The 57,671-nt window shown below is 42.1% G+C and carries 53 protein-coding genes and 1 riboswitch (2 of these 54 running past the window's edge); of the genes, 19 read left to right on the top strand and 34 right to left on the bottom strand.

What is annotated here, in order from left to right; genetic code table 11:
- On the bottom strand, positions 1-201 hold the 5' portion of the coding sequence (locus tag J9317_RS17165) for an FAD-dependent oxidoreductase (protein WP_211560828.1). It extends 1,128 nt beyond the left edge of the window; 201 of the gene's 1,329 nt are visible here — the first part of the coding sequence; the start codon lies at positions 199-201; its stop codon lies off the left edge, out of view.
- Between the two features lie 180 nt (positions 202-381).
- Here J9317_RS17165 and J9317_RS20935 point away from each other — a divergent pair, with 180 nt between their 5' ends.
- Both J9317_RS20935 and J9317_RS17170 read left to right on the top strand, forming a co-directional pair.
- The gene (locus J9317_RS20935) at positions 382-531 is read left to right on the top strand and encodes a hypothetical protein (protein WP_347880535.1); all 150 of its coding nucleotides are present in this window, start codon (positions 382-384) and stop codon (positions 529-531) included.
- Between the two features lie 199 nt (positions 532-730).
- Entirely contained in the window at positions 731-1,417 is a 687-nt protein-coding gene (locus J9317_RS17170) for an STAS domain-containing protein (RefSeq protein ID WP_347880536.1), read from the top strand.
- Positions 1,418-1,529: 112 nt separating this feature from the next.
- Here J9317_RS17170 and J9317_RS17175 read toward each other — a convergent pair whose 3' ends face one another.
- The 5 genes from J9317_RS17175 to J9317_RS17195 all read right to left on the bottom strand — a co-directional run bounded on the left by J9317_RS17175 (position 1,530) and on the right by J9317_RS17195 (position 6,982).
- Entirely contained in the window at positions 1,530-1,730 is a 201-nt protein-coding gene (locus J9317_RS17175; protein ID WP_211560830.1) for a hypothetical protein, read from the bottom strand.
- Positions 1,731-2,383: 653 nt separating this feature from the next.
- Entirely contained in the window at positions 2,384-3,187 is an 804-nt protein-coding gene (locus tag J9317_RS17180; RefSeq protein ID WP_211560832.1) for a YusW family protein, read from the bottom strand.
- Between the two features lie 74 nt (positions 3,188-3,261).
- Positions 3,262-4,611 carry a UDP-glucose dehydrogenase family protein gene (locus J9317_RS17185; RefSeq protein ID WP_211560834.1) on the bottom strand — a complete coding sequence of 450 codons (1,350 nt, stop codon included), beginning with the start codon at positions 4,609-4,611 and terminating at the stop codon, positions 3,262-3,264.
- A gap of 77 nt (positions 4,612-4,688) precedes the next feature.
- On the bottom strand, positions 4,689-5,582 hold the full coding sequence (galU, locus tag J9317_RS17190; protein WP_035413500.1) for a UTP--glucose-1-phosphate uridylyltransferase GalU: 894 nt from the start codon (positions 5,580-5,582) through the stop codon (positions 4,689-4,691).
- 44 nt (positions 5,583-5,626) lie between these two features.
- Entirely contained in the window at positions 5,627-6,982 is a 1,356-nt protein-coding gene (locus J9317_RS17195; RefSeq protein ID WP_284143283.1) for a glycosyltransferase family 2 protein, read from the bottom strand.
- A gap of 709 nt (positions 6,983-7,691) precedes the next feature.
- On the opposite strand from J9317_RS17195, the gene J9317_RS17200 reads away from it, so the two are divergent.
- From J9317_RS17200 to J9317_RS17225, 6 genes are all read left to right on the top strand, one after another.
- A complete protein-coding gene (locus tag J9317_RS17200; RefSeq protein ID WP_211560836.1) occupies positions 7,692-8,393 on the top strand; it encodes an ABC transporter ATP-binding protein in 702 nt (233 codons plus the stop codon).
- A complete protein-coding gene (locus tag J9317_RS17205; RefSeq protein WP_211560840.1) occupies positions 8,390-10,723 on the top strand; it encodes an ABC transporter permease in 2,334 nt (777 codons plus the stop codon). Before J9317_RS17200 ends, J9317_RS17205 begins: the two co-directional genes overlap by 4 nt.
- A 25-nt stretch (positions 10,724-10,748) precedes the next feature.
- Positions 10,749-11,915 carry an MGDG synthase family glycosyltransferase gene (locus tag J9317_RS17210; protein WP_211560843.1) on the top strand — a complete coding sequence of 389 codons (1,167 nt, stop codon included), beginning with the start codon at positions 10,749-10,751 and terminating at the stop codon, positions 11,913-11,915.
- 439 nt (positions 11,916-12,354) lie between these two features.
- Entirely contained in the window at positions 12,355-12,840 is a 486-nt protein-coding gene (locus J9317_RS17215; protein WP_211560845.1) for a hypothetical protein, read from the top strand.
- On the top strand, positions 12,827-13,852 hold the full coding sequence (locus J9317_RS17220; RefSeq protein WP_211560847.1) for an alpha/beta fold hydrolase: 1,026 nt from the start codon (positions 12,827-12,829) through the stop codon (positions 13,850-13,852). Before J9317_RS17215 ends, J9317_RS17220 begins: the two co-directional genes overlap by 14 nt.
- 279 nt (positions 13,853-14,131) lie before the next feature.
- Positions 14,132-14,743 carry a DedA family protein gene (locus J9317_RS17225; protein WP_211560849.1) on the top strand — a complete coding sequence of 204 codons (612 nt, stop codon included), beginning with the start codon at positions 14,132-14,134 and terminating at the stop codon, positions 14,741-14,743.
- Between the two features lie 226 nt (positions 14,744-14,969).
- Here the strand turns inward: J9317_RS17225 and J9317_RS17230 are convergent, their stop codons facing one another.
- Complete coding sequence (locus J9317_RS17230) at positions 14,970-15,491, bottom strand: dihydrofolate reductase family protein (protein ID WP_249292222.1); 522 nt, start codon at positions 15,489-15,491, stop codon at positions 14,970-14,972.
- A 92-nt stretch (positions 15,492-15,583) separates the two neighbouring features.
- Between J9317_RS17230 and J9317_RS17235 the strand changes: the two genes are divergently transcribed.
- Complete coding sequence (locus J9317_RS17235; protein ID WP_211560851.1) at positions 15,584-16,537, top strand: helix-turn-helix transcriptional regulator; 954 nt, start codon at positions 15,584-15,586, stop codon at positions 16,535-16,537.
- 76 nt (positions 16,538-16,613) lie between these two features.
- Here the strand turns inward: J9317_RS17235 and map are convergent, their stop codons facing one another.
- On the bottom strand, positions 16,614-17,360 hold the full coding sequence (map, locus tag J9317_RS17240) for a type I methionyl aminopeptidase (RefSeq protein WP_211560852.1): 747 nt from the start codon (positions 17,358-17,360) through the stop codon (positions 16,614-16,616).
- A 445-nt stretch (positions 17,361-17,805) separates the two neighbouring features.
- Here map and J9317_RS17245 point away from each other — a divergent pair, with 445 nt between their 5' ends.
- The 3 genes from J9317_RS17245 to J9317_RS17255 all read left to right on the top strand — a co-directional run bounded on the left by J9317_RS17245 (position 17,806) and on the right by J9317_RS17255 (position 20,340).
- The gene (locus J9317_RS17245) at positions 17,806-18,591 is read left to right on the top strand and encodes an SDR family NAD(P)-dependent oxidoreductase (protein WP_211560854.1); all 786 of its coding nucleotides are present in this window, start codon (positions 17,806-17,808) and stop codon (positions 18,589-18,591) included.
- 228 nt (positions 18,592-18,819) lie between these two features.
- Entirely contained in the window at positions 18,820-19,815 is a 996-nt protein-coding gene (locus J9317_RS17250) for a DUF4003 family protein (RefSeq protein WP_211560856.1), read from the top strand.
- Between the two features lie 12 nt (positions 19,816-19,827).
- Positions 19,828-20,340, top strand: a complete 513-nt coding sequence (locus tag J9317_RS17255) for a cupin domain-containing protein (protein WP_211560858.1) — start codon at positions 19,828-19,830, stop codon at positions 20,338-20,340.
- A gap of 68 nt (positions 20,341-20,408) precedes the next feature.
- Here the strand turns inward: J9317_RS17255 and J9317_RS17260 are convergent, their stop codons facing one another.
- From J9317_RS17260 to J9317_RS17280, 5 genes are all read right to left on the bottom strand, one after another.
- Positions 20,409-21,638 carry a S1C family serine protease gene (locus J9317_RS17260; protein WP_211560860.1) on the bottom strand — a complete coding sequence of 410 codons (1,230 nt, stop codon included), beginning with the start codon at positions 21,636-21,638 and terminating at the stop codon, positions 20,409-20,411.
- A gap of 666 nt (positions 21,639-22,304) precedes the next feature.
- Positions 22,305-23,276 carry a class F sortase gene (locus J9317_RS17265; RefSeq protein WP_211560863.1) on the bottom strand — a complete coding sequence of 324 codons (972 nt, stop codon included), beginning with the start codon at positions 23,274-23,276 and terminating at the stop codon, positions 22,305-22,307.
- 84 nt (positions 23,277-23,360) lie between these two features.
- Positions 23,361-24,698 carry a copper amine oxidase gene (locus J9317_RS17270; protein ID WP_211560865.1) on the bottom strand — a complete coding sequence of 446 codons (1,338 nt, stop codon included), beginning with the start codon at positions 24,696-24,698 and terminating at the stop codon, positions 23,361-23,363.
- A gap of 286 nt (positions 24,699-24,984) precedes the next feature.
- Positions 24,985-25,728: a nucleotidyltransferase domain-containing protein gene (locus tag J9317_RS17275; protein ID WP_211560867.1), complete on the bottom strand. Its 744-nt coding sequence runs from the start codon at positions 25,726-25,728 to the stop codon at positions 24,985-24,987.
- An 18-nt stretch (positions 25,729-25,746) separates the two neighbouring features.
- Complete coding sequence (locus J9317_RS17280) at positions 25,747-26,718, bottom strand: nuclease-related domain-containing protein (RefSeq protein ID WP_211560869.1); 972 nt, start codon at positions 26,716-26,718, stop codon at positions 25,747-25,749.
- A 283-nt stretch (positions 26,719-27,001) separates the two neighbouring features.
- Here J9317_RS17280 and J9317_RS17285 point away from each other — a divergent pair, with 283 nt between their 5' ends.
- Positions 27,002-28,183, top strand: a complete 1,182-nt coding sequence (locus tag J9317_RS17285; protein ID WP_211557504.1) for an IS256 family transposase — start codon at positions 27,002-27,004, stop codon at positions 28,181-28,183.
- Positions 28,184-28,347: 164 nt separating this feature from the next.
- Here the strand turns inward: J9317_RS17285 and J9317_RS17290 are convergent, their stop codons facing one another.
- From J9317_RS17290 to J9317_RS17310, 5 genes are all read right to left on the bottom strand, one after another.
- Positions 28,348-29,112 carry an SDR family oxidoreductase gene (locus J9317_RS17290; protein ID WP_211560871.1) on the bottom strand — a complete coding sequence of 255 codons (765 nt, stop codon included), beginning with the start codon at positions 29,110-29,112 and terminating at the stop codon, positions 28,348-28,350.
- Between the two features lies 1 nt (position 29,113).
- On the bottom strand, positions 29,114-29,737 hold the full coding sequence (locus J9317_RS17295) for a sterol desaturase family protein (RefSeq protein WP_249292224.1): 624 nt from the start codon (positions 29,735-29,737) through the stop codon (positions 29,114-29,116).
- On the bottom strand, positions 29,734-30,429 hold the full coding sequence (locus tag J9317_RS17300) for a GntR family transcriptional regulator (protein WP_211560875.1): 696 nt from the start codon (positions 30,427-30,429) through the stop codon (positions 29,734-29,736). Before J9317_RS17300 ends, J9317_RS17295 begins: the two co-directional genes overlap by 4 nt.
- A gap of 157 nt (positions 30,430-30,586) precedes the next feature.
- Positions 30,587-30,961: an iron-sulfur cluster biosynthesis family protein gene (locus tag J9317_RS17305; RefSeq protein WP_211560877.1), complete on the bottom strand. Its 375-nt coding sequence runs from the start codon at positions 30,959-30,961 to the stop codon at positions 30,587-30,589.
- Positions 30,915-31,706, bottom strand: coding sequence for an SDR family NAD(P)-dependent oxidoreductase (locus J9317_RS17310; protein WP_211560879.1), 792 nt, complete (start codon positions 31,704-31,706; stop codon positions 30,915-30,917). Before J9317_RS17310 ends, J9317_RS17305 begins: the two co-directional genes overlap by 47 nt.
- A gap of 145 nt (positions 31,707-31,851) precedes the next feature.
- Between J9317_RS17310 and J9317_RS17315 the strand changes: the two genes are divergently transcribed.
- Positions 31,852-33,657, top strand: coding sequence for a DNA/RNA non-specific endonuclease (locus tag J9317_RS17315; RefSeq protein WP_211560882.1), 1,806 nt, complete (start codon positions 31,852-31,854; stop codon positions 33,655-33,657).
- A gap of 31 nt (positions 33,658-33,688) precedes the next feature.
- Here the strand turns inward: J9317_RS17315 and hxlR are convergent, their stop codons facing one another.
- A complete protein-coding gene (gene hxlR, locus J9317_RS17320; protein WP_211560884.1) occupies positions 33,689-34,051 on the bottom strand; it encodes a transcriptional activator HxlR in 363 nt (120 codons plus the stop codon).
- 168 nt (positions 34,052-34,219) lie between these two features.
- On the opposite strand from hxlR, the gene hxlA reads away from it, so the two are divergent.
- Both hxlA and hxlB read left to right on the top strand, forming a co-directional pair.
- Entirely contained in the window at positions 34,220-34,852 is a 633-nt protein-coding gene (gene hxlA / locus J9317_RS17325; RefSeq protein WP_211560886.1) for a 3-hexulose-6-phosphate synthase, read from the top strand.
- Between the two features lie 4 nt (positions 34,853-34,856).
- Entirely contained in the window at positions 34,857-35,414 is a 558-nt protein-coding gene (gene hxlB / locus J9317_RS17330) for a 6-phospho-3-hexuloisomerase (RefSeq protein ID WP_211560888.1), read from the top strand.
- Positions 35,415-35,594: 180 nt separating this feature from the next.
- Here the strand turns inward: hxlB and J9317_RS17335 are convergent, their stop codons facing one another.
- The 8 genes from J9317_RS17335 to J9317_RS17370 all read right to left on the bottom strand — a co-directional run bounded on the left by J9317_RS17335 (position 35,595) and on the right by J9317_RS17370 (position 46,608).
- The gene (locus J9317_RS17335; protein ID WP_211560891.1) at positions 35,595-36,905 is read right to left on the bottom strand and encodes a hypothetical protein; all 1,311 of its coding nucleotides are present in this window, start codon (positions 36,903-36,905) and stop codon (positions 35,595-35,597) included.
- 36 nt (positions 36,906-36,941) lie between these two features.
- Positions 36,942-38,147: a hypothetical protein gene (locus J9317_RS17340; protein ID WP_211560893.1), complete on the bottom strand. Its 1,206-nt coding sequence runs from the start codon at positions 38,145-38,147 to the stop codon at positions 36,942-36,944.
- Between the two features lie 249 nt (positions 38,148-38,396).
- Positions 38,397-39,497, bottom strand: coding sequence for a Ger(x)C family spore germination protein (locus J9317_RS17345; RefSeq protein ID WP_211560906.1), 1,101 nt, complete (start codon positions 39,495-39,497; stop codon positions 38,397-38,399).
- Position 39,498: 1 nt separating this feature from the next.
- The gene (locus J9317_RS17350) at positions 39,499-42,099 is read right to left on the bottom strand and encodes an endospore germination permease (RefSeq protein WP_211560909.1); all 2,601 of its coding nucleotides are present in this window, start codon (positions 42,097-42,099) and stop codon (positions 39,499-39,501) included.
- Positions 42,100-42,214: 115 nt separating this feature from the next.
- On the bottom strand, positions 42,215-43,231 hold the full coding sequence (gene desA, locus J9317_RS17355) for a Delta(5) desaturase DesA (RefSeq protein ID WP_211560911.1): 1,017 nt from the start codon (positions 43,229-43,231) through the stop codon (positions 42,215-42,217).
- A gap of 187 nt (positions 43,232-43,418) precedes the next feature.
- The gene (locus J9317_RS17360; protein ID WP_211560913.1) at positions 43,419-44,108 is read right to left on the bottom strand and encodes a YqjF family protein; all 690 of its coding nucleotides are present in this window, start codon (positions 44,106-44,108) and stop codon (positions 43,419-43,421) included.
- Between the two features lie 399 nt (positions 44,109-44,507).
- A complete protein-coding gene (locus J9317_RS17365; protein ID WP_211560915.1) occupies positions 44,508-45,701 on the bottom strand; it encodes a nucleoside transporter C-terminal domain-containing protein in 1,194 nt (397 codons plus the stop codon).
- Between the two features lie 134 nt (positions 45,702-45,835).
- Positions 45,836-45,940, bottom strand: a riboswitch (purine riboswitch).
- A gap of 77 nt (positions 45,941-46,017) precedes the next feature.
- Positions 46,018-46,608, bottom strand: a complete 591-nt coding sequence (locus J9317_RS17370; protein ID WP_211560917.1) for a type 1 glutamine amidotransferase — start codon at positions 46,606-46,608, stop codon at positions 46,018-46,020.
- Between the two features lie 417 nt (positions 46,609-47,025).
- Here J9317_RS17370 and J9317_RS17375 point away from each other — a divergent pair, with 417 nt between their 5' ends.
- Positions 47,026-47,850: an SDR family oxidoreductase gene (locus J9317_RS17375; RefSeq protein ID WP_211560919.1), complete on the top strand. Its 825-nt coding sequence runs from the start codon at positions 47,026-47,028 to the stop codon at positions 47,848-47,850.
- 19 nt (positions 47,851-47,869) lie between these two features.
- On the opposite strand, the gene J9317_RS17380 is transcribed toward J9317_RS17375, so the two are convergent.
- Positions 47,870-48,850 (bottom strand): nuclease-related domain-containing protein, encoded by a 981-nt coding sequence (locus J9317_RS17380; protein WP_211560921.1) that lies wholly within the window; start codon positions 48,848-48,850, stop codon positions 47,870-47,872.
- A gap of 347 nt (positions 48,851-49,197) precedes the next feature.
- Between J9317_RS17380 and J9317_RS17385 the strand changes: the two genes are divergently transcribed.
- On the top strand, positions 49,198-49,917 hold the full coding sequence (locus J9317_RS17385; protein ID WP_211560923.1) for a YebC/PmpR family DNA-binding transcriptional regulator: 720 nt from the start codon (positions 49,198-49,200) through the stop codon (positions 49,915-49,917).
- Between the two features lie 63 nt (positions 49,918-49,980).
- Here the strand turns inward: J9317_RS17385 and J9317_RS17390 are convergent, their stop codons facing one another.
- The 3 genes from J9317_RS17390 to J9317_RS17400 all read right to left on the bottom strand — a co-directional run bounded on the left by J9317_RS17390 (position 49,981) and on the right by J9317_RS17400 (position 53,415).
- Complete coding sequence (locus J9317_RS17390) at positions 49,981-50,274, bottom strand: hypothetical protein (protein WP_211560925.1); 294 nt, start codon at positions 50,272-50,274, stop codon at positions 49,981-49,983.
- Between the two features lie 122 nt (positions 50,275-50,396).
- The gene (locus tag J9317_RS17395; protein WP_211560934.1) at positions 50,397-52,523 is read right to left on the bottom strand and encodes a peptidoglycan D,D-transpeptidase FtsI family protein; all 2,127 of its coding nucleotides are present in this window, start codon (positions 52,521-52,523) and stop codon (positions 50,397-50,399) included.
- 202 nt (positions 52,524-52,725) lie between these two features.
- Positions 52,726-53,415 carry an MgtC/SapB family protein gene (locus J9317_RS17400; protein WP_211560936.1) on the bottom strand — a complete coding sequence of 230 codons (690 nt, stop codon included), beginning with the start codon at positions 53,413-53,415 and terminating at the stop codon, positions 52,726-52,728.
- A gap of 353 nt (positions 53,416-53,768) precedes the next feature.
- Between J9317_RS17400 and J9317_RS17405 the strand changes: the two genes are divergently transcribed.
- A complete protein-coding gene (locus tag J9317_RS17405) occupies positions 53,769-54,203 on the top strand; it encodes a DUF6526 family protein (RefSeq protein ID WP_211560938.1) in 435 nt (144 codons plus the stop codon).
- Between the two features lie 102 nt (positions 54,204-54,305).
- Here the strand turns inward: J9317_RS17405 and J9317_RS17410 are convergent, their stop codons facing one another.
- From J9317_RS17410 to J9317_RS17420, 3 genes are all read right to left on the bottom strand, one after another.
- On the bottom strand, positions 54,306-54,686 hold the full coding sequence (locus J9317_RS17410; RefSeq protein ID WP_211560940.1) for a VOC family protein: 381 nt from the start codon (positions 54,684-54,686) through the stop codon (positions 54,306-54,308).
- Positions 54,687-55,097: 411 nt separating this feature from the next.
- Complete coding sequence (locus J9317_RS17415; RefSeq protein WP_211560942.1) at positions 55,098-56,921, bottom strand: UvrD-helicase domain-containing protein; 1,824 nt, start codon at positions 56,919-56,921, stop codon at positions 55,098-55,100.
- Positions 56,922-57,066: 145 nt separating this feature from the next.
- On the bottom strand, positions 57,067-57,671 hold the end of the coding sequence (locus J9317_RS17420) for an ATP-dependent nuclease (RefSeq protein ID WP_249292225.1). The gene runs 1,378 nt beyond the window's last position; the window shows 605 of its 1,983 coding nt (coding positions 1,379-1,983); the start codon falls outside the window, past its right edge; its stop codon occupies positions 57,067-57,069.

A 57,671-nucleotide genomic window follows, 5' to 3' on the forward strand; every position in this document is an offset into this window, starting at 1 on the left:
GCCCTTTGCCTCTACCTCTTGGATTAGACCGATTGAATGAAAGATTTCCAGACTTTTAGGCTGCAGCAGCTCCCCCTTATACATATGGGTTCCGCTTTTCGCCTGCTCAGCAACCGTTACATGAATCCCGCACATTGCAAGCTTCAAAGCAACGGTCAGACCTCCCACTCCGCCGCCTATGACCAGAACGCTGGTTTTCATTATCTCACCCCATCATTTCTATCTATTCGTCTTTTTACAGCTTACTGTTTGATCCCGTTAAAGGAGCATCTAACGACAGATGCAAGATCGGCATTTAACTAGAGCAGAGTATTTTTTTCAAGCCAAATGACAGAATTATGTAGTATGATAAAAAAGGATTGAATTGAAAGGTTGTGTACCATGGAAAACGAACTGAAATCCTATCCAAGCACCGCAATTATGGTCGGCGGCTTGGAATTTAGCTGGGACCTCGATCAAGGCACTTTTAAATACGAAAAGGACGATGCCGTTCTTTTTTGGATAGATTCTGCAATGAAAATCTTTTTTTGATACGATTGAAGAAATTTCAGGCGACAAAGCCGCTTCGGTCGTTCTTGAAACAGCTGGCTTCCGACAGGGTATTGTTGTAGGCGATTACTTCAAAAAACAGAACCTTACGCTTAATGAAGTGGCTGCCGTTCTTCCAAATACCTATGCCTCTGCCGGCTGGGGCAAAATCGAAATATCCCAGGTGAACCACAGCAGAAAGATGGCGATTATTCAGGTTAAGGACAGCTGGGAGCATAAAATCAACAAAGCTCAGGGAAAAACGAGACGCGGTACATTCACTCCCGGCCACTTTGCCGGAATCTTGTCCGGACTATTCGGGGTAAACATTTGGTATAAGGTTCTGAAAAGCCAAATTGAAGGCGACAGTCATTGTGAATTTGAATATTTCCCTTCTGAAACCACGGTTCAGCAAAACATTCATGAATACGCCCGCAAGGAGCAATCCGAGCAAATCCGCAAGCTTGAGCATCTTGTGGATGAACGTACAAGTGAATTAAACGGACTAATAAGAGAAATTTCTTCTCCGATTATTCCTGTGCTTGAGGGAATTGTCGTCGTGCCGCTGATTGGAAAATATGATGAACAGCGGTCTTATGACCTTGTTCAGCGCACTCTCATTAATCTTCCGCAGCACAAAGCTCAGTACATGGTTTTGGATTTAACCGCCATGAGCGAAGACGTTACAAAAGGTACGGTGGAGTTTATCGACCGGCTTGCAACGTCCGCCTCTTTGATCGGCACTAAAACAGTTCTTGTCGGAATTTCTCCTGAATTTGCGATATCCATTGCAAAATCGGACTATAATATATCTGCGTTTAATTGCTTTAGCACACTGCAGCATGGAATCTATTTTGCCTTATCGGAACAAGGCAGACAGCTTACTTGATAGAGGGAGTAGTAGAAGGACTGACTTGCAAGGCGCAAGTCCGGCAGAATAGGTCAGAAGAATATCCGTTAGATGATAAGCCTGCTTGAGCATATGTGCCCGGCAGGTTTTTTTATATCTTCTTTTTTATATGCTCGCACTCTAATTCCCCTAATTCAAAGCGTTCCATCATTTGCCTGTATGCTTCAACCTTCCCTTCAAGACGGGCTCTCCCGGTCTCATCAAGATCCTGCGTCCCCAGCTGTTCGCACAATTCTTCACCCGTTGTTTTTAAATAGGTGGCAATAGCTGATTCATTAAATGTATTCACCATTGATAAGTCCTCCTTTTTTGTATTATTCTGGGTAATACCCTTTGGTTTGGAATTTTAATCCTTTGGGTGGGCTGATGGGGATTGAGGTGAAAAATTGACTGATTTCTTTCCTGCTGCGCTTAGGACAGGCACTGCCCTCCTTTAAATCAAAGTTTTGTTAAACTAGGCTGCTGATTTCACTGCAGGCGTTCGATCCAATCAACAGGTGTTAAAATTTTGCTTTGCTTTAACATTATCAGCAATCAGTAGAAGCGAAAAAGAAGAAAGCGTTAAAACGTCTAAAGGCTTTAGGGTATGAAGTAACCCTTACGTCCAAAAACGAGAATACAAGAATATCAGGGGACCAAAAAAAGTGAAATCAAGGCACCCTTAGTTTTGTGTTGCCTTTTTTCAGGAGTTATTTTCAAGGTAGCTTAAATCAAAAGCTCTGTTAAATTTGGCTGTTGATTTCCGCTGCAGGCGTTCGCTTTCCGCGGCGCGGGCGGTGAGCCTCCTCTGCGCTATGCGCCTGCGGGGTCTCACCTGTCCCGCTGCTGCCGCAGGAGTCTCACGCCTTCCGCTACAATCAACAGGTGTTAAAAAAAAAATCAACCTCCTGCTTTAACATAGCCAAATTAAAAAAAACCGCCCTATATGAGGACGGTCCTTCTTGCTTATCTTTCGAAGTTAATATTCGCTTTTGTATTGTTTTCAAACTGAGACTGAACTTCCACTTTCGTGATGTCCGTCACTTTCATTCCAAGTGTTTTGGAGAGCTGATCAAGGTAGCTATTCCACGTAACATCTTTAGCAGGAATGACGCTGTCTTTAATTCTCATCGCTTCAAGCAGAGCATAGATTCCTTTATATTCTTTCGTGCCGGCTGCTGTTTTCTTTTCAATAATTGCTTTAACGCTGTCGCCGTGAGCATGGTATGTTACATGGTAGTAGTAGCCGTTTTTGTCTTCTACTTTCATGTAAAGCTTGCTGATGTTGTAAGGATTGATAACTGCGGATTTTTCACCTTTTTTAAAAGAAAAATCTACAGTTGCCATGTTGTTGAAACCTATTGAAGCTTTTGCGCGCTGAACGTCAGCCGGTTTTACTCCAAGAGCATTGGACAAGCGCTTGATTACTTCTTCTTTACTTAGATTCATGGAAAGATCAAGACTTTTCACAAACTCAGCAACTTTTTTGTTTGCTTCTTCGCCTGTTAATTCAATCGTTTTATTACCGGCTTCTTTTTTGATGGAAACCTTAACAATTCCTTTTTCTTCCTTGTAATCCACTTTGTACTTTGCATCTTCAAGTTCAACTGTGCCTTTGAAGGTATCGACTGTTTTCCATAAGGAATTCACGTCAATTTTCTTCACTTGCTCAATTGTTCCCTGCGGAAGCTTAACTTCCGATGCAGATGCTTGACCTGCCACGTTGACTGCAAGTGCTGCCGCCAATACTGCTGAAGCGATTTTCTTCATTCTCTTAGCACCCTCTCAAAGTTATTTGGTTACATAGATGCAGATCCAAAGCTGTAAGTTTAATAATCTATGGATTAAAAGGAAGCAGCAAGAATCGATTCCTGCTCTTTTTCACCTGTAGGAAGGACTGCGTCGCGTCCGATTGAAATGTACTCAACGTGAAGCTTCTGCGCCTCTTCTGCTGTATAGCAGTTGCGGCCGTCAAATACGATTGGATTTTCCATAAACAGTCCAGACATAAGAAGAGCTTTTTCTACAATTTCTTTCCAGTCTGTTAAGATAAAGACCGCATCCGCTTCCTTGATTGCATCTTCAATCTGTTCTGCATATTGAACTTCTTCTGGGAGAATCGTTTTTGCATTTTCAGCAGCAATCGGATCATAGCCGATAATTTCTGCTCCTTCTTCTACCAGCTGCTTGGAAACAACAATTGAAGCTGCTTCACGCATATCATCCGTTTCAGGTTTGAACGCAAGGCCAAGCAAGGCGATACGCTTTCCTTCAAGAGACCCTAAACGTTCTTTAGCCTTTTTAACGAGAAGCGTTTTTTGGTTCTCATTGATTTGAATAACGGATTTCAGAAGGTGGAAATCATGGCCGTAATCCTGGGAGATTTTCACAAGTGCATGCGTATCTTTCGGGAAGCAAGAACCGCCGTAGCCGATTCCAGCATTAAGGAATTTGCTTCCGATCCTTGCATCCTGCCCCATGCCTTTTGCCACTTCATTCACATCAGCGCCTACTTTTTCGGAAAGATTCGCAATTTCGTTGATAAAGGAAATTTTCGTTGCAAGAAAGGCATTTGCTGCATACTTGATCATTTCTGCACTGCTGATGCTTGTTTTCAGAATAGGAAGTCCGAATGGCTTGTTGATTTCTTCAATGATATTAGCTGCTTCAGCGTCGTCCGCTCCAATGACAATGCGGTCGCCATTGAAGGAATCATGGATAGCCGAACCTTCTCTTAGGAATTCAGGATTTGAAACGGCTTCCACCAGGTAATTGTCCTGAAGGTTGGCCATAACCAATTCGCGCACTTTGTAATTTGTTCCGAGCGGAACTGTACTTTTTGTTACGACTGTCACGTCGCGTGTGATATTTTGCCCGATATCTCTTGCTGCTTTATAAATATAGGAAAGGTTGGCAGAACCATCTTCAGACTGAGGAGTACCTACAGCGATATAAACAACATCTTTGTCTTTAAGGCCGATGATATGGCTGTCAGTGAACTTCAGGCGGCCAGCCTCAATGTTTTTCAGCATTAATTCTTCAAGGCCCGGTTCATAAATAGGGGAAATTCCTTTTTGAAGCAATTCTACTTTTTCAGAATTAATATCCAGGCACGTGACGTCATGCCCGATTTCAGAAAGACAAACTCCAGTAACAAGACCTACGTACCCAGTTCCGATAATGGCAATATTCATGATTATTCCTCCTTCTAAGCTTTACACCAAGACGTGCTTTTCCCAGCTGCAGTTACAGCTGGGAACCAGTGGCACGTTTACGATAGGATGATTTCTTTCTCTTTTACAAGGCTGCTTAAATATTCGTGAACCTGGTCTCCAAGATCTCCACGCTCAAGAGCAAAATCAATGGTTGCTTTGACAAAACCGAATTTGTCTCCAACATCATAGCGTTTGCCTGCAAAGTTATAAGCTAGTACGGTTTGTGATTCATTCAGAATTTTGATTGCGTCAGTAAGCTGGATTTCGTTTCCGGAACCCGGCGGAAGCGTCTCAAGGATACTGAAGATCTCAGGCGTCAATATGTAACGGCCCATAATCGCGTAGTTGGAAGGAGCTTGCTCAACGGCAGGCTTCTCCACTACAGTTGATAGAGATAGAACATCTTCTTCAAGTGTCTTGTTTTCAAGAGGAGCAATGATTCCGTATTTGGATACATCCTTATGCTCCACTTCCTGAACACCTAAAACAGAGGAATCATATTTTTCGAACACATCTATGAGCTGTTTTAAGCATGGAGTTTCGGACTTAACGATGTCGTCGCCAAGCAAAACGGCAAAAGGTTCATTTCCGATAAAGCTCTCCGCGCAATGGATGGCATGTCCAAGACCGCGGGGCTCTTTCTGGCGTACATAGTGGATGTTCGCCATGTTGGATATCGACTGAATTTCCTCAAGCCTTTCAAACTTGCCTTTTTTGTAGAGCGTTTCCTCCAGCTCATAGGACTTATCGAAATGATCCTCAATGGCGCGTTTTCCGCGTCCGCTAATGACGAGAATATCTTCAATCCCCGATTTAATTGCTTCCTCCACAATGTATTGAATTGTTGGCTTATCTACAATTGGGAGCATTTCCTTCGGCTGTGCTTTCGTAGCTGGAAGGAAACGGGTGCCTAAACCGGCTGCAGGAATAATCGCTTTACGTACTTTCATTAAAACCTCTCCATTCACATAAGATTCATCTCATAAGGATAGCATTAGCCGCGTGTACCCCAAGCTGTTGAGCGAATAGTCAGAAGCGCCCAGAAGCGAAGCGGGCAAAGCAGGATTAGGAACAGTAAACCATATAATGGTGCGAGCAAGAATGTAAAAGGCCTCTTGTAGGCATAAAAAACGTTACGGGCGTAAGCCGATATAATAACGTAAGCCAAGTAGTATATGAGCAAGATCCAGCCCATTGTCGTAGTCGTGAAGTAGATGGCGAGAATTAGTGAAATACCAAATGCAATCCAAAGGAACATTTCAAGCATGACCCAAACGAAAACGTTAGGCTTCGTAAAACCAATTTTCATCGCAACAAGACTCTCGCGGAAAAATGACTTATTCCAGCGTGATTGCTGCTTAAGCAGTGTGCGCAAAGTTGTTGGAGCATCCGTAATACAGCGGGCAGTCGATTGATAAAGCGTTTTTCCTTCACGGATTGCATAGTTTGTCAGGCAGCGGTCATCTCCAAGCTGGACCTGCTGTCCAAGGAACATCTGATTTCCATAGTGATCCAGGTTTTTCATAACCACTTCGCGTCTGTATGCACTTAATGGTCCGCTGCATACTAAAACATTATTTGTAACAGAGTGAGCAGCACGCTCTACACGGAAAGCATTGTCGTAACGCATATCAATAAGGCGGGTAAGAACATTATCAGTGCGGTTTCGGATATTTACGTGACCGGTAGTAGCAGATACTTCCGGGTTGTTAAAAGGTTTAAGCAATTCTCGAACAGCATTTGGAAATACAGTACAGTCTGAATCCACTGTTATGTAAACATCTCCTGTTGCTCTTTCGAAAGCCCAGATTTGCGCATGGCGTTTCCCTTTATTTTGAGGAAGGCGATGAACAATTAGATTCGGCATTTTATAATTGCCTTTAGCCAGCTCAGCAGCTGTTTCGCCAATACCTGACATAAGGTTTTCTTTAAGTTTCAAAGTAGCCTCATAACCGGATATATCCTTGCTTCCATCATCAATCACGAAAATCTCATGAACCGGATAATCCTGTTTCAAAATACTTTCGATAGTGCCAAGCACTGATTCAGGAGCTTCATTATAGGAAGGTATAACGACTGATACTTTTAAATCAGGCGGATCCATCATGACTTCCTGATATTTGAAGGAAAGAAGCATTTTCCCTAATAGGTAGGCAATCATTACAGAACCATATAGACCGATTGTTAAATTCAACTTATCAGACGCAGTCCAGTTCACATAGAAAAGGGCCGCTACTGTGATCACGAACAAAGAAATAACGAAGGTCTTTTCCCTCGCTGATAATTTCTTTTGTGTGTTCATTTCCTGCGATTCTCTCAGCGCAGACAGATCCTGTTCAACTTTAGCCATACTCGTTCTCCTCTCAAATTGATTTTGGCTCCCTCACCTCTGCCATTCAGCAATCAGCTACGGAACTTTCATCTCGTTCAGATTAAGGAATTTTCCAAAACCGTTCAATCTGCCGTTATGCCCGTGACTAAATTCATCCCTTCTTCAAGAAAATGAGAGAAATTCAATCTTTTCAAGGATGTAAGCGTTCTCCATAACATCTTCGCACTTTCTTCACTTTGTAATATTAATGTAATAATAAAAACCCCTTCAAAATAGGGGGTTTCTTTAAACCTGTATTTGATATATAGGAATAAACCATTGACCGTTCGTAATCTTTGTAATCTATTTGTAATATAAAATCTCAATATATTTGCATATTTTTTTGATAATTGAGGATTTTATAAAAATTTGCCGGAAATTGTTGAATTGTTAAGAAAAATGAGGAAACAGTTCTAAAAAAATAAATCATTTTCGACAAAATTCGTCAAAATTCAACAATAACAATGAGAAGGATTTCATATAACTGATGTCCTTTTCTACTATAAAATTCCATAAATTCAACTTCTTCACGGGGATTTCCTGTGAATATTTACGTAATGGTGCTTACACATGGGGTTTATGGGGGTATGGGCGAGGTTGCTAATCTTCTTTCCACATGATATTTAATGATATGGAGGTAAAAGGAGTTATTTTACGATAATCCGAGAAACGTTTGAGAGGTGCAGGAATGATTGAAACCGTAGAGATTGAAAAAGTGTTCGCGAACGGAAATGAATGGCATCATGCTTTAAAGAAAGTGAACATTCAAATACAGGCAAATGAATTCGTAGCAATAACCGGTAAATCCGGGAGCGGCAAATCCACTTTGCTGAATTTGCTTTGCGGGATCGATAAACCTTTTAAAGGGAAAATCTGCATTAATGAGACGGAAATTACCAACCTCTCTAAAGATAAGCTGACGAAGTGGAGAAACAGGGATATCGGAATTGTGTTCCAATCCTTTCATCTCCTGCCAAGTCTGACCCTTTTAGAAAATGTAATGCTTCCAATGGAGTTTTCCCCTTTAAAAAGGAATAAGAAACATCGGGCGCTCGAGCTTCTGAATTCCGTAGGACTTTCAGACAAGGTTCATATGTTTCCTGACTATGTATCCGGAGGGGAAAAACAAAGAACTGCGATAGCCAGGGCATTAGCTAATGATCCCCCGATTCTTTTTGCAGATGAACCGACTGGAAATCTGGATACAGAAAATGCTGAACATATAATGAAACTATTCTTTACTCTGATCCAAGATGGTAAAACGATTGTGATGGTAACGCATGATCAGGAGCTATCAAAAAAAACAGATCGGATTATTCATATGAAAGATGGGATGGTAATAGAAGATCTCGGTCCTTTAGCTTCTATACAAGGAGCTGGCTGGTCATGATGCCGCTATTCGCCAGAAAACCGCTTCGGGACTTAGGCAGGCAAAAAGCAAAAACGCTCCTAATTCTATTGTCTATTATTATCAGCCTGTCGATTTCCGGAGTAATTATGCATACGAAGCTTCAATTTGAGGCGGCTCTTGAAGAAAGCATGGACCGTTCCCATGTTTCAGACGCAGCTTTTTACACCAACTCATTCCAGACTCTGCCTGCCGGGCTCCATAAGCTTGAGGGAATTGAAAAAGCGGAGGCAAAAATTTCCCTTCGTGCCAGAGCAAAAACAGAGGACGGATTTAAAAATATTGAAATCGCCGGTCTGCCGGATAAGCAAAACTACCAGATTGGACAAATAAGTCTTCATAAAAATCATCCTTCAGATGCTGCTTCCTATGCAGAGACCTCAACAAAGCAGCTCTTTCAGTGGAAGGATGGACAGGCCATCCAGCTTTTGATTCCAGGTGAAAAGCAAAAAAGCCTGAAGCTTTCAGGATCCGTAACCGATCCCTCCCGGATACCGGCATCATTCAGCGGTACGGGCTATCTTTATTTATCCTCAGAAGCATTAAAAAAACTTGGTGTTCCTTTAACTTACACTCAAATCCAGATTAGATTTGAGGAAGATACAAGCAAAAAGGAAAAAGATCAGCTAATGACCCGTATCAGCAAAGTCCTGAAATCATCGGGTATTACATCCTATCGTACCGAGCATGCTGAGGAAACCTTTTATATAAGGAATACACTCGTGTCAGCTATTCTCACTGTCCTCATCTGGTTTGGTCTCTTTTCCTTAGTACTTGGGTTTATCCTGATTACACACCTTTTCCATCGGGTCATTGCCGAGCATATAAAAGAGATGGGCATCCAGCGTGTAGTAGGAGCTCCGATCTCTTTCATTTGGAAGCAATATTCCCTTTATCTGGGGGTTATTGGAATCATCTCGTTCCTATGCTCTGCCGGTGCCAGTTATTTTGGCAGCAAATGGGCTGTGCGGTATTTGGCGGAAGAGCTGAACATCGGCTCCTATACGGAAAGCATTCATCCAACAGTTGCTTATCTGCTGCTCTTGTTATCATTTGCTATCCCTTATCTGGGTGCTTTTGTACCAATTCAAAAAGTATTAAATAAGCCGCTTACCGATACTTTGAGAAATGTTCCGCACTCCTTCCCATCCAAGAAAACAAAAAAGAGCCTTGGCCGGTTTTCATTGAGTGTCTTATCGTGGAGGCATGCATTCTCAAAGAAAGGGCAAATGGTCTCAAATATCCTCATGCTTTCGTTTGGAGGAGCCATCATCATATCCTGCCTGGCACTAAACCAGACCTTGAACAACCAGCTGAACCAAATGAATCAATTCTGGAATTATGATCAGGAATGGTCGGTAAAAAGCAAGCTCCCAAAATCGGAGATAACCGCTCTCTTTAAGGAAACGGATGGAGTAAGCGAAGCGGAGGGGTGGACCGTCCGCAATACGGAAATCAAATTTGAAAAAGGAGTTAAACATAATGCCCTTCTCATAGCACTTCCCGAACGGTCAAAGCTGATTACGCCTGCTGTAAAGCAAGGACAATGGCTCAAGCAGGGCGGAAAACCCGCGATCGTTATTAACGAAGACCTGCGTACCATGCTTGGCAGTCCCAACACCGGTGAAAATGCTGAGCTTCAAATCGGTAAAGAAAGAAAAACTTTTTATATTGAAGGAATAATCGGAAGCCAGCTAAAAGGCCCTGCTGCCTATATGAGCGGAACCGATTATGAAAAATGGCTTCTTGCAGATTCTGCAAACCGGATTGCCGTCAAGTTAAAGTCCGATGCAAACAGCGGTAAGGTTTCTGAACAGCTAGAGAAGCACCTGACAGATCAAGGAGCAGCAGTAGAAGGAACAGAGACCATTCAAGCTATGCAGGAACGCCCAAAACAAATTATTGGTCTGATGGTTGCATCCATTTTAGCCGCGGGGATTCTATTCACCGTTCTCGGGTTGCTCAATCTGATGACCGCCACAAGCATGAACGTATATGAAAGGCAAAAGGAAATTGGAATAACGAGAGCCATTGGGGGATCTTCCGGAAAAATAGTTCGGATGTTTGCAGCAGAGAGTCTGATCATAGCAATGATCAGCTGGAGTCTTGCAGCTGCCTTTTCCTATCCGCTCAGCCGGTTTTTGTGCAAGGAAATCGGCATGGCTCTTCTGGGTTCTCCATTGCAAAGCGGATTCTATCCAGATGGGATTTTCATCTGGCTTACTGTAAGTATTGTCATAGGACTTGGTGCATCAGCAGTGCCTGTCCTGAAATCCCTGGCAAAACCGCTGCCAAAATTGCTCGAGGATTAACAGCTGATAATGAGGAGGCTTTAAAATGAAGAGAATATTGATTTTGCCTTTATTTAAAATGGAATCCGGCCACCATAGAAGTGCCAACGCATTAGCAGAGGCCTTTCAAAAGCATGATCCCGAGATACAATGCGAGAAGGTAGACTTTTTAAGCTATGTAAATGGAGGTCTGGAAAAGCTCGTTTCTAATCTCTATTTAACCTGGATTAAGAAATTTCCCAGGGCATACAGCTCGTTCTACCATCTCTTCTTCAGCAAAAAATCCAGCATGATCCAATCTGCTTATGAAGCTGTTTTTCTGGAAAAGATGGAGCAGCTGATTGAAGTCAAACAGCCTGATTTAATTGTCTGCACACACAGCTTCCCGTCCTTCCTTGTCGATAAACTGAAGCGGTACGGAGTCTGTGATGTGCCGGTTTTAAATCTGTACACGGATTTTTTTATTAACGGTCTATGGGGAAAGGAACAAGTGGATTTGCATTGCGTTCCAAGCAAAGATGTGAAAAATGAATTGCTGCAAATGGGCATCTCAGAAAATAAAGTAATTGTTTCAGGGATTCTTGCAAATGATCGCTTTAATCGGAGAAAAATGAACCGCCAGCATGATGAAAAAATTCATGTGATTCTTTCCGGGGGGAGTCTTGGACTTGGCAAAAATTTTTCCAGCTTAATCAAAACTTCGAATAGCGGCCTTGTTGAGTACAAGGTTCTATGCGGATCCAACCGGGCACTTTTGGAGAAAGTAAACAGCCTGAATTCTTCTCACATTACAGCCCTTCCATATATTGCTTCTTCAGAGCAAATGAATCAGCTTTACAGCTGGGCGGATGCCATTGTTACGAAACCTGGCGGGGCAACCATCAGTGAGGCAATCAGGAAGAAGCTTCTCATTTTCATTCATTCTGTACTTCCAGGACAGGAGGAAATCAACTTAGAATACTTGTCTGATAGAGGACTAGCGGAAACGGTTGATGTCCGGCGATCCTTTGAAGATCAGCTGCTTTCTGTTGTCAGCGATTCAAGCAAGCTGTTTGCTATAAATAAGGCACGCCATCAATACATGAATGAACTTGACGTCCGTTCATGTGCTGAACTTGCCTCCCTTATTGACAGAAAGCTGTTCGCAGGTAAAAAGACACCAAAAGAAAAGTATTTGAATGATCTGTTCTCTAAACTTTACCGCAGCCTTTAAGCTTTGCCGTTTCTGCGATTTTTATATACATGATAATAGATAAACGTGCAGCCCACTGTCAAGACGACAATGTGTGCCCACATAAAGGCTGCACGGAACATTTCGATAAATGACATTTTCCCCATCCTTTCTGGATTATATATAGGAAGTTTTTCTAATTCTTCTTGACTATAATATCGTCTAAAGAACTAGTTTGTTAACTTCTTTTATACAAAATAGTTATAATTACCCACAACTTTTAACTTATGGGCGTTATCACAGTCTACGGGCTTATCCATCATTTTAATCACATTTGGCAGAAATAAACTTATACTGTAAAGAGATAGATAATAGAAGCTTCCTGTTGCGTATAGAGCGGGAGGTAAAGCAATTCCATTATCCCGCAGCAGCCGGATTCTATTATATTAGCCCTAAAAAAATGATGGAAAGGAACATCTTTATGTCTGAAATGAATCCTCAAGAAGCATTGGCACTGATTAAGAAGATAGGGACTGAGCTGGAGAAAAGCCTGAATGATACTATACAGGATCGGCTAAACCAAGAGGAATTATTAATCCTCGCAAACATGGCTGTCCCATTCATTAAAAAGACATTCGAACAAAGCCAGGAAATTTCTGAATTCCTGTCCGTCCCCTTAAATTTCGCTACTAAGAGGGATTTTGTCCGATTAGCGAATCTCTCTATTCAAATTGAAGAAAAGCTCGATCAAATCGAAGGCTATCTCCATCAGCTAGCCAATCAAGAAAGCTCCCCTGCCCCATCTCTGCTTAGTTCTGAAGCACCGTCGTCCATCGCAAGAGAAGAACGTCCTTCCCTATCAAAAAACCGCGCGAAAAAAGAACAGTTAAAACACCTTCTCATACATTATGCACTCAATATAAAAGCCTATCCGCAAAGGAATCCATCAAATAATGACTCCATTTGAAGAAATATACGAGCAGGTGAAAAAGTGCGCCCTTCTTTTGCAAACTCCTGAACCCCCTGTAGGACTTACCGATCGAATAGCGGTTTGGAAAAAAAATAAGGCTGTATTATGGTATTATCCTGCGAAAGAGAAAAAGTATTCCGTGCCTTTATTTCTAGTCTATTCGCTTGTAAATAAAGCATTCATATTGGATTTGGCACCTGGATTCAGCATGATTGAAGCATTTGTTAACGAAGGCTATGATGTTTATCTGCTGGACTTTGGCGTACCAGGCTATGAGGATAAGGATCTTACCATTGACGCTTATGTGATGAACTATATTCAGGAAGCAGCCCGAAGAACTTTGCGCCATTCAAAAGCAGAAGAGCTTACGGTCATCGGCTACTGCCTCGGCGGGACGATCGCAGCCATTTACGCAGCTGTAACAGACGATCCGATCCGCAATTTAATTCTTAATGTCGCTCCTATTGATTTTCATCAGTACAAGGTATTCGATAAAATCATCGAAGGTATGAGAAATGGAAAAGCTGATTTTGATCCTTTATTCGACGCTCTGGGGATTATTCCTGCAGCCTTTATGAAAACAGGCTTGCGCATGGTCAGTTATCCTGTTTACTACAGTCCTTATCTATCCCTGCTTTACAGAGCTGATAACAAAGAATATACGGATTATTGGAGAAGATTCAATAAATGGACGCAAGGCCACGTTCCGTTTTCGGGGGAAGCAATGAAGCAGTTCGTTCGTGATTTCGGCAGAGAGAACAAGCTCATTAACGGAGGATTGCAGATTAGCGGAAAAAATGCGAGCCTTTCTAACATTAAAGCCAGTATGCTCGTAATCTGCGCAGAAAGTGATAAGCTCGTTCCGATGGAATTAAGCACGGCGATTATAGATCATGTTTCAAGCCAGGACAAAACGCTTGAGATTCTTAAAGGAGGCCATGCTACGTTCACGGTGAAAAACGGTCTCCCTGGATACTTGAGCACATGGCTTCGTGAACGTTCTTCTTAATGACGATACAATTAAAGAGAGGATGATCCTTTTGTACCTTCTAGATCTTTACAGTGAAAACAAAAAAACTTTTGCGGCCGGTATGGCATCAGTTGTATATAAAAACTATTTAAAGTCCGAACACAGTTCTGCTGTATTCAATGATTTAGCCGAGCCTTCCTATTACAACCGAATTACTCATTTTCCTTTATACCGATAAAATAGGAAAATCTACCAGTTTGAGCGGCTCCTGATAAAGGGAAAAGAACAGTAAATGATATTTGTTGGGAAGGAGCCGCCATGTTTGAATTTGTGATTAAAGTTTTAAAATTATTTGGTATTTGGGGACTTCTGGGCGGAATTGCAATCGAGGCCTCTTCCGTTCCATTTCCCGGCTCTCTTTTAACATTGGCATACGGGTTTGTCCTTGATCAGCCCATGTCAAAAATGATTTGGATTGCTGTACTTGCAAGCATTGTATACACGATTTTCTCCCTGATTCCTTACTGGATCGGGGCAAAACTGGAACATAAAGTGAAAAAGAAATTTAAACGCAAAAAGAAGACCATCGAGAGAACCCAGCGCTGGTTTAAGAAGTGCGGGATTTGGAGCATTGCCCTTTCAAGACCGCTTGGAATCGGAAATTACATTTCCTACGTTTCAGGATTATCCAAAGTGAAATTGACCCCTTTTCTTATTCTGACCTTTATAGGGGTTTTTCCGTTAAACATCGCAATGCTCTGGCTCGGATCTGCAGGAAATCTCGGCTCCGTTCAAAAGTTCATGTCCAATATGCAGACGGTCATTTTAATTTTACTCGGGATTGCCTTGGCTGGTTATCTCATCTATCGCTTCTTTATTAAGAAAAAAAATTGTGACGATGACAATCAGGCTGAATCCAGTTCAGTTTGAGAGTAAAGAGGCTGTCCATTAAGTAGTTTTTCAAAAGAAATGAGATGGGTTTTGGTTGATTTCCGCTGCAGGCTGCTCGCTTTGCGCCTGCGGGGTCTCACCTGTCCCGCTGTAGTCTCGCGCAATACGCTCCAATTAAAACGGAAAACAAAAACCCGGGAATGCTCTGCTCCCGGGTTTCTATATTATTCTCAGCCGGGCGTTTTAGAGAACCTCTTTTTTACTTCTATTTTTCATAGTCATATGAAAGCATGACGATCTCATTGTAGATTTGTGTATTAGAGAGTTTAAGTTTGTGCTCGGGAAAGTCTTGCTTAAAAAGCGGGATACCCTTTCCTAATAGAATTGGGATGACCGCAATCATAAATTGATCCACAAGCTTCTCCTTCAGAAATTCACGGATCAGCTCCCCTCCGCCAATAAGCCAGATGTCTTTCCCCGGCTGCTTTTTCAATTCCGAAATAAGGTTAATCGGACTGCCTTTCACAAAAGACGCATATTCGTCTCTTCCGTCTTTTTCATTTGAATAGACATAGCAATCCATTTCTTTATAAGGGAATTCCATATCAAAACCAAGTACTTGCTCGTACGTTTTCCTCCCCATAATCACGGTACCGATGTTTTTCATCAGTTCGCTATACCCATTATCTCCTTCTCCTTCGGCTTCCTCAAGCCAGTCGATATCTCCATTCTCTCTGGCGATGTATCCGTCCAGACTCATGGCGATGTATAATACGGTTTTCCTCAACGCAAATTCCTCCTTTGGTATTAATTTCAGTTATAATGATAATCATAAAACCTGACAGAAACTGACGTAATTTATAAAAAAAGGAGATGGGTATGAATCGTTCCAAAAGGCTTTATGACCTCTTAACCTATATAAATAGAAGAGATTCTTTTACAGCGAAGGAGTGTTCTGAAGAATTCGGTGTTTCAATCCGAACGATCCAGCGTGATCTCGAGGAACTAAGCACCTGGGGCGTTCCATTTTATTCAGAACAGGGCAGGCATGGAGGCTATCGGATGCTAAACAAAAATCTGCTCCCGCCTATTCTTTTCTCTGCCGATGAAGCTGTATCTATCTATTTTGCCTATCAGTCATTATTTTATTTCCGCTCTCTCCCCTTTCAGATTGATATCGAATCAGCCCTTCAAAAGTTTTATTCAAATCTGCCCCAGCACAGCAAAGAAAAGCTGGACCGGCTGAAAGACACGATTGCTTTTTGGTCCCCTTCCAGCCATTTGGCTGAAGCTCCATATCTTCAAGAAATTGCAGATGCTGCAATTGAAAAACAAATTGTGGAGTGGCTTTATGATTCAAAAGGCGGTCAGAAGAAAAGAGAAGTCGTTCCCCTCGGTATCTATGCCCATGGCGGGCTCTGGTATGTGCCGGCTTACTTGATTGAAAAAGCGAAAATTTCCCTTTTCCGTGCGGACCGGGTGCTTGAAATTACTAGGAAAGGAGAGACAATTAAAGGTCTTCCCACTCTAAAAGAATGGCTTTCACAGGATGAGTCTCCGCAGAGCTCTTCCATACTGGAAATCAGGTTATCAAAGGAAGGGGTTAGACTTTGTAAAAGCCATCCGATTCTTCAAACTGGTTTAAGTGAAGAGGAGGATGGCAGCGGTTTTATTCGCCGGCAAATGGATCCAGCGGAAATCAGCTACACCGCCACCCTGCTTCTTTCACTCGGAGGCAATGCCGAAGTTCTGAAGCCAGAGTCATTACGAAAAGAAATGAAGGAGTATGCGAGAGTATTGGTCGATCTCTATGCGGATGGGGGGAAACAGTAAGTGTCTGATGCGAAATGCACACCTACCTTTGCCATAAATTATAAAAGGCGGAACAGCGGCTGTTCCGTCTTTCAAATTAATGCGCTGTTAAAATAAGCGGACCATCTGCTGTGATCGCAAGTGTATGTTCAAATTGCACGCAGCGTTTTCCGTCCACGGTTCTTGCAGTCCAGCCGTTTTTATCCATTTTAGATTGCCACTTTCCTGCATTCACCATTGGTTCAATAGTAATAACCATGCCTTCTTTCAAACGCGTACCTTTTCCGGGAAGTCCATAGTGAAGAATGGTCGGGTCTTCATGCATCGTTTTTCCGATTCCATGACCGGTAAAATCTCTGACAACAGAGAAGCCCTCCCCTTCCACATAGGATTGAATCGCATGTCCGATATCCCCTGTACGGTTGCCGGCAATGGCTTGTTCGATCCCTTTATCCAGCGACGTTTTTGTAACATGCATAAGTCTTGAAGACTCATCATCCAACTCCCCAACAGCATAAGACCATGCAGAGTCAGCAAGGCCTCCATTTAAATTAACCACCATATCAATCGTGACGATATCCCCGCTCTTAAGTTCTTTTTTACTTGGAAATCCGTGACAGATTTCATCATTCACGGACGCACACGTTGCAAATGGATAGCCATGGTAGCCCTTCTGCTCAGGAGTAGCCCCATTGCTTTTCAGAAACTTTTCCACAAAGGTATCAATTTCAAGTGTTGTAATCCCTGGCCGGATCATCATGGCAATCTCTTTATGGGTTTCGGCTAAAAGTCTCCCTGCTTCATGCATGAGTTCTATTTCTCTCTTACTTTTTAACTGAATCATCTTAACGCTCCTAACCGATCATTATATCCTGCTTATAAACGATACCATATTACAGTTTGGAAGAGCGAACCTCCTGCACTTTTTATCGTTAGTTTTAACAGCAGCTTCTTCTGAAAATCCCTTATTAGCCTATATGTGCGGCTTCATCAATAAACCATTTCCAAGCCAAATATGTCGTCTCAAAGTTCTCCCTTTTAGCATGTGTATCTCCAGCATTTATTTATACGCGTATCATTCTGATTTGGTGTCCTATTTTGTTCATGTACCTTTTTAACAGGCAGTTGGAGCGCATATAAACTATCTTAAAATAAAAAATGAGATACATATTTTATCTTAATTTCCGAAAGAAAATATTTCCTATTCGTGTGTTAACAGGTTTTAGTTATATCATTTTAGGCTATGTATATCCTAAACACAAACTTAGATTAATAAGGGAGAGATTCTTATGTCAGAAAAACGTCCGCTTGCATTAATTACTGGAGCTTCCTCCGGTCTTGGCCTTGAGCTATCCAAACAATTTGCCCAGAACGGTTATGATCTGGCCATATCAGGATCAAGCGACCGAATTTTTGAAGCAGCAGAAGTCATTCGCGGCCTTGGAGCTAACGCTTATCCCCATCAGGCAGACGCGGCCTCATACGATGGTGTTGAAAGCTTCTGGACCTTTGTGAAAGAATTAAACCGGCCGGTTGAAGCAGCTGTCCTAAACGTTGGAATTGGACTTGGAGGGGCATTTGCGGACACCGATCTCGAAGAAGAGCTTAAGCTGATTTCCATCAACATTACAGGTACGGTTCACATGGCAAAACGCGTGGTTAAACATATGATTCCAAATGGCCGCGGTAAAATTCTAGTGGTCTCATCCATTGCTGCAACTCTTCCAACCCCATATGAGACTGTATATGGACCTTCTAAGGCATTTGGTTTTCTATTTGCAGAATCGCTGCGTGAAGAACTGCGCGAAACAGGCGTTACGGTCACTGCCATCCTTCCAGGGCCGACGGATACAAATTTCCACTCTAACGCAGGAATGGGCTCAAGCGAAATCGGTTCTTCAAAGAAAAACGATAAAGAGCTCGTAGCCAGACAGGGCTTCGAAGCACTAATGAACGATGTAGATCACGTTGTTGGCGGAGATGAAGCAACAAAACAGGAGGCAATGGAAAATCGAAGTACCCCAGAGCCAGAGAAGGCCGCCCGCCATGCAAAACGGGCACGCCTGCAAAACTAAAGGAGGATTTACTATCAGCGGGTTAACGGGACAGCGGAGTTATTTCTCAGAAAAAGGAAATCACTGGTCCTAAAAGTTATTAGCTGAAAAGTTGCAAATACAGAAGAGATAAAGTTAAAAGGAACTGCTGCTCACCTCCAAGTCTTAAAGTTGGAGGTGATTTTTCATTCATTGGAACTTTTTTTATCTTTATCCGTATTACTGGCAGAACGAATGGAGGGAAGCGCTATGGAACATGTTCAGCACAAACTGGATCAATACAGTCATATCTTTCTACTGCTAAAAGATGAATTGAAATGGAAGGTCTCTGACCAGAGAATTTTAATGATGGCCGCTTCTATTTATGCTGTTTCCAATCGGCCTTTCAACCTTCCGCACTATCTCAATATATGTGATTATATGAAAGCTTACAGCGGAATGTTTTCTCCATATAAATCCTACCACCGCTTCATCACAGCTGCTATCCTTGACACAAGGTACGAAGATCCCTTTTCCAAATTTGACGAAATGAATCGGATACACGATGAATTTGTAAAGGCCGGGTTTCGAAAGGGAATCTTTACTTATATCTCTGCATTGGCATTCATGGGCACAAATACTCCAGAAGAGAGAATCCATGAAAAAGCCGCAAAAGCGCATACCATTTACTCCTATATGAAGGACCAGCATTTTTTTCTTACATCTGCAAGTGACTATCCGCTTGCTGTTCTTCTCGCTGAAGGAGAGGAACGGTCAGAGGACATTGTAGGGTTAATGGAATCTTATTATGACCAGCTGAACCGAAGCGGTTTTAAAAAAGGCAATGAACTGCAATTTTTAAGTCATATTCTATCTCTAGCAGGTGCAGCAGGTTCTCAAAACTTAGTGGACCGCTGTGTTCAAACCGCTTACACACTGGAGAATCACGGCTTTAGATTAAAAAGAAAAAACTATCCGGAAATCGGTCTGCTTTCTTTAATTGACAGTCAAAGCTCGGATATAGAAAACCTTGCAAGTGCCATTAGCCAGCTGAATGCTGCAAAACATTTTAAATGGAATAAAGAAATGAACTTCACGGTAGCCGTCCATCTAATTGCCAGTGAACGCTTGGAAAACACAACCTTGCTCGGAACCGGATTTTATACTTCCATCGAAATCATGATGCAAGCTCAGCAAGCCGCTATGATTGCCGTAGTTGCAAGCTCAGCCACCTCTGTCTCTGACGGCGGCGGGGGCGGAGAATAAGGAGGAGAAATGATGAATCCCTTTGAAAATCGAATCGAAACTCTCCATTTCAAAAGGAGCGGAATGATACCAAACCACCCATCCTTTCCCGTACTTGTATATAAAGGACCAATCCTTGAACATGCCAGCAAGATTGAAGAACTGTTTAACCGGAATAATTGGCTGAACAGCTGGAGAAACGGTATTTTTCCTTATCATCATTACCACAGCAATTCTCACGAGGTACTTGGTGTGATTTCAGGTTATGCCGAGGTGCGGATCGGAGGAGAAGATGGACAAGACATAATGATTCAAACAGGAGATGTTATCGTTCTCCCTGCTGGAACCGGCCACAAAAAACTCTCATCCTCCGCCGATTTTAAAGTGGCAGGAGCTTATCCTGAAGGAATGAACCCTGATCAATACTCAGAAAACGACCCTCTTCTTCAAGAAGCCATCGACTGTATTCAATCCGTTCCCATTCCAGTTCAGGACCCGGTAACGGGAGGGAACGGACCACTTCATGAGCATTGGAAAAACAAATAAAAAATGGCCTGCTTCCATTCAAACGAAGCAGGCCTTTTATCTATTTAAGGGGGAAGGGTTTTGCCAATCTATTCTTGAGCAGTGAGCGTAAGAGTAGCCTCTTGCTTTTTGCCATCGCGATAAACCGTGACTTTCACCTTGTCGCCAATGGACTTGCTTTCATAAAGGTACTTTCTCAGCTCACTGGAATTTTTCACTTTTTTACCATCCAGGGCAGTAATGACATCGCCTCTCTCAAGTCCTCCTTTTTCTGCCGGAGAACCCGATTGAATTTTTTCCAGGTACACACCGGTAGTCATTCCTTCTGGAAGACCGAGCTGCTCGCTCGCAATTTGAGGCGGAATTTGCTCAATATCTCCAAGGGTAACCCCAAGGAACGGACGATCAATCTGTCCTTTCTCCATCAGCTGATTGGCAATCGGCATCACATCATTGCTTGGAATAGCAAATCCAAGACCCTCTACACCGTTCTGGCTGATTTTCAAGCTATTGATGCCAATGACCTCACCGTTCATATTGATAAGAGGGCCGCCGCTGTTTCCCGGATTAATGGCCGCATCCGTTTGAAGAACGTTTAATTCCCAAGGTCCTTTCGACGTATCGATTTGGATGCTCCGGTCCGTTCCGCTAATAATTCCTTCCGTTACAGTGCGGGAGAACTCAATGCCAAGCGGATTCCCGATCGCAATCACCTTCTCGCCAGCACGAAGCTTAGAGGAATCACCGATTGGCGCCATACCCGGAGCCTCATCCGCATTAATGCGAAGAACAGCCAAATCTGTTAAAGGATCTGCTCCAACCAGCTCTCCCTTTGCCTTTTTCCCATTAGATAAGGAAACGTCAAGCGACTGTGCCCCTTCAACCACGTGATTATTCGTCAAGATAAAGGCATCCTTACCATCCTTCTTAAAGATTACACCGGAGCCCGTACTGCTTTCCTGAGCCGTATCACTAAAGCTCTGCTGACTTTGCTGCAAATTCGCAATTCCCACAATTGCAGGAGATAAATTCTCCGCCACATCCGCAACATTCGTAGAATTGCTCACCGTTTGCACATTCGCTGATTTGGAAGCACTTTGTGAAGCAGTTTGCTCATTCGGAGCTGATTGCACAGCCGGCGATTCCTGCTGCTTATCAAGCATCGGATAAACCCCAAGAACAATCATCCCTCCGACCACACCGCTCGTTATCGAAGAAAGAACCGGCTTCCAGCGGCTGGGCTTGGATGGTTTCTTTCCACCCTCAAAGCGGCTCGAAGATTCCTGATTATGATTTGAATGCTCGTCATAGTAACCCATTATGAATTCCTCCCTCACGTTATTCACTCGATCATCTTTGCTGATGTCTTAATCTTATAAGAAGATTTTGGTAAGAGAATGAGAGAATGATGTGAAATTATGAGAAAAGCGGAGGGCGCTTGGTCATGCCGACTGGGACATTGGAGCCCCCGACCGAGAGGCGTTCTTTGCCTCGACCGAGGGGGCGAAATGGCTCTGCGGCATAGCGCCCGGAGCTGGACAATGAGAAAAGCGGAGGGCGCTTGGTCATGCCGACTGGGACATTGGAGCCCCCGACCGAGAGGCGTTCTTTGCCTCGACCGAGGGGGCGAAATGGCTCTGCGGCATAGCGCCCGGAGCTGGACAATGAGAAAAGCGGAGGGCGCTTGGTCATGCCGACTGGGACATTGGAGCCCCCGACCGAGAGGCGTTCTTTGCCTCGACCGAGGGGGAATGGCTCTGCGGCATAGCGCCCGGAGCTGGACAATGAGAAAAGCGGAGGCGGCTTCTAGTAAGGATGTTCTGCTAAAGGCGCGACGTCCTGTCACAACGCAGAACTGACCTGCCTCGTGCTGCGGCCTCCGTGAGAGACGGTGAGCTGAAAGAGAGATGGCGGAGTTCATGCCTTGAGGTATAAACCCAAAAAATACAAACAAAATCCCGCCGAATAGCCAGCGGGATTCTTTATTATTTTTCAGTTGTCCATTTTGCAAAATGGGATTCCTGTCCGTAAATATCGACAGACGTGACGGAGTAGATGGAGCTCTCTGAATCAGGATCTAAATAATTTTTACGGTCAAGAGAAGATACACTTCCCACTTGCTCCTTCGTTCCATTACTGTTCTTGCGATAGACACGGTATCCGATGATTTTTTCATCCCTGACCGCATGCCATGAAACCAAGTTCCCTTTTACCTCCACTTTGGTAGGAGCTTCAGGGTTTTCCGCATTTGTTTCAATCTGTTTAACTAAATCGTCTCTGAGCTCCGTATAAACGACGAGACGTTCTTCATGAGTTCGGTTAGAGCGGTCAAATGTTCCTGTACAAGTAATTAAATTTAAATTCCGTCTGCTTGTACTCCCAAAAATATCATCTAGAGGGGCTTTATCACGCGGATAGCTTACCTTGTTTTTCACAATAAAAACAAGCTCTTTTCCCTGATTGTCCTTCACTTTAATTTCGTCGCCTTTTTCAAGCTTCTTAAGGTTGTAAAAGACAGCCGGACCGGTCTTATTATCTACATGACCTGCTAAAACGGCGTTTCCTTCATTACCCACCTTCGTTCCCGGTTCAAACCAGCCGATATTATTATCATCTTTCGGAACATCCATCTGACCGCTCGGAAGGGTTCCTACACTTTCAATACTGCCCGAGACATTGATTTTAGGAATTTCCACCTTCACCGGCTCCAATCCTTTAAAGGCGGAGGTCAATCCGTTCATGGATTCAATTTGCTCTTTGATTCTTGGAAACTCCTTATTAAGAGGAAGCTTCGTCTTTATCACAGCTGGCGCTGCATCTTTCTTTTCTTCTGTCTTTCTCTCATCCTGCGTTGCATTAACCGCTGGTTCTTGGTTATTTAAGAAAAAATAATCAGCTGCACTATAAATGAATAGGGTGAACAGTCCTACATAAACAATTGAGAGGAACCATTTCACGAAAACACCTCCGCTTCAAAAGAATAGATATCATAGGAAAAAGAAGAGAAGGAGTTCTCTTCTTTTTTTCCTATCCCCGGTCTATTACTTATTCATTGCTCTTTTACGAATAACTAATCCGCCAGTTAGAGCTAGAATTCCAGCAAGTGCAGCATACATCATGTATTGAGACTGATCATTTGCTGTACCGCCCATACCTGTTTTAGGCATATCAGAAGGCATATTTTCTGCCATGAATTTGTCTGGCATTTGTTTTACGATTGCTCCGCCAAGTGCTTCACCTACACCGTACATGTAAGCATATCCTTCACGGAATGAAGCTGTACTTGTGTCATAATCTTTTGCTGCATAGCTATCAAACGTTTTGATGACTGTGTCTTCATGTTCTTTTACTGCTGCTTGAGCATCTGCAGTAGGAAGGTTTTCTTCCGTTGCTGCACCAAGGAATGCACCAAATTCTTTAGAGAACATGCTTAGAGATTCTTTAGCTGCTTTTACTTTTTCTTCATCGCCTTGTGCAGCCGCTGCAGCTAGATCAGCTTGTGCTGTGATGTGTTTAGACTGCCATACTTTTTCAAATTGTGCTCCGCCTTCTTCACCATAAATTGAAGCGATGGCTGCTTTGAAATCAGCTGTGTGCATATCTTCAGCCCAAGTTGCGAAATCGTAATCTTTTGCTCCATCAAAGCCTTTTTGCATACCCATTGCGGCGAGTGCAAAGTGCTCAGAAGCAAGCATATTCAGGTTAGATCTTAAGTCAGCTGCCGGTGTATCTGCTTTAGAGTTTTCGAATTTTTCAGGCATTTGAGAAACGATTGCTGTAGATAATGCTTTAGAGATGACAAACATCCGTGCATAACCTTCGCGGAAAGCTGTGTATGATGCTTCATAATCACCTTTTACATGCATATCGAATGCTTTCATTACATCATCTTCATGTGCACGAAGAGCTTCGTTTGCTGCTGCTTCAGGAAGTTTTCCTTCAGTAGCTGTTCCAAGGAATTTAGCGAAGTTGTCAACAAATTCCTGAACTTCAGCTTCAGCTGCTTTGCGCGCTTCAGCATCTCCGCTTTTCGCTGCTTCGACTAGAGAGTCTGTGTATGTGTTATGACCAAGGAAAATTTCTTCAAACTGTGCTGCGCCTTCTTTACCGTAAATGGATTCAATGGCTGGCGTCATATCTTTTGCATTTTGATTTAGTGCTGCTTGTACTTGTTCTGCATCAGCAGCTCCGTCATATTTCTTCGTCATGGACATTACTGCTAAAACAAAGTGCTCGGATAACAGCTGGTCCAAAGTCGATCTAAGATCTGCTGCTGGTGTTGACACCGTCGGCTGTGCCTTTTCTCCTGCGGCCATAGCCATAGTCGGGATAAAAAGCAGTAAAGCCATCATCATTATTAGTATTCTTTTCATATTCATATAGCTATTCACTCCCTTTTTTTTGTTTTACATATAGTAAACGGGACAGTTTACCTAATGGATCACTTTTTTTAAAATAAAGCTCTGTTAAACTTAGCTGTTGATTGCAGCTAGCAGGCGTTCGCTTTCCGCGGGGCGGGCTGCTTGAGCCTCCTCGCCGCTTTGCGCCTGCGGGGTCTCACCTGTCCCGCTGCTCCCGCAGGAGTCTCACGCCTTCCGCTCCTATCAACAGGTGTCAAAAAATCAACACCATGCTTTAACATAGCCAAAAATAAAAACAGATTTCTTATTGAAATCTGCTCTCAGACCAGGCTTTTCTTAGTGTATTTAGAAAAAGAAGATTCAGTTCTGCGGTGGGATCTGCGGGATTTTGTCTTAAAGATTCGGCGTATTCTCTCAATTCTTCCATTTCACGGTGAATAAAAGCCTGCTTTTCTTTATTTAACAAAATGGGATCCGTGGAACCGGATTTCTTCATATTTATAAAAGGTGCCCAAACAGAAGATTCCATTGTGTTCGGAGGAAAAGTACCACGATCCCTAATCCAGCCTGCGCTTAGGATTGAACGAATAAGATTTAAAAGAGGCTTAATAGGTATCGCTTCTCCGCTGATCTTCCTCTCATTTGCTGCGGCCATACTTAAATAGTGGAAAAGCGCCGGTTTTGGCTGAAAGTATGTGCGGTTCAATGAACGGAGCTCATGGGCAACGGAAAAACGATCCTCATAATACGTATCAGCATAGAGCCACTCCAGCAAGGACGGATTCGATTTCCTGAAAAGCCTTAGTGCCTTCGTCATTTCCCATCCGCTTATATCCAGGTTATCGCTGACAGGCACCTCTATCACATCTCTTTCTTTGTCTATAGAAAGATACCATTCCGGACGGTGGATATAAATAAAGCGCACATCATAATCGCTTTTAGCTGATGCGTAACCGAACGCGCGGCTTCCGGCTTCGACGGCGAAGCAGATTTTGACTTGGTGGGTGGATTGGATTTTTTGGAGGTGGGTGGGGATGTGGGTGTGCATACTCTTAAACCCCTTTCATTACTCGATTAAGCTGGATAAATTATAAACTGTGCCCCTTTTTTCGCCTTCTGCTGGAAATCCTTCTTTTCTCATCAAATAAGCGGCAGCATTTCTTGAATTGAGGTTTAAAAAGCTTCTCATTTCTTTGTTTGAGATTTTTGTATCAAATAATAATGCATAGTCAGTTAGTGCGTCCAGATGCCCTCTTTTAGTTAGATTACCACAATTTCTACACTTCCAATTTCCATTGATCTTATCAATTGGATAAGACCCGCAATGAGAACAGACAACTCCTATTATGATATCTTGAGGAAGAATGCTGTACGAGCCTAGAACATCGACCTCCAATGCAATATGATTTTTCAACAAATTTTTTATTATCTTCTTTATTTGCTTATCTGTAATAATAGGAATCGTATATTTTTTTTCAAGTTCTTCTATCTTTAAAATAAGCTCTGCGCTTTGAATAATAGGTTTCATTGTATGGGAATGCGGATTGGACGATTTTATAATAGCGGAGGAATTACTGAAGATCAATAGATTTTCAACGGGGACATTTAGAATTTGATGTTCTTTTAACCAATTAGTTAATTGCATTTTGTGCCTGACAATTTGAAAAAGCGGATTAGGAAATACCTCTTCTTTACCATCGATCGTCCGAATAAATTGACGGAAAGAATGATCAAAGTATAACGTTCCAGCTATGTTTTTAATTTCCATTATTAGAATAAAGTTTGGTGAGAGGAGAAGAGAATCAATCTGAAAATGATGGGTTTTGTGGGGGAGACGAAGATCATGAAGAATATGGTACTTTTCGTTTGAGAGGAAGCTTAAGTAATAATCAAGTGACTGTTCTCCTCTATACCCTGCTTTTATCTTGGATAAATCTTCTTTTATTAAAGGATATTTCAGATGCGCTTTTGACAGCCTCCTCAAAAGAGCCTCTAATTTAAGTATTTTTATAGGAATTTTTCTCTCTTTTCTAATCAAAATGCTTTCTCCTTTCTTTTGGGTTTATATATATTCTCCAATTCAGGATCTTTCCCCTTCTTTCATACTAACTTTTATTAGTTAACAGCCCTTATGATGAATTTTTTCGATTTATGATGAATTTCAGGCAGCTTATGATGAATTTTTCTGATTTATGATGAATTTTAAGACGTTTATGATGAAAATTTGGTAAAGTCCATATAATTGTGTAAATAGAAAAAGGGTCATATCACCCTCATGTTACAATGTTTTCGACCAAGAAAAAATGTAATGGAGGATGAATATGACCCAAATTAATCTTACCCTAAATGTAGAGGACTTAAAAGACCACCTCATGAATTCCAACTTGGACGCTGTGGTGAAATCATCACTTGTCCTCATTCTCAATCAAATGATGGAAACCGAGAGGGATGAGCACCTGAATGCGGATGCTTATGAAAGAACGAGTGCCCGTACAGACTACCGGAATGGCTATTATGACCGAGACTTTCTCGTCTCCATCGGAAAAATCAACCTGAAAGTCCCTCGTACCCGAAACGGGGAGTTTTCCACATCTGTATTCGAGAAGTATCAGCGTGCGGACCAAGCACTCGTCTTGTCTATGATAGAAATGGTCGTCAACGGGGTTTCGACCCGCAAAGTGACGAAGATCATGGAACAGCTTTGCGGGGAAAGTGTGTCCAAGTCCCTTGTCTCCACGATCACCAAAAAACTTGATCCCATCGTGAACGAGTGGGCTAGCCGACCCCTGAATGTCATGTACTACAAGTATGTGTTTGTGGACGCTTTGTATATTAAGGTCCGCGAACATCAGCGTGTAGTTTCCAAAGCCGTTTATGTGGCCGTTGGGGTCAACTCCCAGCTCAAACGGGAAGTCATTGGGCTGGCTGTCAATCATTCCGAATCCAAAGAAGGCTGGACGCAATTCTTTAGCTACCTCAAATCCAGGGGATTTCAATCTCCCAAATTGATGATTTCAGACGCCCACAAGGGCTTGAAGGCAGCGATTCAGGAATCCTTTGTCGGAACCAGCTGGCAGAGATGCACGTTCCACTTTAAAAAGAACCTCTTTGACCGCATGCCGAAGAAACAGGCAGAAGAATTAAAACACGCCCTCCTGCGTATTTTTGATGCCACAAAACCAGAGGACGCTAGAGCTTTAAAAGAGGAGTTTATGCAGACCTATGATGGAGAGCGCGGATATGAAACGGTCTTGTCTCTATTGGACGATGGCTTTGAAGATGCCATCCAATTCATGAATGAGCCACTGGGCTTTCAAAAGAAGCTGCGGACCACGAACAATCTGGAACGCCTAAATTCGGAAATCAGGAGAAGAGAGCGTGTCATTCGGATCTTCCCCAACACCCAGTCTGCTTTTCGTCTAATCGGAGCTGTCTTGATGGACTATGAAAAATCTCTTGATCCTGGAGAAAGAAAATACATGTACGATGAGAAAGAGAACTAAGTTCTCTTCCTTTATAGATCCATACCCTATCCAATTTATAAGGTTGAAAACATGGTAATGAACTTTTACACAAAATAATGGACTTGACCGAAAATTTAAGATTTATGCTGAAAGAGGACCACGGACCGGGAATCTACCCGCTCAGCGGTCCCCCATCCATCCCACTACCTCCGAAACCCGCCTTCCGAGTGCAACACCTGCCCCGTGATCCACGCTGCTTCCTCACTGACTAAAAAGCGGATGAGCCGCGCGGCGTCTGCAGGCTGGCCGATTCGTCCGAAGGGGAACATGGGCGCGAGGTGCTCTTTTACTTCGCTGTTCATCCAGCCGCTGTCGGTGGGACCTGGGTTGACGGCATTTACGGTGATGCCCATGGGCGCAAGTTCAGCTGAGATTGATACAGTCAGAGCGTCGATGGCTCCCTTGCTTGCGGCATAAGGGATTTCCCCCGGCATGGGACCGAGTGATTGGCCGGACGTCATGTTGACGATGCGTCCTCCGCTCGTCTTAGAAAATTGGCGGGCGAAGGCTCCGCACATGAGGGCCGTTCCTCTGACATTGACGTGATAGTGACGGTCCATGTCAAGGGCAGTCATCTCCAAAATGTCCTTATTCACACTGAATGCGGCATTATTAATGAGAATATCAGGCTCTGCCCCAAATCTCCTTTTTACTTCACTGAAAATCAGCTCAGGTACCCCCGGATCGGATAGGTCAGCATCCATCATTTCTGATCGGACTCCGGTTGAGCGCAGTTCTTCCATTAATAGCCCGGGTTCGTTTACATGATTTTTCTCGTACACAGCCTGATCAAATGGAGACCATGCCGTAAAGAAAATGTCGTTTCCTGCAGACGCTAGCTCTCTGCAGATAGCGGCTCCAATACCATTTAAACGGGAAGCCCCCGTAATAAGCGCGATTTTGTTCATATCACAATCCACCTTTTCCCTCTAAATCTTTCGCAGTTTGACTCATTTCTACCTTTTTTTCATCCTTTAATGTCCCAAACAGAACATCTCCGATTGGATTGGAGACGCCATACCAGTAGTTTTCATTTTTAAAATGATGGAGCTGATGGGTTTTTTTCATCCATTTTCCGAATCCGAAAAGCGGTTTGATCGGCCGATGGGCGACATAGTGCTTCCACTCATAGGTGAGCAGCATGAGAATCAGCCCCATGCCGAAAGCGGCTGTACTTATTACATTCGCTGTGAAAAGATAAAAAATGGCCGCCAAAACAACAAAATTTGGAAGACTGTACCAGACCGGCAGAAATAAAAGCTTTAAGTCATTCGGATATTTGTGATGATCGTAGTGTAAGCGCTTTAGAAAGTGGAGAAACAAACGATTTTTCGGCGGTTTAAGATGAAAAAGAAAGCGGTGTGTTAAATACTCGCTGAAAATAAAAACGATTAATCCGGCACAAAAAAAACCTAAGTTCAGCCAGGAAGGATTCATAATTAGAACAGCAGCACCAAGGAAAATAAGTATCAGCCCCATTACTAAAATATCAAAATGAAGGAAAAAATCACCGTACAATCCTTTGCTTTTCATTTTTTCAGCTCCTCGTTTTCGGCCTCCCATAACACCAAGCTATCCTGCATCATCTTCCTTGCTATTGATTCCGCTTCCCTTGAACTCCCGGCGAGAACAGCCTCCAGCAGAACTTTATAATATTTCCCTGAGGCAATCCGATGGCTTTCCTCCCTGAAATATTGCATCGCCATCGCCATATAAAAATCTGTAAAACTATTAATAATAAGCAAATACATCGGATTGGAGGACAATGCGGCCATTCCCCGCTGAAGATCCCAGTCAAATCTCGCAAAATCATCAGCAGCATGCTTAAGATCATCAGCTCTGATCAAGAGTGCGGCGGCCTCTGTCCGCTTCGTTTCAACTGCATCCCGGATATAGGCTGGAGTGAGCGAAATCCGGAGCTTCAGCAAATAGCTAATCCATTCACGCGGGATATTCTCATAGGATTTTAGCAGGCTGACAATCGTCATCAGATTCCCTTGCTGCAAGTAATCATTTACAGTCGGCGGCATTCCTTTTCTCAAGGTAACCCATCCATCCCGCTCCATTCTTTGAATCGCTTCCCTCACAGCCGGTCTGCCAACTCCATAGATTGCTGCAAGCTCTCTTTCAGGCTTTAAAGAGGTGTGAGGCAAAAGTTTGTACGCCAGAATGGATTGAACGAGTGCTTTTTCAACAAGATCTGATGCCCTCTCCACATTCCCCATCTCCTTTTTGGTATGACCAAAATATATGCTGGTAAGACCAAATTATTCTAAAATTCAGAAATTGTCAATAAGCAACAGGTGCTTTTAGGCTTTATCCCTTCCCGTGTTACGGAAAATCTCCATAAAAAAAGCGAACCCATTGCGGTCCGCCTTCCCCTTACTGTTCCACTGTTAATCTCACCCGGCTGTTAAAAATCTGATTTTTATTTCGGAGTACAAAATGATTGTTGGAGAAGTCCATCTCCAGTTCATGATCAAAGCCCTCTTCGAAATCCTTGTCGACGATAAAATCGTATCCCTCGGCTGAAATTTTCTTTTCGCGGCCTTCCAGATCGCGGTCCTTCATTCCTTTGATTTCATAAACATTGTTTACAATATCGCAGCTTCCGGGATCAAAAGGGATTGCAAAGACTGTGCCCTCCGGTGCCTCATTCAGCTTCTGTTTTGCATTTTCGGTTAGCTTAATCAGTGTGAATTCCTCCTTATTATAAAGAACGAATAATGCCTCCCTCGACCCTCTGGGCAGAGCCATTAATGGCAGAAGCCTTATCCGAAGCTAAAAACAAAATGGTACTGGCCACTTCTTCAACGGTTGCAAAACGCTGAATCAATGAAGTCGGCTCATTCTCTATAAAATAATCCTTCGTGAACGGCTCGAGATCTTTTCCTTCCGATTCGGCTGCGCCTTTCATGAAGTTCTCGACACCTTCAGTCCAGGTTGGCCCCGGCAGGACAGAGTTTACCGTTACGTTTGTTCCCTTTGTCAATTCTGCCAATCCTCTTGAAAGAGAAATGAGAGCTGTTTTGGTTACCGAATAAGGAATCATCTGCGGCAAAGGCTTGACTCCGGCTTCACTTGCAAGGTTAAGAAGGCGCCCGCTGTTCCGTTTCAGCATATCCGGCAAAAATTTGCGCGAGAGTCTTACGGCACTCATAATATTGGTTTGGAAGTAATCTTCCCATTCTTCATCGGTGACCTCTTCAAATGACTTCACTTCGAAAAAGGCAAGGTTGTTGACCAATATATCAACTGGTCCGATTTCATTCACTTTTGAAATGAAATCATTGCTTCCCTCAAGCTTTGAAAGATCTGCTGCAATTCCATACACCGTTCCAAATGCGGATAGCTCGTCCACAACTTTTTGTACTTTTTCTTCTGTTCTTCCATTAACAATGACTTTGGCGCCTTCCTGAAGAAAGCTTTTTGCTGTTTCTTTACCTATACCCCCTGTTGACCCTGTTACAACAGCTAATTTACCTTTTAAATTTAAATCCAAACCTTCCACCTGCTTTCAACTTATTTAAATATTCATTAGGTTATCATACCCTTAACTCTCAGTGCCAATGTTTGAGCTTATGGTAAAACCCTTCTATAATGGAATTGTCCACCATATAGGCGGAAAAAAAGTTCAGGAGGGAATCATGACAATTATTCGTGTGAAAGAGCCGCAGAAGCAGTGGAACCAAGCATCTTCAGCCCATCAGGAACAGCAGGCGATGAAAAGGTATGAGCATCGTTCCAATGAACGTGAAAAACTGGCAAAAAAGCTGGAGACAAAGAATCCTCTTGAAGTCGATACTCCTGAAAGAGCCGCTTACCGGCAAGCACTTGTCAATCCTCGAGATGGCTTAGCACTTGAACGAATTGTTGGTGAAAACAACCTGTTTCCGATTTCTTATTTGGAATCCGGAATTCAAGCTTCAAAATCTGTGTGCAGAATTGAAGTGAGAGACCGGATCGGCAGAGTGCTTGGACATGGCACAGGTTTTCTCGTTTCCCCTTCCCTTCTGCTTACGAATCACCACGTCTTGGTTGACGAAGATGCTGCTATAAACAGTTTGGCTCAATTCAATTATGAATTGGATCTCAATTTAAGAGAAAAGCAGATTAAAAGTTTTCGGATTACTCCTGAAAGATTGTTTATTACTAACGAAGTAATGGATTTTACCCTTACAGCTGTTGAAGAAATTTCAGCCGATGGCTCTCCGTTAAGTGATTTCGGCTTTCTCCCCCTGCATGCCCAGTCTGGAAAAGGGCTTGTCGGAGAATATGTTTCAATCATTCAGCACCCGTCCGGAGCACCTAAGTCACTGGCTATCCGCGATAATAAGATAACAGATGTTTTCGATGATTACATTCATTATTCTACAGATACACAAGAAGGGTCTTCCGGATCACCCGTTTTAAACGATGAATGGGTCATAGTGGCTCTTCACCATGCCGGCGTACCCGATCCTGAAAATCCGGAAGAATACACAGCAAATGAAGGAATTCGAATCAGCAGCATTGTTAAGTTCCTTTCAGAGCACAAAGCATCTCTTAAAGAACACCAAAAGGAGCTTCTAACTGACATCCTTGGAGATAGAAAAGCGGAACAAGCGAATCCTAAACCGGTGAAAGTAGAAAAATTAAAGCCTTCCCGATATGAAAAAGCCACCGGGTATGACAGTAAATTCCTCGGAAGCAACCATACAGTATCTTTGCCGAAGCTCTCCAAGGCTCAGGAAGCGGATGCCGCCCCAGTGAAAGCCGGCGGGAACGTGCTTAATTACACTCATTTCTCCATTGTTATGAGTAAAAAGAGAAGAATTGCTTACTATACGGTTGTCAATATAGATGGAAAACAGCTGAAGGAGATCGAACGGGATAAAGATTCCTGGTATTACGATCCGCGTATTGATGAAAAGTATCAAGCAGGTGAGGAATTATACAGCCGTAACGACTTGGATCGAGGTCATCTGGTTAGAAGAAGAGATCCGGTATGGGGATCAGATGCAAAAAAAGCAAACGATGATACGTTCCACTTTACTAACTGCTCCCCTCAGCATAAAAATTTGAACCAAAAAACGTGGCTTGAGCTTGAAAATTATATTCTGGACAATGCCGAAAACCATCAATTTAAAGCCACCATTTTTACTGGACCGGTCTTCAGAGATGATGACCTTGCCTATCGCGATATTCAAATTCCGGCAGAGTTTTGGAAAGTGGCGGTCATGGTAAAAGAAGACGACACCCTCTCCGCTACCGCCTACCTTCAGTCACAAAAGAATTTAATTGGAGATTTGGAATTTGCATACGGAGATTACAAAACATATCAGGTTCCTTTATCGAAAATTGAGTCTTTAACAGGACTTCAATTCAAGGATTTGAAAAAGAGCGATCCGATTGAAAAACTTGAATCGGATGTCGGACGGGTAATTGAAGGACCGGAAGATATTGAAATCTAATCAAAAAGGCTTGCCGACGCGGCAAGTCTTTTTATTTTTGAGCCGCCTTTTCAAGCGGATTCTCTTCTAACTCACTCATATAATTTTTTCCCCAGTCATACATGGCTTCAAGAATTGGCATCAGGCTTTCTCCCTGAATGGTGAGGGAATATTCTACTTTCGGCGGAACTACAGGATATACTTCCCTGTGAACGATCCCGTCTTCCTCAAGCTCCCGAAGCTGGTTTACAAGCATCCGCTGTGTAATTCCAGGCATGAGCGATTTAAGTTCTCCAAAACGCTTTGTCCCTTCTTTTCCAAGATGCCAAAGAATCAGCATTTTCCACTTCCCGCCGATAACGGAAAGGGTTAATTCTTTTTCACAATTAAAAAATTTATCTTTCGTTCGTGTCATTTAAATCACCTCAAGCCTCATTATAACTCATGGTATACTTTTTTACACTATGTAAGTTTTAAGTCAGTACTTACAAAATAATAAATTTGAGAGTATGCTTATTTCAGGCAGTCTTTTGGGAATAGTAAAGTGGATTGCTCTACACTAACTTTACAGGAGTGATTACAGATGGAATTGCAGCTCGCATTAGACCTCGTGAACATTCCAGAGGCAATTGAATTGGTAAAAGAAGTAGAAGAACATATCGATATCGTTGAAATCGGTACACCCGTTGTAATAAATGAAGGACTTAAAGCGGTAAAAGAAATGAAGAAAGCTTTTCCAAATCTTAAGGTTTTAGCTGACCTCAAAATTATGGACGCAGCCGGATATGAAGTCATGAAGGCTTCTGAAGCTGGTGCAGACATCATTACCATCCTTGGAGCAGCTGAGGATATGTCTATAAAAGGCGCTGTAGAAGAAGCAAAAAAACAAAACAAAAAAATTCTTGTAGACATGATTGCGGTTAAAGACATCGAAACACGTGCAAAGGAATTGGACGCAATCGGCGTTGATTACATTTGCGTTCATACTGGTTATGACCTGCAGGCAGTTGGCCAAAACTCCTTTGAAGATCTTAAAGCCATTAAACGCGTTGTAAAAAATGCTAAAACAGCAGTAGCCGGCGGGATCAAAATGGATACATTGCCAGAAGTAATCAAAGCCAACCCGGATTTAGTGATTGTTGGAGGCGGCATTACCGGTCAGGATGACAAAAAAGCAACAGCCGCTGAAATGCAAAAACTGATAAAACAAGGGTAACCCCATGCGTACCGCTGAATTCTTCCGCACCATTCTGAATGAATTGGATGCTGCAGCAGATGCACTGAACGAAAAGGAAGCCGCCGAGCTTGTCGAAAAAATAGTGGCATCGAATAAAATTTTTGTCGCAGGCGCCGGCCGCTCCGGGTTAATGGCCAAATCCTTCGTAATGAGAATGATGCATATGGGACTGGACGCTTACGCAGTCGGTGAAACGACCACTCCCCAATTCGAAGACAACGATCTCATCATCATCGCATCCGGATCAGGGGAAACAAAAAGTCTTGTTTCCATGGCTGAAAAAGCCCGTTCCATCGGAGGCAGCATAGCGTGCGTCACCATTTCAACAGATTCCACTCTTGGGAAGATGGCAGATCTCATTGTGAAAATGCCTGGAGCACCCAAGGACCAATTCGGGGACCGAAAAGAAACGATCCAGCCGATGGGTTCACTTTTTGAACAAACCCTGCTCCTTTTTTTCGACGCCGTTATCCTGAAGTTCATGGAAAAAAAGGGACTCGATTCGAAAACGATGTATGGGAAACATGCGAATTTGGAATAGAAGTTTAGGAACGGAGAGGTTTTATGACCTCTCCGTATTTTTGTGATGTTTTCTTGTAAGATGGCAGAATCGTTTGGTCTGGAAGCGGTGTCTGCCTTCTTTTCACAACCGGATTTGGCTTTAATAAACAAAAAAAGCGGAAAGACCTCGTCAGGTCTTTCCGTTGTAATGGGGTAATTCTTATAGTCCTAGATCAAGACCATCTTCAGAGTCAGTAGCTCCATTCAGCATAAGGTTAAGACCAAGGTTCAGGCCGCTTTTGAAGTTGCTTTCGCTTCCGTCTCCATCTTCGCTGTCAGAGAACATAGCTTGAAGATCTGTCATAAGTCCGACGTTCGCACCAAGCATGGATTCTTCTCCGTTCGTTAGGTTCAAACCAAGTTGATTATTTGTTTTAGAGTTTAGTCCAGCTTCGTAAGAATCATCCTTTTCATTTGATTGTACCCAAAGTCCAGTAAGGATATCAGACATTCCATTAATCATTACAGATTCATCATCTTCACCTTGCAAACCAAGTCCAAAGTTTGCAGCGGAATCCGCTCCGATCGCAGCTTTTGAAGAATCATCGTTTGTTTCGAAAACATTCCAGATTTTCGTGTTTGTGTCAGCGTTGGCAGCGGCAGAGCTTTCTTCACCTTCCAAAACAGTTCCTATCCCTGTTCCAAGGCTACCTTCTGTTTTTGAAGAATAAGAATCATTTTCTTCATCAACCATTGTTTCATTGGAGATTCCAGCGTTCCCTTTAGCTTTTACAGCGGCAGAAGCATCTTCTCCTTCAAGAACAGCACCTGTTTCACCAGCAAGGTTCCCTTCTGTTTTAGAAGAGTAGGTGTCTTTTTCTTCGTCAACAACTGTTTCATTCGAGATTCCAGCGTCGCCTTTCGCATTCACTGCGGCTGATGTATCTTCGCCTTTGAACATTGCTCCAGTTTCACCAGACGCTTTAGCATCGGTTTTAGAAGAATATTTATCTTCTTTTACTACTGTTTCATTCGAGATTCCAGCGTCGCCTTTCGCATTCGCTGCGGCTGATGTGTCTTCGCCTTCAATCATCGCTCCAGTTTCACCAGATGCTTTGGCATCAGTTTTGGAAGAATATGTGTCGTTTTCTTTATCAACGATCGTTTCGTTGGATATATTTCCGCTTCCGGCTGCTTTCGCTGCGGCTGATGTGTCTTCGCCTTCAATGGCTGCGGCGGCTCCCGCTTTTCCCTCTGCTTCTGAAACTGTTGTTTTCATATCTTCTGTTTCTTTCACATCGGTTTTAATGTTTCCATCGGTAACCGTATCTGCCTTTACACGCTGATCGTCATTGCGATCCAGAATATTAATGTTTTCGAGCAAGCTTTGATTTTCTCCGCTTTCCAAGATATTGATTCTATCTAAGTCCAGCAAAGACTCCTTTTCAGCTGCGTAGCTTGTTTGACCGCCTGCAAATAGACTTGCTGCAAGAGCACCTGTAACTGTTAATGTTCTGAGTACATTTTTCATAATTTCATTCTCTCCTTTTAATAAAAGTTTTTTTGTTTATATGCTTTTAGTTAAAAGAAGAGAAGATTGGGGCGGCTGTGCCGGCGGAGCGTTTAACCATTGGTCATAGTAGTTCTTCATCTGGGTGTTATGGATTGGATCGGTGAAAATAAATTCTCCCTGCATCGGATTCAGCAATCCGATTGCTGCCCATCCTGAACCGGCTGTGCTGCTTCCTGTCATCATTGTTGTAGAGGATGATGAAGCACTTTGGCTTACTGTAATGGCGGTTAGTTTATCTTTAACCATTTCAGGATTGACGTTTGCCGGGTCTTCCGTACCCTTCACTATTTTTACCGGGCTTGTTTCGGAAGGATTAGCCGTGATTTTTGCACGTTCAGGCTCAGTTTGGCTGATTACCTTTTTAACTGGCGCTGGAACGGCTGCTGCAGGTTTCTTGATTGCTTCCGGTTTAGCGGCAGCCTGCAAGGAATTGGATGTTTCTTTTTCGATTGTTTCTCTCGTATCCTTTTCTTTCGGTTCGGTTGGAGCTTGAGCAGGTTCATCCTTTACCGGAGTTTCGGCAGGTGTTTGATCTGCTTCATTTTTAGGCTGCTCCTCTTTTACCGGGATGACTGATTTGGCTGGCGTGCTGCCCGTATTGACCGAGATGCTGTCCTTGTTTACTTCTGCCTCTACAACCTTCGTATCAATTTTGATACTTGGTTCTTTGGATACATCGGCTTGAATCACGTTTGTATCGATTTTTATGCTTGGTTCTTCCGATACATCTGCTTTGACTGCGCCGGTATACACTTTGACAGAAGGTTTTTCTGAAAGAACTGCATCAGCGATACCGGTTTCAACCTTCACGCTTGGCTTTCTGGAAAGATCTGCGTTAACAGCTCCAGCGTTCACTTTTAAAGAAGGATCCTTTGATAGAATCAAATCTACTAAAGGTTTGCCGTCGGATAGGGAATCTGTCACCTTGGCCGTTGCAGTAGATAGAGACTCTGTTACGGAAGAAACCGTTTTGCTTAATGCGTTATGGGTGCTGCTATCCTTTTTGATTGGAGCAGTCTGCTTTTCTTCCATAGCAGAATCTTCTTTTTCTGATGAAACACCAATAACTTCATTCGAGACAGATTCCACAATTCCAGTGGTATTTTTCACAGTAGAGCTCAGCAAGCCTTCAGCGGAAGCGAATGCAGGAACCGTAAAAATTCCTAAGACTAATGCAGCCTGAATTACTTGCTTATGCACCTTATCTTTTCACCTCCTCCTTGAAAAGGTCATTTTCCAAGCAGTAACGATTAATTTTTGTGTATTCGTTAAGCTAACGGAAAAGATTTAGGCTTGGATCACTTTTTTTAAAATTCACTCAAAAAAATTTGGCTATTTTCGTAAATATTGTTGTTTTTGACAAATAGTTAGGGAGGTTAAGGGCAGTTCTATTTTTCAATTTACATTTATCTTTAACACAACAATCTCTTAGGCCAGAGCCAAAAATTTTTAATTGATGACCCCATGCTCTGTCACTGTGACTTCAACTTTTGGAAGGATTTCAATGGATGGATATTCTTTTTTCCAGTCAAGATCCTTCCATACTTGAGGATAGTAAGCCATTAATTCTCTCCCGATTCCAAACATATCACTGTTGGCTTCCTGGATTTTGCTGATGACGGATTGAGCTTCGGCTGTCAGCTGCTCTGAGATTTTCTTATTTATTGCTTTAACTAATTTTTCACTGGTCAAAGAATCCTGCGGATATTCTGCAATATCAATTTCTGCCTTCATCCTCACCTCGGCCTTTATACTTCTGGGGGATGCATGGATTACTTTCATTCCTGACTTCACTTTCAGGAAAGAATAGGTGATATAGTTGTTTTTTTCAGGCTTCTCTCCATCGTGAATACGGTTAATATATCTTGCAGATTTAGCCTTTACCCCCATTAATAAAAGTAATAGTGTAGACTCATCAACAGATAGATATCCAGTCAGCGATTTATCATGGAAAAGAGCCATGCCGTCAACCGTTACTTCATTCATTATTCTTTTCACTAAAGGAAGGCCAAAGTCTTTTCCCTCGTCAAACATCAAGGTACAGATCGTCTGCAGGCTATGAATGGGGATGGTCGTGGACTGTTCCTCGCTTTCAATAAGTTCAATCAAATACTCGGAAATGAGCACATTACCGACCTTTACCATATCTATGATCTCACTTGCCTCCCCTTTTACTACAGCCACCTTGGAAGATACCGAACTATTGGAGTCTCTGTACAGAACATCGAGGTATGAATAGAGATCACTTTTTGCGAGATTTTCACCTAAGAGAAAAATTCTGTTTTTGGAAGGATCAAATTGGCCGGATACTTTCCTGTCCATTATCATCCTGGATTCCCTTAATGTATGAGCTTTTGTATGGATAATTGAATTACTCGGAATTCCACCGATGAAGTCTCTTATCGCGGCCGTCACATATAATTGTTCATCCTCAGCCAGATCTATGCCCGTTCCAAAAACAAGTCTGCTATCCTTGAGCAGGCGCTGATCCCAGCATCCAGATATAAAAATTTGCACACCAGCCAATACCGCGAGCATGATTTTCTTCATATCACATACTCCCTTTGGTTTTCTTTTTGTGAAAAAACAAAGCAATAATCAAGAGAAGAAATGGAATGATAATAATTTGCAAAAAGCTGGATTTTAGCAAAAGATCGTTAAGCACAAGCATCTGCTTCTCATCCTTTAAAAACAAAGCAATGAAAAACGTTACGGCGCAAAGACCATAAGCAATATACGTCCGTTTCACTTTCATAAGAATCATTTTCATTCCTTCTGCAGATAGAAATAAGTAACTTACATAAGACGTTGACACATTGACAATCCAGATGGATGCGAAAAGCAAATCAAATCTTTCCACGACCTGGATATAAAGAGCCTTTACCATATAAAGAAGCGGCTGAGGAATGATATCCATCTCATCAGGACTAAAAACGATTTGACAGACTACCGTTAAATAGGTGTAAATTCCTGTAACCGTCACATTTGCCCATGTAGCGGATTTTAAAATGGCTCCTGCAGTTTTCGTCTTCACCAGCGGATATAAAATTAAAAGGACTTCAAACCCGATCATTGAAAAATAAGCTTTGCTGACTCCCATTGAAATTTCTTTCCAGCCGGTTTGCGACAGCGGCAGCAGATACCTGAATTCCAATGGATAGGAAAAAAGGGCAATCCCTGTAATCACCAAAAGCAGAATGATTAATCCCGATACAATTACATGAAACTTCGCAATGACTTCCGCTTCTTCCCTCCCAAGGTAAACCCCTACAAGACAAAGCATGGCTACTATTATCCATCTGGGCGTTTCATCCAGCACCCAATCCTTAATAATTCCCACTGCAAAAACAAGAATGACAACCATTACTGCAATCCCGTATAAAACGTATAATCCATTTATGATTCTCCCTGCAATTCCCCCAAGCATGCTGACTGTGTATTGGAACAGATTTTTATTAGGGTTCCTTTTGGCCAATAGCCAATACAAAGTGATAACCAACTGAATGAAGATGCCCGCAACTAAAATCGAAAGCCAGGCATTCCCTTTCGCATCACTGTGAACTTCATAAGGAAGTCCAAGAACCCCCACCCCAATTTGAGTTTGAATGATAAAGAAGTAGAGCTGAAATGCTGATAAGTTTTTATTCATTTTTTTCCATCCTCTTGACCTTGATTCCTTCCATGAATAGATCGGCTTTACATCTGCCGGCCGTTCGTTCATTTTCCATATTGGCAGGCGAAGAATCGTATCCTTAAAAACCTTGAAGTCAAATGGCGCAAGCGGGTAAAAGTAGGGACAACCAAAGGGCTTTAATTTTACGAGATGAATCAAAATGAGCATTAGAGAAATCACAATTCCAAAGAAACCGAAAAGGGCCGACATAAGCATAATGGGAAAGCCCAAAATCCTGATTGTATTGCTCATCTCATTGGAAGGAATGACGAAGGAAGAGATGGCTGTAATGGCAACTACAATAATCATGGTATTGGAAACAAGATGGGCTTCCACTACCGCCGTTCCAATAACTAAACCTCCGACGACGCCGATTGTCTGGGAAATGGCATTCGGGAGGCGAATGGCTGCCTCTCTAAGCAATTCAAGGGTAAGCTGCATAATCATTGCTTCAAGAAGCGGCTGGAACGGAACATATTCAAGTGAGCTTTTAATGGAAAAAACAATTTCCACCGGGATTACCTCATAGTTAAAGGAAACCAAGGCTATATAAAATGCAGGCAGCCCCAATGCAATAAAAAAAGAGATCATTCGGACAATCCTGTAAAAGGATCCAATTAGCGTACGCTGATTATAATCCTCCGATGATTGAAAAAACGTAAAGAAGTGGGCCGGCAGAATCAGTACAGTCGGACTTCCTTCCATTAAAATAGCGATTCTGCCATCCATTAAATTCGCCGCTGCACGGTCAGGTCTTTCCGTGCTCAAAAACTGAGGAAACGGAGAAAATGGATAGTCTTCGAGAAATTCCTCAAAATACCCTGGTGACTGAACGGAATCAACCTGAAGGTAGCTGAGCCTTCTCTCAACTTCCTTAATGAGGGTTGGATTAGCAATCTTCCGGACATATACAATTGCCATTTTCGACTGGCCAGTCCTTCCTACTGAACGAAATTGAACGGTTAAAGAAGGATTCTTAATTCTTTCCCGGATAAAATGGATGTTTTTCAATACATTTTCAGAAAAGCTTTGGTGTGATCCTCTGATTACTTTCTCATTATTTGGTTCCTGGCCGGTCTCCATCTCTTTTTTGTGTACATTCAATAGAAAGAGTTCTGCTTCTCCTTCTGTAAATAAGAGACAATGTCCTTCCACCATGGATTCAATAGCGCTTTCAAGCTCCACTGTTCTATGCATGACGGTTATGGTCACAATGTCTTCAATCTTTCCTTTTTGCTTATTCAGCAGCGGCTTTAAAACATTCGTCTGGATGATATCGCGGTCTGCAATGGAATCTATATAGAGAATAAATGTACTTTTTTCATTGAACATAAACTTTTTTATTTTAAGATCATCCGCCTGAAAGAACGAATTCTTTATGTATGAAACCGTTTCGTCTGCGATGCCTGAAAAGAGCGGTCCGTTTTGGCCGCCTGTTCTTCCTGATGGATCATGATTAGTATGAGAATTTAAGCTCATCCGCTTCACCTCGATTGTTTTTAGCATTTTCGATTCTGTCTGAAAATATACAGACAGGAAAGCCTCGTAAACGCCAAAAAAACCTGCAGAGCAGGTCTGCAGGTTTTTGAAACTATTACATTTCTGAATTCGGTTTCCGGAGAAGATGCTTAATATCCTTAAATCGGACGAACGTTCTATTTTTCTGATCCCACAAGTGAAAACGCAGGGACTTGAAGCTGGATAAAAGCGTAATCGTTGTCGCCTTGTGGAGCGGCGGAGTGGATTGATGCGCTTTTTCCAGGTTGTAGTTTGGCACCTTAGGGCTCAAATGGTGAACGTGGTGAAAGCCGATGTTTCCTGTTACCCATTGAAGGACCTTTGGCAGCTTATAATAAGAACTGCCGTCTACAGCAGCTTTGACATAATCCCATTCTTCTTCATTCTCATAATAGGAATCCTCAAATTGATGCTGTACATAAAACAGCCAAATTCCAAGGGCACCAGATACAAAGACAATCGGAACCTGGATAAGCAGGAACGCCTGCCAGCCGATCCACCAGCACATTAGCGCATAAGATCCAGCAATCAAAAAGTTAATCAGGTACGTATTAAGGCGTTCCTTTTTCCTTGCCCCTTTACGGTTAAAGCGGTTTGAAACAAGGAAAAGATAAATTGGACCAAGTCCGAACATCACGAGCGGATTGCGGTATAGCTGATAACCGACTTTTCTCCAAAAAGAGGAAGAAACATATTCGTCAACCGTTAATACCCAAATGTCGCCTGTTCCTCTTTTAGTTAAATTACTGCTTGTTGCATGATGAATGGAATGGGCTCTCTTCCATTTTTCATAAGGGAACAAGGTGAGGACGCCGCTGATAATCCCCAGAATTTCATTGCCTTTGCGGGTCTTCATAAACGATTGATGGCAGCAATCATGAAAAATAATAAAGATTCGAATGACAAAACCGGAAGCGGCTATTGCGAGAGCAAGGGACAGCCAATATGAAACGGATAAGCATTGATAGGCTCCAAACCAAAGGAGAAAAAATGGCGGAAATGTATTAATAAGCTGTCTTACGCTTGATTTTACACTGGATTTTTCAAATGGGGCCATGTCTTTTTTGAGCATTACTTGTTTTTGTTTAGACATATCTTCCTCCTCGAAAGTTGGGTACTTAATCTATTTGCAGCTGAACGGCTGTTATTTTCAACTTCATGAACTACTCCCATCTTACTATGTTTGGTTCAATAAAACTAGATGCTTTAATTTTTTAAAGAGTTAAAATACCGTAAAAATTCTTTAAATGGCTGCTGTGCCTGAATTTAGCGGCAGAAGATTAGTACAGTTTAACAAATGGAAAGAATTCCGTATTCAACTCCTTGGCGTATAAAATATGTAAATAATCCCTTTCCTCTCTTCTGAAGGGGGGAGTGATGGTGTCTGCGTGAATGCTGCATGTTCCTGTTTGAAGTTTCCATGGTTCATGATAAAGATCCCCCCGGAATAAATGGCCACATTTTTTGGTAAAGAGGCAATAGCGTTCCGTCAGCCAAAGATCGAGTGCGGATGGCTTCATTATCACCTCAGATGAAGCAGGTCCATATTCTATATGAAGTTTTGCGGGTGGAGCTCCTTTGTGAAGTCTTTCTGAAGTGAATTGTGTCCGTTCTCCTTTTTTCCCGGCCATCATTTTAGCACGGTAATATGGCAGGTGAAAGAACGACCTTGCCACCTGAACTCCGATCAGGTTGCTCGCATCAAGACTGAAGAAATATACACCTGGCTTGTTTTTGCAGGTTACATACGTCCTTATGTTCAGCTCTAAAAGGTTAGAGAGGAGCGGCATAGAGGGCAATCCCCTTAACCTGATATTATCCATTTCAAACGGCACGAGCCCTATCCATGCCTGCCCTTCAAATAAATCTGCTTTTAATGGATTCGGAAGCCTTGACTGCAGCCATACAGGATCAACCGCCCAATGCACAAACAGCAGATTCCGCCACGTTTGCTTCATGATCCATTTCATCAAATCCCCCCCTCTATTATGTATATGTGCCTTTTATAAATAATTTAGCCAGACAGGGAATCAGCCATTCAAAAAATGGGGCTGTCTAATAAGTCCTGTAGAGAGGAAATGATTGAAACCAAAACCCCCTGAACGCTTTGTGTAAGCATTCAGGGGGTTTTGGTTGTTACATAGGTACTTTGAACAATTATTGTTTAGGCTGATTGGAGCGGAAGGTGCGCGACATTTGCTAAGAGCAGCGGGACAAGTGAGACCCCACAGGCGCTTGTGCCGCGGAGGCTCACCGCCCGCCTCGCTTCAGCTTGAGCATCCTGGAGCGGAAATCAGCCGAAACCAATCCAATTTTATAATGCGAAAGGGGCTTTGAAAATTGACTTTCTGGACAGCCCCATCATTTTTTCACCAAACGTATAAGCCTACAATCATGGCACTCAACAGGGAGACTGCCATACCGCTGACAAGCAGCTTCCAGACATTTTTCCCAATCATCGAGGATTTTTCCTCTCCTAAAACGGAGCTGAATGTGCCGTAAATCATTCCTACAGTACTGAAGTTTGCAAAGGAGGTTAGAAACGTCGTTGCAACGGCAACAGTATGCGGGCTGAGCGTATTCAGATTATTTTTCAAGTCAAGCATAGCCACAAATTCATTTGTCGCCATCTTAATTCCCATAAGCTGAGCTACATACATCGTATCCTTTCCTGACAAACCAAGAAGGAATGCAAAAGGACTGAAAATGATGGAGAAGATTTTTTGAATGGTCAGACCGTCTGCGAAAAAGCCAAGAATACCATTCAAGACAGCCGTTAGGGCTACATATCCAATTACCATTGCCAGTATTACAATCACCATGTTCATTCCAACCATCATACTGTTGGAAATGGTCGAAAAGAAATCCTTCTTTTCGCTTTTTGGCGGAACGTACACAATGTCTTCCTCTTTAGGGACAACTGCAGGATTCAAAATACTTGCAAGAAGGAGTGCATTCAGGCAGTTCAGAGGAATCGCACTGAACACATACTCAGCCGGAACCATCGTTAAGTAGGCGCCGATGATCGACCCGCTTATGCTGCTCATACTCATGATTCCAAAGGTTAGAAGTCGGTTCTCTTTTAGAACAACCAGCTGCTGCCGGATAACCGCCAGTGCTTCTGTATTTCCCAGAAACATCATTTGAATGGAAAAAAAGCTTTCAAGCTTCGGCAACCCGGAAATTTTCGAGATCACCCAGCCTACTTTATCAATAATCCAAGTCAAGATACCAAAATAAGATAATATATCAAAAAAGGTGACAATTACAATGATAGGAAGAAGTGCACTAAAAAAGAAATCTACCGTGTCATTGGCCATGACGGAAGGAAAGACGAACGAAATCCCCTCATTTGCGCATGCAATCAGCCAAGTAAAAAATGAAGCAAACGTGCCAATTGCCTTACCGCCGATTTCTGTACCAAGCATGAACCAGGTAATAAGCAGTTCAGCCGCGAGCAAAATTCCAATCGACTTCCATTTTACCTCTCTCTTTTGCGGAGAACAGGCAAAGACAAGAGCGATTACAACGAAGATGCCCAGCAGGTTAATTAAAAAATACATGATCTCAACTCCCGGATGTATTGACCCAATAAAAAAACCCTAATTTTCACCCTCAGCCAAATGGACCGAAAGCATGAAAATTAGAGCCTGCAGACAAGGGTTGCCCATTGTAAACGGCATGCCCCTGCTTCTCTTATATGATCATACTTCCTTGTAGTCCGGCATTTTGCGGCTGCCAGGTAGAAACTATCAGACCGAATCTTAACTGATATTATACAAGGATATAAAATTAGGTTAATTGAGTATAGCTTATTCTAAAACAGGTATAGGTATTTAGCAACCTATCACGGAGAAGTTGAAATTTTGAGATAGTTTTCTATTGCTGATTCAAATAATCTAGAAAGCAGCTAACTAATCTTTTTGATTGCTGAAAATAATGTCTGCCTTCTGCAATTTCTTTCAAACTTTGAACATACTGTCCCTTTGAAGGAGTTTCACTCTCGGCAACTTTAGAAACAATTTCTTCTGTAAACTCCAGATGAAACTGGAGACCGATGACCCGCTCATCGTATAGAAACGCCTGGTTGGAACAAGCTTCGCTCTCTGCCAGCCAAATGCAGTCTTCCGGGAGATCAAATGTATCCCCATGCCATTGCATCGCTTTAAAACTGGTTGGCAGACCCGGAATTCGAGTCTCTCTCATTTTCACCTCATGCCATCCTACTTCTTCAAACGCGTTTTTGCTTACGTTTGCGCCCAAAGCACTCGCGGTTAACTGAGATCCCATACAAATTCCCAGCACCTTTTTACCTGAATGTATGGCTTTGGAAATATACTCTTTTTCTTGCTTCAGCCAAGGATATTCGTCTGTTTGATCGATATTCATCGGACCGCCGAGAACAATAAGCAGATCAAACTCGTTCAATTCCGGGAAATGGATGTCACTCTTATATAAAGCTGTCTTCATCAGATGGAACCCTTTTTAATCTGCCCAATCCTGTATGTAACCCAAACCCTCATAGGGGACATGCTGCAAATAATGAATGATCAACTTGAACCTCTCCTTTTCCGGCAAAATAGCCCAAAAAAGATACCTTTATGATATCCTTCCGGGCTTTTATCTCCGTGTACAAGCATCTCTTCTCGGATCAGGCCGCCTAAAAGCGCGCGGAACCCTAGGAAACTTTGATTTGAATGTACATGTATTTAGGGTTTTTCGTCAATGCTATTTTGTGATTAAGTCCTCTTTGCTGATGGGGATTTTTAGTCTTTTGGGATTCTAAGATTCACCTATCTTTTGCTTGTCCTCCGGCACATTCGTATGTTTACTCCTTCACATACAGGGAAGCTAGCAGACAGAGATTATTTTAGGAGGTTTTCCAGTATGGGAAGATTAGAAAACAAGACAGCTGTCATTACTGGTGCTGCAACCGGAATCGGACGGGCGACCGCCGAAATTTTTGCCAGAGAAGGCGCTAAAGTGATTTGTGCGGATATCAATGAAGATGAAATGAAGAAAACCGTGGAAAAAATCAAAGAAAATGGCGGACAGGCTGAAGCAACTTATCTCGACGTTTCCAGTGAGGAAAGCGTAGCTGCTTTTGCCGGGAAATTAAAAGAATCGTATGGAACCATTGATATACTTTTCAATAACGCAGGCGTTGATCAGCAAGGCGGAAAAGTGCACGAATACCCAGTCGAGCTGTTTGATAAAATTATAGCCGTCGATTTGCGCGGAACGTTCCTTGCGAGCAAATACTTAATCCCGCTCATGCTTGATAACGGAGGGTCGATTATCAATACCTCCTCAATGTCAGGGAGAGCAGCCGACCTTGACCGCTCTGGATACAATGCTGCAAAAGGCGGAATCACAAACTTTACACGGGCAATGGCGATTGATTATGCCCGTGATGGAATCCGTGTAAACTCCCTCTCTCCTGGAACAATTGAAACGCCTTTAATTGACACACTTGTAGGCGGCAAAGACGAAGATATGGGCGAGAAATTCAGAGAAGCCAACAAGTGGATTACCCCGATGGGCAGACTCGGGCGTCCGGAAGAAATGGCAAACGTCGCTCTATTCCTGGCATCAGACGACAGCTCTTATGTAACGGGCGAAGACATTACCGCTGATGGCGGAATTATGGCTTATACGTGGCCGGGAAAAATGCTGATTGAGGCTGAAAAATGGAAAAAAGGTACGGAATGATTTTCGCAGGAGCACCTCTTCAAGTGGTGCTTTTTTCTTTGAGCGAGAGTTCGTAAACTCTGCCTTTGTTTTGGCCGGTGGATTTTAGGTTGAGGGAATGGAGGAGCTTTGTTGCTGAAGAGGGGCTAACAAGCTGCAAGTAATCACGGATTTCTTTATTCGTAATCGTAGAACTAATTAGCAGTTTGTAATCATTTAGCGCTTCAAGGTGAGCGTTTCTATACTTATTCTGGCATTTTAAGCAATACCAGCCGCCTTTATATCTCTCAGTTAAGAGTATGCAAACCGGACAGAAAACTCCTTTTAACAGGTCCTCATGTGTTAATCCAAATCTATCAAGTATGGGGAAATCTGCCTCACTGTGTTCTTTCATTAAAAATTTTTTTAGCTTTCTAAATTCTTTTTCACTAAGAATACCGGTATTAACATCAGACTCTATTTGTTTCATTTTCAGAGGAAGTTTTTCACAGTGAATGATTTTTTCTGCTAATTTAGACTGGTAGGCATGCGGCGATTGGATAATGGTTTGCGGATTACTGATGACTACTAGAGAGAAAATAGGAACATAGGGGAAACCGTTATTCACAAACCATTGCTTGAGAAGAAATTGAAGGCGTTCTGTCTGAAGAATAGGATCAGCAAAAGCTGTTTCCTGTCCATCTTTGGTCCGAATTAGCTGATTAAAATTCGGTTCAAAAAATATGGTTCCCGCTATATTTTTTATTTCTAAAATAATTGCATATTTAGAGGTTATAATCAGAGTATCCATTTGGAAATAAGACGTTTCGCAAGGAAGACGTAAATCCTGTAAAATAAATTGTTTCTCTTGAGAATAAAGGGAAAGCTGATAGTCAGCAGCAAGTTCACCTCTATAGCCTGCCATTCTTTTTTTGAGTTCTTCAGTAATTTGGGGTACCTTTGGATGATTGTCCGGCAATCTTCTCTGCAGAGCTTGTAATTTGAGGATGATGAGCGGGGATTTTCTCTTCTTAATGATCATGTAAGCACTCCTTTTTTGAGAATACTATTATATTCTCGAAAAATTTTGCTGTACCTTCATCCGTTTTGGAGTTAGCTGGGAGGATATCGACCGAACTACGGATATATCGACCAAAATAAAATTTTATCGGCTATTATTTCAATTTATCGACCGAAATCTCATTATATCGGCTATTTTTCCGATATATCGACTTTCCGACAAAAATCGACCTCCTCTTCGCCCCCTCCCCCTATCCACCAAGAAAAACTCGTAACCACCCACCCAAATACGTTATAATAAAAGGTAATGAATCACCCTATCATAACCGAATCATAAAATAGATTTAATACCGAAAGAGAGTGAGCAGTATGGGTCGTAAGTGGAATAATATTAAGGAAAAAAAGGCAGCTAAGGATAAAAACACGAGTCGGATTTACGCAAAATTCGGACGCGAAATCTACGTTGTGGCTAAACAGGGCGAGCCGGATCCTGAATTGAACCAAGCCTTGAAGTTCGTTCTTGAACGGGCCAAAACATACAATGTGCCGAAGCATATTATTGACCGCGCGATTGAGAAAGCAAAAGGCGGTTCTGAGGAAAACTACGATACTCTTCGCTATGAAGGGTTTGGACCGAACGGGGCTATGGTTATCGTAGATGCACTGACCAATAACGTAAACCGCACGGCTTCAGAGGTTCGGGCAGCATTCGGTAAAAATGGCGGGAACATGGGGGTCAGTGGTTCTGTTGCTTACATGTTTGACGCTACAGCTGTTATCGGAGTAGAAGGAAAATCTTCCGATGACGTTCTTGAGCTTCTTATGGAAGCCGATGTTGATGCACGCGATATTCAGGAAGAAGAGGATTCCGTCATTGTTTATGCAGAGCCGGATCAGTTCCATGCGATGCAGGAAGCGTTCAAAGGCGCCGGCATTACTGAATTCACTGTTGCCGAGCTGTCCATGCTTGCACAAAACGATGTAGAGCTTCCGGAAGATACCCAAGCTCAATTTGAAAAATTGATTGATGCGCTTGAAGATTTAGAAGACGTTCAGCAGGTTTATCATAACGTAGACCTGGGTGAATAACAGATAAAGCAGATCCGGCCGCCGGATCTGCTTTTTTTACATGAACAACCACCGACCTTCGCTTCACTCTTTCTTAGCTGAAAAACTCTCCCTATAGGCTAGAATTGACGTTTTCAAAGAAGCATAGCTTCCAATTGCTGCACTTCCATAAAAAAATCCCATGAACAAGCCCGCCCACAGGTTATGCCGGTGGCTGAAAAAAATGGATATCATTAAACCCAGGATGGATGCTACTGTGGGAATATATGGACGGGGAATGGGCAGGAAAATTTTAATTAGCTGTGTCAGAATAATAATGGCAGGGACAGCGAGTACAACGTCCCAGAAATTTGTATGGATGACAGGAAATTCGGTCATAAACATCGGCCCCTTAATCACTCTTATGCTTATTAATATTTGCGAAAATTGATTTGATATCCAAACCGCCTGAATTCCGGATATACAAAGACCCCCATCTTGTTTGATGGAGGCCGCATTGATTATTCTGCTTTACTGGTCCCGGCTGGTTCCTCAGCATACTTCTTCTGCAAATCCACATAAGCTTTCACAACCCTGGCAGCGATGTCTTTATTGATGTGCTTCTCAGCATACGGTACGACTACGCTAAAAGCAATTTCCGGTTCATCGGAGGGATAGTAGCCCACAAAATTTATGTTATATGTTTTTTCCGTAAGGTCTGAATCAGGGTATCTATATGTTGTCTGAGCGGTTCCGGTTTTTCCGGATACATCCAGGCCGGTAAAGGTGCCGGCGGCGGTTCCGCCCGTTTGTGTTACGGCTTTAAATCCCCTTTGGACCTGTCTGATTTCTGCCGGGGTATTATTGATCCGGTTTAATACCTTTGGTTCCTTATCCAGATGAAACGGGCCAAGCCCCTTTTCAGATGTGGGTTCATGAACCGATTTTACGACTCTTGGCTGAATGCGGTATCCACCGTTTGCTATGACAGAAACATATTGTGCCAGCTGAAGCGGTGTATACGTGTCCAGCTGTCCGATGGAAAAGTCAAGGAGCTGTCCGACATTGTCAGGATCTGTTCTGTATCCATGTGATTCATTTGGCAGGTCAATTCCGGTTTCTCTTCCTAATCCAAACTGGTAGTACCCGTTTCTCAAAGTCTCAAAATCGTTAAAACCTCCTTTAAACGTGCCATTTTCTACATATGAAAATCCTGCAATATTTTCAATGACTGCTTTAAACATGTAGATGTTCGAGCTCTTTTTTAACGCTGTAATATCGCTTACCAAGCCGAGTGACCGATTGCCGGCAGAGGACTTCGTAGCGGTGTTTTTAAACGTCATTGGAGCATCGTAATAGGTTGTGCTGACAGGCATTCCATTTTGATAGGCCGTCAGAACAGTCGCACCCTTCACCACAGATCCCATCTCATACTGTCCTGTAAAAGCTCCGTAGGAAAAATCCAGCGGCTTGCTGCTCTTTCTAAAGTCAAATTGCTTTCCGGCCATTGAAAGCACGTCCCCATTGTTTGGATCCATCACCACGGCAAAGGCACTGTTCACAAGCCCGTTGCCGCTTGTTCTTTTACCTTTTATGATTTCTTCTTCAAGAATTTTCTCAATTTCTTTTTGAAGCTCCATATCAAATGTCAGCTGCAAGTCATAGCCGCGTTTTCCGGTACTTAGGATTTCTTCAGATACGCTGCCGTCTCGATCGGTTGTATATTGGATCTTAGACTTGGAGGCATTTAAAAACTGCTCATACTGCATTTCAATATATCCTTTGCCTACACGATCGTTCCTTGAGTACCCCCGTGCCTGAAAATAATCCATGCGCTCTTTCGGAATACCTTCTTGAGATGTCGTGACCTTCCCAAGGATTGGCCCTAATAAATTACCATAAGGATACTGCCTGTCCCAGTCGGTGATGATATTCAGTCCCGGCATTTTTTCAAGATTTTCCGAAACGCGGGCTATCTCATCATTGGTCAGCATGACATCCGCTCCTGGCTTTGCATCCTTAGGTAAAACCTGAGCTTTAATAATTTGCGGCTCATATTGGTACCCGGATGAAAACCGTTTAAACAGCACGGCCATTGAAAGCTGCCTTTCACTTCGCTTCATTTTTTGAATTTCTGCTTTGGGAACCCTTTCAATTTGCAGCTGATATTGCTCTTTTCCATCCAGTTCCAGCTCTTTTTTCTTAAGAAGCTCCTTTGCTCTTTCTGGATGAGCGGATAGCCAGTAATCCCTTAGGTCTCTGCTGCTCTCCTGCTCCTGAATCTTTTTAAGCGCTTCTGATTCGACCTTAATATGTTTAATCAGTTCTCTTGCGGTTTTTATTTTATTCTCCGGTTTCGTTTTCTTATCAACCGTATATGTAATAGCAGGAACCCCAATATTATCAACAACCACTCTGCCATAGCGGTCAAACATTTTGCCTCTCGGTGCAGGGTAGGAAGATACATTTGTCTCGGTTCTCGAGAGTTCCTTATTAAACTCTTCTCCCCGTACAATCTGAACAATCCCTAAACGGACAATCACCATAACAAAAGCAAAGAATACCGCAAAAAACAATATATTAATACGCCGTAATCTGGTCTTTTTTAAACCGCGATTTTCGGATGTATTTGTGGCCGGCTCGGTCATTTGATAAATTCCCCTTCCTAAAAAAATGCAATAAACCACCCTCCTCTATTCTACATTTTTTTACAAGGGAATAATACCCATACATAGAAATGATTTATGCACACCTTACTGCCCTGGCATCTTTCGCTGCAATCATTAAAAAAAGAGGAGAAAATAGGAGCATCTATCCCCTCCAGCATTTCCCATCCAATTTCGCCAGATCCTATTCCATATTCTCTACGTCCACCCGAAAAACACCCGATGGTTTCCTGATTGTATAAAAGATTTCTGTAGGGCTGTCTATTACTTCGGAAGCCACAACGCAATAAATGGTGATCCATTCTTTTTCTTCCTTGATTCTGATGCGCTTGATTCCAAGCTTCAATGCCTCTAATTCTTTCAGCAGCTTGGTAAGATTGGTATCTTTCGAAATATATATTTTTACTTTGAATTCTTTTTCTCTTAAACGCCTGATTACAAACTTCTCCAGCAGATAGGGAAGGATTCTTACACCTGTAAAAATGAAAGCCACTCCAGCCAGTGCTTCAATATAAAAGCCCGCTCCTATGGTAATCCCGATGGCTGCGGAGGAAAAGACGAGTGCAGCCGTCGTTAATCCGGAGATAACCTCGTTGTGTCTTCTCAGAATTACCCCTGCTCCCAAAAAACCAATGCCGCTAATCACGTACGAGGGAATCCTGCCGGGATCCATTGGCCGGGAATAAGCTTCAGCATACATAAAGGCAGACTCATACGAAACAAGCGTTAACAAACAGGCAGTTACTGAAATAATCAAGCATGTCTTCAAACCAAGGGGTTTTCCCTTTAATTCTCTTTCCAATCCTATTATGATGCCTGCAATGGCCGAAAAGCTGAGCTTCATCAGGACATCGACTTGCAGGACCTCCTCCATCTCTTCCCCCCCTTTATTACCGCCTTTATTAAATATATAAAGCGCTGGCTTAAAATATTTCAGAAGAAAAGAAAAGCGTTTTTGTATGTACGCCTTAGATTACAGAAGAATCACCTTGGCCTGCTTTGATCTGTTCCCCCACAGTCCATTTTGCCTTGTTCATAATAATACAGATGGTTAACCCACTCTGGCCCTGCCTGGTCCAATTAAATCTTCCCGCTAACGTGTGTATGAATTTTTTCACCAAGTTCTGAATAAAAATGTTAAAGGAACTCAACGTAATTGAATAAGCCCGCTGCAATAAGTAAACTAAAGAGGAGACATAATACAAAACGGTAAATGGAGAGGTTAAAATGGAGACCCAAAATTACAAAAACCACACACGGATGCACCCGCTTTATCATTATGTTCTATCCGTACTGCTTCTCGGTATGCTGATTTCGGCAGTTATTCATGCAATCAATGCAATGAGCAGCGGAAAAAATGTGTTCCAGGCCTTTATCATACTGCTTACTGCAGTAAGTGTTGTCATCATTGGAGTGCTCGTGCGGACATACACTTTGAAAGCTCAAGACCGTGCTATACGTGCGGAAGAAAATCTGCGTCACTATGTGCTTACAGGAAAAATGATGAATCCCTCTCTGACTGTGAAACAAGCGGTCGCGCTAAGGTTTGCCTCCGACAAAGAGCTGCCAGCGCTAAGTGAAAAAGCAGCGGCAGAGAACTTAAAGCCTGATGATATTAAGAAGCTTATTCAGGACTGGAGAGCGGATCATTACAGGATATAATCTCACAATCAGTAAATTAGGCGGGATGACAACCGTGTGATTCAGGAAAAAAATAAAGCAGCATCCGCAAATATGGATGCTGCTTTATTCTCTATTAAACACTCACTTTTTTTCCATGACAGCGAAATAATTTTCTTCACAATCTGAAAAATTAAATACCCGGCCAGAAGGCATGGCCACGATTTCTCCAACTGTAATTTCTTTGCTTGAGAATTCGCTATGTAATCGATCCAGATTGTCAGAGAAAAACAGTAAAGAAGGCGTACCAAGATTTAATTCAGGCGACATTTTTGCAATGAATTCTTTGTTGTGGAGAACAATTGTGGTTTCCGAATCATTGGCTGGAGCAATTTCAATCCATCTCATTCCCTGTCCGTTATCTTCATCAGAAATAACCTGGAAGCCTGCTTTTTCCGTCCAAAATTTCACAACCTCATCCTGGTTGTTTACATACAGCATGATTTGGCCCACTTTATGAATCACTCGCGCCCACTCCCTTTTTCACTTTTCTGAAATTTTACCATCATTTACAATTATGGACAATGAGGGAATGGTAAATTTAGTCTGTTTTAATAAGAAGGGTTTCACTAATGATCCGCATATAAAATAAAGCATAAACTGCCCTATTGGACATTTTATGCTTTATATTGCATCTATGTGTGACTTAAATCATATATTTGTCAAATTATTAAGCATAAGTTTGCCACTCTTACAGCCACATGAGATACAACTGTTTAATACATTATTATTACTGAAACTTTAATGGAATTTCCCTATTAATACAGGTCGAAATAGGCATTCTCCCTAACTCTTGACATCTTTATGTTTTAAATAAATACTTCTGACATTAATATGATTTATACTTGTATTAACCTTCAATTATTTATTAAAATGCTATTGATACTGCTCTATTCCACTCTCATAATTAGTCCAACCATCCTTATCTAATCGTGATAGTATCTCATCAGAACCAGATATTAACCTTGCAGGTATCGCGATCGTAGCTAAATGCGTTGGTCTACTCAAAGCAACATAGCCAAACTTCAAGGCTTTGATTGTTTCATCTCTTTCTGAGAAGTCAGAAATTAAGTAAGGATTCTTATGATTCCCTATAAGATATTGACTAAGTAAATCAAATATGTGGCGACGTTGCAAAAGAGTTCCATCCCGCGAAAATTCTCTAAACTCAGTATCTAAAAGCAGCAATGTTGAGCGGTGTGTTTCACCTTTCACTGAATGAATCGTCCCTATATAAAATTCAAGCTCTTTCTCAGACATGTTTCCCCACTCTTCATGAGACAAAGACTGCTGAAGATATTGAATCTGCTTGTCTACATTAACACAAGTAAAACTAACCTTTTCATGGTTTGTTAATATACTCAAAATCTCCTCAAGATTATTTTTAACTAAATAAGTTTTAGAATTGCTCTGCATCATTTCTTTAATACATATACCCATTTTTTCTTTATAAAGTGAATTTTCATTAACCATTATTCTTATTTCTTTAAACGAGGTATCTGTTTCCTTTGCTATTAACTTCAGAAGATAGTTATAAGTCTTCCTAATTCGACCTTCTCTGTTTCCAGTATTAACTGAAGGCCTAACATAGCTAGTAAATAGATTTTCTAAATCAGCATGAAGTGGCGCTACTATTGCATCTTTTTTTTGAGAGTAAAAAAATGATTCAGACTCATCTTCGCATAAACTAATAAGCCCTCTATATTTTACCAATAAGTCATTCTCGTCTTCATAAATTATATAATACGGAGGGAACGAGACTACCGCCTCTGAAGACTCAAATGAATCATACCTTTCAACACATACATTTTTCACTATATTAGACACGCTTGAGCCAAATCGAGAAGTTTGAGCAATTTCTCTTTTAGGTACTTCCAGCTCACTTGAAGGTACCCATACATCATTATTTCCTTCAAAAATATTATACAAAGCTTGGTATGGATCACCGAATTTTTGATAGATAACATTAGAATTTAAAAAAAGGTTATTTAACATCTCATATTGAAGCTCATTAGTATCTTGTGCTTCATCTAAAAAAACATAATTAAAACGGTTTTTAATAGCTTCCTGTAACTGTTCCTTGTATTTTTCGATATACCATTTCGATAGTTCTAAGCATTGATGATTTGTTAATATTCCCATCTCGAACATTCTTATAATGCTCTCTTCAAACTCTCTTCTATAAGAATTCTTAGCATGACTTTCAATAGAAAGTGTGCCCTCATTACTAATTACTAAACTCGGTTTCATATTTTTAAGTCTAGGAGTTCTATAATTATAATTATATGGCTTATACTGCTCAAATATATTAAAATATATTGCCTCATATTCATCATCATCTAGAACCCTAATTTGTTTGTCTCCATTTATATAGTGATAGGCTTTTTTAGCAAAATACGTATTAAAAAATTCTTGAATAGTGCCAATAAAGTTAGGATGTTCTATATTATAGACCCCAACCTTTTTTAACCCTAACCGTATTTCGTCAACTGCTACATTAGTATGTGTAATCAGACAAATACCTCTATTACTATAGATATTCTCTTTTAAAATATACGCACACTTTGCAATTAAAACTGTTGTTTTTCCAGTACCCGGTCCCGCAACTATATTGGCAGACTTATCAAAGGTTATCACTTCTTTCTGGCTATCAGAAAAGTCACAACCATCAGGTAGTAACAGAGACGTTATTTCATTCATCTCGCTTCTCATAGGTTAAGCCTGCCTTCTCTTTGGCTAGACATTGCAGCATGTTTTATAGCCTCTCTCAAGTATGCTATATTACTGTCCTCCATGACTTTTTCTTTCCATTTTTCAGCTTTCGTTTCATCCTTTGTTATTTCATTTATTTCAATGGCAAGTCTCTGTGCCACTTCAGCTTTAGAAACATTCTTATCATTAATAGGTTTAAATATCGAGTATGCAACTTCCTCTCGATTTTTTCCTTCTGACAAGCCTCTACTGAGATCATCAAAGAACTTTTTTCTCTTACCGGTATAGGGTTTTTATATCTTACTTCATGAACAGCTTTTAATAACAAAGGTGCAAGTTCACTTAATGCTAGACTGTACTCTAGAGTCCATTTGGGTGCTACATTTACACTTATATTAGCGCTGTACTCATTATACTTATCTTGGAATTGTATAAACTTTTGCTTTTCAATTGAATCTAAATATTGTGGGGTGATATCTTTTTTGGTTATTTGAGTTAATAGATCTTCATTTGATGAATCAATATTAAACCCAAAATCAGTTACTAATTTTTTTACAGTAGAATATTCTTGTCCAATCTTATCAACATCTATATCTTCAATCTCCTCATCACAATAAGCCAGAACATCATTTAGTTCGTTTATATCTTTAATTGCATATATTGATTTAATCTTCCCTTCAGTCTCGTAATAGGTCCATGCTTTTACGTCTAAATCGGTTATTATCGATAATGGTAGAT

Origin of the sequence: Metabacillus flavus (genome assembly GCF_018283675.1) — a bacterium.
In the GTDB taxonomy this organism is placed as follows: domain Bacteria; phylum Bacillota; class Bacilli; order Bacillales; family Bacillaceae; genus Metabacillus_B; species Metabacillus_B flavus.

Bases quoted from the DNA above. Each gene is read 5' to 3' on its own strand.
- J9317_RS17260 (WP_211560860.1), bottom strand. From the start codon at position 21,638: ATGGGTTACTATGACGAGCATTCAAATCATAATCAGGAATCTTCGAGC.
- J9317_RS17380 (WP_211560921.1), bottom strand. From the start codon at position 48,850: ATGATCATTAAGAAGAGAAAATCCCCGCTCATCATCCTCAAATTACAA.
- J9317_RS17335 (WP_211560891.1), bottom strand. From the start codon at position 36,905: ATGAAAAATGTACTCAGAACATTAACAGTTACAGGTGCTCTTGCAGCA.
- map (WP_211560852.1), bottom strand. From the start codon at position 17,360: ATGATTCAGTTAAAAAGTAAGAGAGAAATAGAACTCATGCATGAAGCA.
- J9317_RS17180 (WP_211560832.1), bottom strand. From the start codon at position 3,187: ATGAAGAAAATCGCTTCAGCAGTATTGGCGGCAGCACTTGCAGTCAAC.
- J9317_RS17185 (WP_211560834.1), bottom strand. From the start codon at position 4,611: ATGAATATTGCCATTATCGGAACTGGGTACGTAGGTCTTGTTACTGGA.
- J9317_RS17205 (WP_211560840.1), top strand. From the start codon at position 8,390: ATGATGCCGCTATTCGCCAGAAAACCGCTTCGGGACTTAGGCAGGCAA.
- J9317_RS17415 (WP_211560942.1), bottom strand. From the start codon at position 56,921: ATGAATGAAATAACGTCTCTGTTACTACCTGATGGTTGTGACTTTTCT.
- J9317_RS17200 (WP_211560836.1), top strand. From the start codon at position 7,692: ATGATTGAAACCGTAGAGATTGAAAAAGTGTTCGCGAACGGAAATGAA.
- J9317_RS17195 (WP_284143283.1), bottom strand. From the start codon at position 6,982: ATGGCTAAAGTTGAACAGGATCTGTCTGCGCTGAGAGAATCGCAGGAA.
- J9317_RS17250 (WP_211560856.1), top strand. From the start codon at position 18,820: ATGGAACATGTTCAGCACAAACTGGATCAATACAGTCATATCTTTCTA.
- J9317_RS17290 (WP_211560871.1), bottom strand. From the start codon at position 29,112: ATGAACAAAATCGCGCTTATTACGGGGGCTTCCCGTTTAAATGGTATT.
- J9317_RS17170 (WP_347880536.1), top strand. From the start codon at position 731: ATGGCGATTATTCAGGTTAAGGACAGCTGGGAGCATAAAATCAACAAA.
- J9317_RS17305 (WP_211560877.1), bottom strand. From the start codon at position 30,961: ATGGCTCTGCCCAGAGGGTCGAGGGAGGCATTATTCGTTCTTTATAAT.
- J9317_RS17390 (WP_211560925.1), bottom strand. From the start codon at position 50,274: ATGACCGAATTTCCTGTCATCCATACAAATTTCTGGGACGTTGTACTC.
- J9317_RS17220 (WP_211560847.1), top strand. From the start codon at position 12,827: ATGACTCCATTTGAAGAAATATACGAGCAGGTGAAAAAGTGCGCCCTT.
- J9317_RS17395 (WP_211560934.1), bottom strand. From the start codon at position 52,523: ATGACCGAGCCGGCCACAAATACATCCGAAAATCGCGGTTTAAAAAAG.
- J9317_RS17215 (WP_211560845.1), top strand. From the start codon at position 12,355: ATGTCTGAAATGAATCCTCAAGAAGCATTGGCACTGATTAAGAAGATA.
- J9317_RS17245 (WP_211560854.1), top strand. From the start codon at position 17,806: ATGTCAGAAAAACGTCCGCTTGCATTAATTACTGGAGCTTCCTCCGGT.
- J9317_RS17375 (WP_211560919.1), top strand. From the start codon at position 47,026: ATGGGAAGATTAGAAAACAAGACAGCTGTCATTACTGGTGCTGCAACC.
- J9317_RS17175 (WP_211560830.1), bottom strand. From the start codon at position 1,730: ATGGTGAATACATTTAATGAATCAGCTATTGCCACCTATTTAAAAACA.
- J9317_RS17360 (WP_211560913.1), bottom strand. From the start codon at position 44,108: ATGAAATGGATCATGAAGCAAACGTGGCGGAATCTGCTGTTTGTGCAT.
- galU (WP_035413500.1), bottom strand. From the start codon at position 5,582: ATGAAAGTACGTAAAGCGATTATTCCTGCAGCCGGTTTAGGCACCCGT.
- J9317_RS17365 (WP_211560915.1), bottom strand. From the start codon at position 45,701: ATGTATTTTTTAATTAACCTGCTGGGCATCTTCGTTGTAATCGCTCTT.
- J9317_RS20935 (WP_347880535.1), top strand. From the start codon at position 382: ATGGAAAACGAACTGAAATCCTATCCAAGCACCGCAATTATGGTCGGC.
- J9317_RS17285 (WP_211557504.1), top strand. From the start codon at position 27,002: ATGACCCAAATTAATCTTACCCTAAATGTAGAGGACTTAAAAGACCAC.
- hxlB (WP_211560888.1), top strand. From the start codon at position 34,857: ATGCGTACCGCTGAATTCTTCCGCACCATTCTGAATGAATTGGATGCT.
- J9317_RS17295 (WP_249292224.1), bottom strand. From the start codon at position 29,737: ATGAAAAGCAAAGGATTGTACGGTGATTTTTTCCTTCATTTTGATATT.
- hxlA (WP_211560886.1), top strand. From the start codon at position 34,220: ATGGAATTGCAGCTCGCATTAGACCTCGTGAACATTCCAGAGGCAATT.
- J9317_RS17210 (WP_211560843.1), top strand. From the start codon at position 10,749: ATGAAGAGAATATTGATTTTGCCTTTATTTAAAATGGAATCCGGCCAC.
- J9317_RS17235 (WP_211560851.1), top strand. From the start codon at position 15,584: ATGAATCGTTCCAAAAGGCTTTATGACCTCTTAACCTATATAAATAGA.
- J9317_RS17225 (WP_211560849.1), top strand. From the start codon at position 14,132: ATGTTTGAATTTGTGATTAAAGTTTTAAAATTATTTGGTATTTGGGGA.
- J9317_RS17345 (WP_211560906.1), bottom strand. From the start codon at position 39,497: ATGAAGAAAATCATGCTCGCGGTATTGGCTGGTGTGCAAATTTTTATA.
- J9317_RS17405 (WP_211560938.1), top strand. From the start codon at position 53,769: ATGGAGACCCAAAATTACAAAAACCACACACGGATGCACCCGCTTTAT.
- desA (WP_211560911.1), bottom strand. From the start codon at position 43,231: ATGTCTAAACAAAAACAAGTAATGCTCAAAAAAGACATGGCCCCATTT.
- J9317_RS17400 (WP_211560936.1), bottom strand. From the start codon at position 53,415: ATGGAGGAGGTCCTGCAAGTCGATGTCCTGATGAAGCTCAGCTTTTCG.
- J9317_RS17315 (WP_211560882.1), top strand. From the start codon at position 31,852: ATGACAATTATTCGTGTGAAAGAGCCGCAGAAGCAGTGGAACCAAGCA.
- J9317_RS17270 (WP_211560865.1), bottom strand. From the start codon at position 24,698: ATGAATATGAAAAGAATACTAATAATGATGATGGCTTTACTGCTTTTT.
- J9317_RS17300 (WP_211560875.1), bottom strand. From the start codon at position 30,429: ATGGGGAATGTGGAGAGGGCATCAGATCTTGTTGAAAAAGCACTCGTT.
- J9317_RS17370 (WP_211560917.1), bottom strand. From the start codon at position 46,608: ATGAAGACAGCTTTATATAAGAGTGACATCCATTTCCCGGAATTGAAC.
- J9317_RS17350 (WP_211560909.1), bottom strand. From the start codon at position 42,099: ATGAGCTTAAATTCTCATACTAATCATGATCCATCAGGAAGAACAGGC.
- hxlR (WP_211560884.1), bottom strand. From the start codon at position 34,051: ATGACACGAACGAAAGATAAATTTTTTAATTGTGAAAAAGAATTAACC.
- J9317_RS17275 (WP_211560867.1), bottom strand. From the start codon at position 25,728: ATGCACACCCACATCCCCACCCACCTCCAAAAAATCCAATCCACCCAC.
- J9317_RS17385 (WP_211560923.1), top strand. From the start codon at position 49,198: ATGGGTCGTAAGTGGAATAATATTAAGGAAAAAAAGGCAGCTAAGGAT.
- J9317_RS17255 (WP_211560858.1), top strand. From the start codon at position 19,828: ATGAATCCCTTTGAAAATCGAATCGAAACTCTCCATTTCAAAAGGAGC.